This is a genomic window from Paenibacillus turpanensis (genome assembly GCF_011421635.1).
Taxonomy (GTDB): Bacteria; Bacillota; Bacilli; order Paenibacillales; family YIM-B00363; genus Paenibacillus_AK; species Paenibacillus_AK turpanensis.
On sequence record NZ_WTLI01000028.1, the window covers coordinates 1 to 56,072 of the forward strand.

The 56,072-nt window shown below is 48.3% G+C and carries 62 protein-coding genes and 1 tRNA gene (1 of these 63 running past the window's edge); 48 read left to right on the plus strand and 15 right to left on the minus strand.

Annotation, left to right across the window (positions count from 1 at the left end):
- Nucleotides 1-205: 205 nt before the first annotated feature.
- Both GQS10_RS20590 and gyrA read right to left on the minus strand, forming a co-directional pair.
- Nucleotides 206-1,276, minus strand: a complete 1,071-nt coding sequence (locus tag GQS10_RS20590; protein WP_166245783.1) for an HD-GYP domain-containing protein — start codon at nucleotides 1,274-1,276, stop codon at nucleotides 206-208.
- Nucleotides 1,277-1,357: 81 nt separating this feature from the next.
- Entirely contained in the window at nucleotides 1,358-3,835 is a 2,478-nt protein-coding gene (gyrA, locus tag GQS10_RS20595; protein WP_166245785.1) for a DNA gyrase subunit A, read from the minus strand.
- A gap of 116 nt (nucleotides 3,836-3,951) precedes the next feature.
- Here gyrA and GQS10_RS20600 point away from each other — a divergent pair, with 116 nt between their 5' ends.
- Complete coding sequence (locus GQS10_RS20600) at nucleotides 3,952-4,365, plus strand: CBS domain-containing protein (RefSeq protein WP_166245787.1); 414 nt, start codon at nucleotides 3,952-3,954, stop codon at nucleotides 4,363-4,365.
- Nucleotides 4,366-4,447: 82 nt separating this feature from the next.
- On the opposite strand, the gene gyrB is transcribed toward GQS10_RS20600, so the two are convergent.
- The 6 genes from gyrB to dnaA all read right to left on the minus strand — a co-directional run bounded on the left by gyrB (nucleotide 4,448) and on the right by dnaA (nucleotide 10,781).
- Complete coding sequence (gene gyrB / locus GQS10_RS20605) at nucleotides 4,448-6,358, minus strand: DNA topoisomerase (ATP-hydrolyzing) subunit B (protein WP_166245789.1); 1,911 nt, start codon at nucleotides 6,356-6,358, stop codon at nucleotides 4,448-4,450.
- 51 nt (nucleotides 6,359-6,409) lie between these two features.
- The gene (gene remB, locus GQS10_RS20610; protein WP_166245791.1) at nucleotides 6,410-6,658 is read right to left on the minus strand and encodes an extracellular matrix regulator RemB; all 249 of its coding nucleotides are present in this window, start codon (nucleotides 6,656-6,658) and stop codon (nucleotides 6,410-6,412) included.
- A 4-nt stretch (nucleotides 6,659-6,662) separates the two neighbouring features.
- Nucleotides 6,663-7,781: a DNA replication/repair protein RecF gene (recF, locus tag GQS10_RS20615; protein ID WP_166245793.1), complete on the minus strand. Its 1,119-nt coding sequence runs from the start codon at nucleotides 7,779-7,781 to the stop codon at nucleotides 6,663-6,665.
- A 21-nt stretch (nucleotides 7,782-7,802) separates the two neighbouring features.
- Nucleotides 7,803-8,030 (minus strand): S4 domain-containing protein YaaA, encoded by a 228-nt coding sequence (gene yaaA / locus GQS10_RS20620; protein WP_166245795.1) that lies wholly within the window; start codon nucleotides 8,028-8,030, stop codon nucleotides 7,803-7,805.
- Between the two features lie 22 nt (nucleotides 8,031-8,052).
- On the minus strand, nucleotides 8,053-9,192 hold the full coding sequence (gene dnaN, locus GQS10_RS20625; RefSeq protein ID WP_166245797.1) for a DNA polymerase III subunit beta: 1,140 nt from the start codon (nucleotides 9,190-9,192) through the stop codon (nucleotides 8,053-8,055).
- A 230-nt stretch (nucleotides 9,193-9,422) separates the two neighbouring features.
- Nucleotides 9,423-10,781: a chromosomal replication initiator protein DnaA gene (dnaA, locus tag GQS10_RS20630; protein ID WP_166245897.1), complete on the minus strand. Its 1,359-nt coding sequence runs from the start codon at nucleotides 10,779-10,781 to the stop codon at nucleotides 9,423-9,425.
- 562 nt (nucleotides 10,782-11,343) lie between these two features.
- Between dnaA and rpmH the strand changes: the two genes are divergently transcribed.
- From rpmH to GQS10_RS20690, 12 genes are all read left to right on the plus strand, one after another.
- Complete coding sequence (rpmH, locus tag GQS10_RS20635) at nucleotides 11,344-11,478, plus strand: 50S ribosomal protein L34 (RefSeq protein WP_166245799.1); 135 nt, start codon at nucleotides 11,344-11,346, stop codon at nucleotides 11,476-11,478.
- Nucleotides 11,479-11,614: 136 nt separating this feature from the next.
- Nucleotides 11,615-11,977, plus strand: coding sequence for a ribonuclease P protein component (rnpA, locus tag GQS10_RS20640; protein WP_166245801.1), 363 nt, complete (start codon nucleotides 11,615-11,617; stop codon nucleotides 11,975-11,977).
- 71 nt (nucleotides 11,978-12,048) lie between these two features.
- Complete coding sequence (yidC, locus tag GQS10_RS20645; protein ID WP_166245803.1) at nucleotides 12,049-12,798, plus strand: membrane protein insertase YidC; 750 nt, start codon at nucleotides 12,049-12,051, stop codon at nucleotides 12,796-12,798.
- Nucleotides 12,798-13,421: an RNA-binding cell elongation regulator Jag/EloR gene (jag, locus tag GQS10_RS20650; RefSeq protein WP_166245805.1), complete on the plus strand. Its 624-nt coding sequence runs from the start codon at nucleotides 12,798-12,800 to the stop codon at nucleotides 13,419-13,421. The genes yidC and jag overlap by 1 nt, the downstream gene beginning before the upstream one ends.
- An 85-nt stretch (nucleotides 13,422-13,506) precedes the next feature.
- The gene (gene mnmE / locus GQS10_RS20655) at nucleotides 13,507-14,883 is read left to right on the plus strand and encodes a tRNA uridine-5-carboxymethylaminomethyl(34) synthesis GTPase MnmE (protein WP_166245807.1); all 1,377 of its coding nucleotides are present in this window, start codon (nucleotides 13,507-13,509) and stop codon (nucleotides 14,881-14,883) included.
- A 37-nt stretch (nucleotides 14,884-14,920) separates the two neighbouring features.
- The gene (mnmG, locus tag GQS10_RS20660) at nucleotides 14,921-16,816 is read left to right on the plus strand and encodes a tRNA uridine-5-carboxymethylaminomethyl(34) synthesis enzyme MnmG (protein ID WP_166245899.1); all 1,896 of its coding nucleotides are present in this window, start codon (nucleotides 14,921-14,923) and stop codon (nucleotides 16,814-16,816) included.
- Nucleotides 16,816-17,538 carry a 16S rRNA (guanine(527)-N(7))-methyltransferase RsmG gene (gene rsmG, locus GQS10_RS20665; protein WP_166245809.1) on the plus strand — a complete coding sequence of 241 codons (723 nt, stop codon included), beginning with the start codon at nucleotides 16,816-16,818 and terminating at the stop codon, nucleotides 17,536-17,538. The genes mnmG and rsmG overlap by 1 nt, the downstream gene beginning before the upstream one ends.
- Nucleotides 17,539-17,678: 140 nt before the next feature.
- The gene (gene noc, locus GQS10_RS20670; protein ID WP_166245811.1) at nucleotides 17,679-18,503 is read left to right on the plus strand and encodes a nucleoid occlusion protein; all 825 of its coding nucleotides are present in this window, start codon (nucleotides 17,679-17,681) and stop codon (nucleotides 18,501-18,503) included.
- An 80-nt stretch (nucleotides 18,504-18,583) separates the two neighbouring features.
- Complete coding sequence (locus tag GQS10_RS20675; protein WP_166245813.1) at nucleotides 18,584-19,345, plus strand: ParA family protein; 762 nt, start codon at nucleotides 18,584-18,586, stop codon at nucleotides 19,343-19,345.
- Nucleotides 19,338-20,195, plus strand: a complete 858-nt coding sequence (locus tag GQS10_RS20680) for a ParB/RepB/Spo0J family partition protein (RefSeq protein ID WP_166245901.1) — start codon at nucleotides 19,338-19,340, stop codon at nucleotides 20,193-20,195. Before GQS10_RS20675 ends, GQS10_RS20680 begins: the two co-directional genes overlap by 8 nt.
- 105 nt (nucleotides 20,196-20,300) lie before the next feature.
- Nucleotides 20,301-21,452 (plus strand): aminotransferase class V-fold PLP-dependent enzyme, encoded by a 1,152-nt coding sequence (locus GQS10_RS20685; protein ID WP_166245815.1) that lies wholly within the window; start codon nucleotides 20,301-20,303, stop codon nucleotides 21,450-21,452.
- Nucleotides 21,453-21,469: 17 nt separating this feature from the next.
- The gene (locus tag GQS10_RS20690; RefSeq protein WP_166245817.1) at nucleotides 21,470-21,949 is read left to right on the plus strand and encodes a DUF4446 family protein; all 480 of its coding nucleotides are present in this window, start codon (nucleotides 21,470-21,472) and stop codon (nucleotides 21,947-21,949) included.
- Here GQS10_RS20690 and yyaC read toward each other — a convergent pair.
- Nucleotides 21,928-22,515 carry a spore protease YyaC gene (gene yyaC / locus GQS10_RS20695; RefSeq protein WP_166245819.1) on the minus strand — a complete coding sequence of 196 codons (588 nt, stop codon included), beginning with the start codon at nucleotides 22,513-22,515 and terminating at the stop codon, nucleotides 21,928-21,930. The two genes, GQS10_RS20690 and yyaC, sit on opposite strands and share 22 nt — an antisense overlap.
- A gap of 178 nt (nucleotides 22,516-22,693) precedes the next feature.
- Between yyaC and GQS10_RS20700 the strand changes: the two genes are divergently transcribed.
- The 4 genes from GQS10_RS20700 (at nucleotide 22,694) to GQS10_RS20715 (ending at nucleotide 24,281) form a co-directional block, all read left to right on the plus strand.
- Nucleotides 22,694-22,963: a putative Se/S carrier protein gene (locus tag GQS10_RS20700; protein WP_166245903.1), complete on the plus strand. Its 270-nt coding sequence runs from the start codon at nucleotides 22,694-22,696 to the stop codon at nucleotides 22,961-22,963.
- A 3-nt stretch (nucleotides 22,964-22,966) separates the two neighbouring features.
- A complete protein-coding gene (locus tag GQS10_RS20705) occupies nucleotides 22,967-23,866 on the plus strand; it encodes a mechanosensitive ion channel family protein (protein ID WP_166245821.1) in 900 nt (299 codons plus the stop codon).
- Between the two features lie 21 nt (nucleotides 23,867-23,887).
- Complete coding sequence (locus tag GQS10_RS20710) at nucleotides 23,888-24,109, plus strand: DUF951 domain-containing protein (RefSeq protein ID WP_166245823.1); 222 nt, start codon at nucleotides 23,888-23,890, stop codon at nucleotides 24,107-24,109.
- 81 nt (nucleotides 24,110-24,190) lie between these two features.
- Nucleotides 24,191-24,281, plus strand: a tRNA-Ser gene (locus GQS10_RS20715).
- A gap of 163 nt (nucleotides 24,282-24,444) precedes the next feature.
- On the opposite strand, the gene GQS10_RS20720 is transcribed toward GQS10_RS20715, so the two are convergent.
- Nucleotides 24,445-24,642 (minus strand): YjzC family protein, encoded by a 198-nt coding sequence (locus tag GQS10_RS20720; protein ID WP_166245825.1) that lies wholly within the window; start codon nucleotides 24,640-24,642, stop codon nucleotides 24,445-24,447.
- A 205-nt stretch (nucleotides 24,643-24,847) separates the two neighbouring features.
- Between GQS10_RS20720 and rpsF the strand changes: the two genes are divergently transcribed.
- The 12 genes from rpsF to GQS10_RS20780 all read left to right on the plus strand — a co-directional run bounded on the left by rpsF (nucleotide 24,848) and on the right by GQS10_RS20780 (nucleotide 36,168).
- Nucleotides 24,848-25,135, plus strand: coding sequence for a 30S ribosomal protein S6 (gene rpsF / locus GQS10_RS20725; RefSeq protein WP_166245827.1), 288 nt, complete (start codon nucleotides 24,848-24,850; stop codon nucleotides 25,133-25,135).
- A gap of 46 nt (nucleotides 25,136-25,181) precedes the next feature.
- Nucleotides 25,182-25,670 carry a single-stranded DNA-binding protein gene (gene ssb / locus GQS10_RS20730; protein ID WP_166245829.1) on the plus strand — a complete coding sequence of 163 codons (489 nt, stop codon included), beginning with the start codon at nucleotides 25,182-25,184 and terminating at the stop codon, nucleotides 25,668-25,670.
- 40 nt (nucleotides 25,671-25,710) lie between these two features.
- Nucleotides 25,711-26,001: a 30S ribosomal protein S18 gene (gene rpsR / locus GQS10_RS20735; RefSeq protein ID WP_166245831.1), complete on the plus strand. Its 291-nt coding sequence runs from the start codon at nucleotides 25,711-25,713 to the stop codon at nucleotides 25,999-26,001.
- Between the two features lie 130 nt (nucleotides 26,002-26,131).
- The gene (locus GQS10_RS20740) at nucleotides 26,132-26,458 is read left to right on the plus strand and encodes a YnfA family protein (RefSeq protein WP_166245833.1); all 327 of its coding nucleotides are present in this window, start codon (nucleotides 26,132-26,134) and stop codon (nucleotides 26,456-26,458) included.
- Between the two features lie 85 nt (nucleotides 26,459-26,543).
- Nucleotides 26,544-27,413 (plus strand): copper amine oxidase N-terminal domain-containing protein, encoded by an 870-nt coding sequence (locus GQS10_RS20745; RefSeq protein WP_166245835.1) that lies wholly within the window; start codon nucleotides 26,544-26,546, stop codon nucleotides 27,411-27,413.
- A 104-nt stretch (nucleotides 27,414-27,517) separates the two neighbouring features.
- On the plus strand, nucleotides 27,518-27,820 hold the full coding sequence (locus GQS10_RS20750) for a MazG-like family protein (RefSeq protein WP_166245905.1): 303 nt from the start codon (nucleotides 27,518-27,520) through the stop codon (nucleotides 27,818-27,820).
- Nucleotides 27,821-27,825: 5 nt separating this feature from the next.
- Nucleotides 27,826-28,755 carry a DUF2232 domain-containing protein gene (locus GQS10_RS20755; protein WP_166245837.1) on the plus strand — a complete coding sequence of 310 codons (930 nt, stop codon included), beginning with the start codon at nucleotides 27,826-27,828 and terminating at the stop codon, nucleotides 28,753-28,755.
- Nucleotides 28,756-28,767: 12 nt separating this feature from the next.
- Complete coding sequence (locus GQS10_RS20760) at nucleotides 28,768-30,726, plus strand: DHH family phosphoesterase (protein ID WP_166245839.1); 1,959 nt, start codon at nucleotides 28,768-28,770, stop codon at nucleotides 30,724-30,726.
- Entirely contained in the window at nucleotides 30,723-31,166 is a 444-nt protein-coding gene (rplI, locus tag GQS10_RS20765) for a 50S ribosomal protein L9 (RefSeq protein ID WP_166245841.1), read from the plus strand. The genes GQS10_RS20760 and rplI overlap by 4 nt, the downstream gene beginning before the upstream one ends.
- A gap of 14 nt (nucleotides 31,167-31,180) precedes the next feature.
- On the plus strand, nucleotides 31,181-32,542 hold the full coding sequence (gene dnaB / locus GQS10_RS20770; RefSeq protein WP_166245843.1) for a replicative DNA helicase: 1,362 nt from the start codon (nucleotides 31,181-31,183) through the stop codon (nucleotides 32,540-32,542).
- 150 nt (nucleotides 32,543-32,692) lie between these two features.
- The gene (locus tag GQS10_RS20775; protein WP_166245845.1) at nucleotides 32,693-33,979 is read left to right on the plus strand and encodes an adenylosuccinate synthase; all 1,287 of its coding nucleotides are present in this window, start codon (nucleotides 32,693-32,695) and stop codon (nucleotides 33,977-33,979) included.
- A 1,499-nt stretch (nucleotides 33,980-35,478) separates the two neighbouring features.
- Nucleotides 35,479-36,168, plus strand: coding sequence for a hypothetical protein (locus GQS10_RS20780; RefSeq protein ID WP_166245847.1), 690 nt, complete (start codon nucleotides 35,479-35,481; stop codon nucleotides 36,166-36,168).
- Here the strand turns inward: GQS10_RS20780 and GQS10_RS20785 are convergent, their stop codons facing one another.
- Nucleotides 36,169-36,369, minus strand: coding sequence for a hypothetical protein (locus GQS10_RS20785; protein ID WP_166245849.1), 201 nt, complete (start codon nucleotides 36,367-36,369; stop codon nucleotides 36,169-36,171).
- Nucleotides 36,370-36,545: 176 nt separating this feature from the next.
- On the opposite strand from GQS10_RS20785, the gene GQS10_RS20790 reads away from it, so the two are divergent.
- From GQS10_RS20790 to GQS10_RS20815, 6 genes are all read left to right on the plus strand, one after another.
- On the plus strand, nucleotides 36,546-38,150 hold the full coding sequence (locus GQS10_RS20790) for a M23 family metallopeptidase (RefSeq protein ID WP_166245851.1): 1,605 nt from the start codon (nucleotides 36,546-36,548) through the stop codon (nucleotides 38,148-38,150).
- A 97-nt stretch (nucleotides 38,151-38,247) separates the two neighbouring features.
- Complete coding sequence (yycF, locus tag GQS10_RS20795; protein WP_166245853.1) at nucleotides 38,248-38,979, plus strand: response regulator YycF; 732 nt, start codon at nucleotides 38,248-38,250, stop codon at nucleotides 38,977-38,979.
- Complete coding sequence (gene walK / locus GQS10_RS20800; RefSeq protein WP_166245855.1) at nucleotides 38,980-40,839, plus strand: cell wall metabolism sensor histidine kinase WalK; 1,860 nt, start codon at nucleotides 38,980-38,982, stop codon at nucleotides 40,837-40,839.
- Nucleotides 40,836-42,125, plus strand: coding sequence for a YycH family regulatory protein (locus GQS10_RS20805; RefSeq protein WP_166245857.1), 1,290 nt, complete (start codon nucleotides 40,836-40,838; stop codon nucleotides 42,123-42,125). Before walK ends, GQS10_RS20805 begins: the two co-directional genes overlap by 4 nt.
- 43 nt (nucleotides 42,126-42,168) lie before the next feature.
- On the plus strand, nucleotides 42,169-42,906 hold the full coding sequence (yycI, locus tag GQS10_RS20810; protein WP_166245859.1) for a two-component system regulatory protein YycI: 738 nt from the start codon (nucleotides 42,169-42,171) through the stop codon (nucleotides 42,904-42,906).
- 5 nt (nucleotides 42,907-42,911) lie between these two features.
- Nucleotides 42,912-43,724, plus strand: a complete 813-nt coding sequence (locus GQS10_RS20815) for an MBL fold metallo-hydrolase (protein WP_166245861.1) — start codon at nucleotides 42,912-42,914, stop codon at nucleotides 43,722-43,724.
- Nucleotides 43,725-44,100: 376 nt separating this feature from the next.
- On the opposite strand, the gene GQS10_RS20820 is transcribed toward GQS10_RS20815, so the two are convergent.
- Nucleotides 44,101-44,307 (minus strand): hypothetical protein, encoded by a 207-nt coding sequence (locus tag GQS10_RS20820; protein ID WP_166245863.1) that lies wholly within the window; start codon nucleotides 44,305-44,307, stop codon nucleotides 44,101-44,103.
- 112 nt (nucleotides 44,308-44,419) lie between these two features.
- On the opposite strand from GQS10_RS20820, the gene GQS10_RS20825 reads away from it, so the two are divergent.
- From GQS10_RS20825 to rlmH, 3 genes are all read left to right on the plus strand, one after another.
- Nucleotides 44,420-45,682, plus strand: coding sequence for a S1C family serine protease (locus GQS10_RS20825; protein ID WP_166245865.1), 1,263 nt, complete (start codon nucleotides 44,420-44,422; stop codon nucleotides 45,680-45,682).
- Nucleotides 45,683-45,697: 15 nt separating this feature from the next.
- Complete coding sequence (locus GQS10_RS20830) at nucleotides 45,698-45,865, plus strand: CxxH/CxxC protein (protein WP_166245867.1); 168 nt, start codon at nucleotides 45,698-45,700, stop codon at nucleotides 45,863-45,865.
- 233 nt (nucleotides 45,866-46,098) lie between these two features.
- Complete coding sequence (rlmH, locus tag GQS10_RS20835) at nucleotides 46,099-46,578, plus strand: 23S rRNA (pseudouridine(1915)-N(3))-methyltransferase RlmH (RefSeq protein ID WP_166245869.1); 480 nt, start codon at nucleotides 46,099-46,101, stop codon at nucleotides 46,576-46,578.
- A 52-nt stretch (nucleotides 46,579-46,630) separates the two neighbouring features.
- Here rlmH and GQS10_RS20840 read toward each other — a convergent pair whose 3' ends face one another.
- On the minus strand, nucleotides 46,631-47,644 hold the full coding sequence (locus tag GQS10_RS20840; RefSeq protein ID WP_166245871.1) for a restriction endonuclease: 1,014 nt from the start codon (nucleotides 47,642-47,644) through the stop codon (nucleotides 46,631-46,633).
- Between the two features lie 133 nt (nucleotides 47,645-47,777).
- Here GQS10_RS20840 and GQS10_RS20845 point away from each other — a divergent pair, with 133 nt between their 5' ends.
- From GQS10_RS20845 to GQS10_RS20855, 3 genes are all read left to right on the plus strand, one after another.
- Nucleotides 47,778-47,969, plus strand: coding sequence for an NYN domain-containing protein (locus GQS10_RS20845; protein WP_166245873.1), 192 nt, complete (start codon nucleotides 47,778-47,780; stop codon nucleotides 47,967-47,969).
- A gap of 56 nt (nucleotides 47,970-48,025) precedes the next feature.
- Nucleotides 48,026-49,981: an ATP-dependent nuclease gene (locus GQS10_RS20850; protein WP_243735316.1), complete on the plus strand. Its 1,956-nt coding sequence runs from the start codon at nucleotides 48,026-48,028 to the stop codon at nucleotides 49,979-49,981.
- Nucleotides 49,982-50,055: 74 nt separating this feature from the next.
- Nucleotides 50,056-50,649: a hypothetical protein gene (locus tag GQS10_RS20855; RefSeq protein ID WP_166245875.1), complete on the plus strand. Its 594-nt coding sequence runs from the start codon at nucleotides 50,056-50,058 to the stop codon at nucleotides 50,647-50,649.
- Nucleotides 50,650-50,783: 134 nt separating this feature from the next.
- Here GQS10_RS20855 and GQS10_RS23585 read toward each other — a convergent pair whose 3' ends face one another.
- On the minus strand, nucleotides 50,784-50,909 hold the full coding sequence (locus GQS10_RS23585; protein ID WP_279538053.1) for a hypothetical protein: 126 nt from the start codon (nucleotides 50,907-50,909) through the stop codon (nucleotides 50,784-50,786).
- Nucleotides 50,910-51,088: 179 nt separating this feature from the next.
- Here GQS10_RS23585 and GQS10_RS20860 point away from each other — a divergent pair, with 179 nt between their 5' ends.
- The 7 genes from GQS10_RS20860 to GQS10_RS20885 all read left to right on the plus strand — a co-directional run bounded on the left by GQS10_RS20860 (nucleotide 51,089) and on the right by GQS10_RS20885 (nucleotide 55,544).
- Nucleotides 51,089-52,246: a TIR domain-containing protein gene (locus GQS10_RS20860; protein ID WP_243735313.1), complete on the plus strand. Its 1,158-nt coding sequence runs from the start codon at nucleotides 51,089-51,091 to the stop codon at nucleotides 52,244-52,246.
- Nucleotides 52,239-52,367, plus strand: a complete 129-nt coding sequence (locus tag GQS10_RS23590; protein ID WP_279538055.1) for a hypothetical protein — start codon at nucleotides 52,239-52,241, stop codon at nucleotides 52,365-52,367. Before GQS10_RS20860 ends, GQS10_RS23590 begins: the two co-directional genes overlap by 8 nt.
- 278 nt (nucleotides 52,368-52,645) lie before the next feature.
- Complete coding sequence (locus GQS10_RS20865; RefSeq protein WP_243735317.1) at nucleotides 52,646-52,951, plus strand: DUF3888 domain-containing protein; 306 nt, start codon at nucleotides 52,646-52,648, stop codon at nucleotides 52,949-52,951.
- A 224-nt stretch (nucleotides 52,952-53,175) separates the two neighbouring features.
- Nucleotides 53,176-53,652 carry a MarR family winged helix-turn-helix transcriptional regulator gene (locus GQS10_RS20870; RefSeq protein WP_166245880.1) on the plus strand — a complete coding sequence of 159 codons (477 nt, stop codon included), beginning with the start codon at nucleotides 53,176-53,178 and terminating at the stop codon, nucleotides 53,650-53,652.
- 63 nt (nucleotides 53,653-53,715) lie between these two features.
- Nucleotides 53,716-54,909 (plus strand): ArsA family ATPase, encoded by a 1,194-nt coding sequence (locus tag GQS10_RS20875; protein WP_166245882.1) that lies wholly within the window; start codon nucleotides 53,716-53,718, stop codon nucleotides 54,907-54,909.
- Nucleotides 54,906-55,127: a hypothetical protein gene (locus GQS10_RS20880; RefSeq protein WP_341805113.1), complete on the plus strand. Its 222-nt coding sequence runs from the start codon at nucleotides 54,906-54,908 to the stop codon at nucleotides 55,125-55,127. Before GQS10_RS20875 ends, GQS10_RS20880 begins: the two co-directional genes overlap by 4 nt.
- A gap of 36 nt (nucleotides 55,128-55,163) precedes the next feature.
- Complete coding sequence (locus GQS10_RS20885; RefSeq protein ID WP_166245883.1) at nucleotides 55,164-55,544, plus strand: DUF6463 family protein; 381 nt, start codon at nucleotides 55,164-55,166, stop codon at nucleotides 55,542-55,544.
- Between the two features lie 92 nt (nucleotides 55,545-55,636).
- Here the strand turns inward: GQS10_RS20885 and GQS10_RS20890 are convergent, their stop codons facing one another.
- A protein-coding gene (locus GQS10_RS20890) for a TetR/AcrR family transcriptional regulator (protein ID WP_207952372.1) crosses the window boundary here: on the minus strand, nucleotides 55,637-56,072 show its 3' portion. The gene runs 128 nt beyond the window's last position; 436 of the gene's 564 nt are visible here — the last part of the coding sequence; the start codon falls outside the window, past its right edge — the gene reads right to left on this strand; its stop codon occupies nucleotides 55,637-55,639.

A 56,072-nucleotide genomic window follows, 5' to 3' on the forward strand; every position in this document is an offset into this window, starting at 1 on the left:
TAACGCTCGTTGTTCAGTTTTCAAGGAGCACTTCTTTTATTTCAGCCACCGCTCAGCGGCGACTTGATTAATATAACATAGCCCATATATGCATTGCAAGCTTTTTTTATAACTTTTTTTATCAAACCTTTAAAATCAAAAAATAGAGCCCCGTTATAGGAGCCCTATCCATATGAAGCTGCAATAAGTTGTTTCTTCTTAAAGGCTATGGCTTAATAACTTCCTGAATAAACATCGTCCGCTCCGAAGCGAGATTAATAATTCTGCCCTCCACATTGACCATGGGTCGTGTCGGATGTTTCGAATCCGTAAATACGATCTCTCCGATGGAATCGTTATTAAGCCGAACGACGGTTCCATTATGGAATGAGGTTACTTTATCGATAAAGGTTTGAACAACGAGCGGATCCAGCTTACCGAACGATTCCGTTTGTAGTTGCTCCAGAACAAGGTAAGGGGACTGTGCATCTTTGTACTTTCGATTGGAGGTCATCGCGTGGAAGATATCGGCGACAGCAACAATCTTCGCATAAATGTGAATCTTATCTCCTTTGAGCCCAAGAGGATATCCGGTACCGTCCTCTTTTTCATGATGCTGAAGTGCCGTTAGTTTAACCCCTTCATTGAGGCCCGTTACAGATTTCAAAATGTTGTACCCGATAACGGTATGCTTTTTCATTTCCTCAAGCTCATGAGCCATCAGCTTGCTTGTTTTATTTAGGATCGCTGGGTCGACCCGTACATTGCCGATGTCATGAAGCAGACCAGCCATCGCTACCTGAGTCCAATCCTTTTGAGGCAAGCCATACCAGCGGGCCAGCATAAAGGAGCTTAAGGCCACCATAATGCTGTTGTTGTAGAGATAATCCGCTAGTGCAGCTCTTTTATTCGTAAACGTTAAAATGTTGTATTGATCTAGATTGGTTACAAGGGTTTCAAGCTGGGTGCGGATCTCTAAGACCGGCATTGGGGCACCCGCATCGGCCAGCGCGAACATTTTCTTCATCTTCGAAACGGTATCATCGAAATCCTTTTGAAAAAGGACCATTTTTTCAGACTCAACATTGTTGCTGGTAAGCTCTTCTTCTTCCAAGGGCTTTGCAGCATCAACCGTGCTCTGGATTGAAATCGAATGAATCATAAAGGCACGAAGTACATCTAGCTCACGTTGCGAAATGGTCTTCCCTTTTTGCAGCAGAACGTTTCCTAAGCGGGTAACGACGTCTTCGTTTATTCTATCGCCAAGTTTAATCTGGGAAACGGGAACTATTGCCATGAAGCAAAACCACCTTTTTAGCCCATAATATGATCATTTTAAAGGAAAAAGGATTGGGAATAAAGACCCAATCCTTATTTTTTATTCGATTCCATCCAATTCATCTTCTTGCTCAGCATCGAGCTCAATATCTTCACTGCGCTCTACCTGAGTCACAGTTGCTACTTCGTCTTCGTCGCGAATATTGATCAAACGAACACCTTGAGTGTTCCGTCCCATCGAAGAAACGCCCGCCATGCTAGTACGGATCATCGTGCCGGATGCCGTCATGATCATTAAATCTTGATCCTCACGTACAACCTTTAACCCTACAACGTAGCCATTCTTCGTGGTAATATTCAACGTCTTAATGCCTTTGCCGCCTCTTGTTTGAATGCGGTATTCATTCATTGGGGTACGTTTGCCGTAACCCTTCGAGGTTACAATCAATACATCGTCATTTTCATGGACGACGTCCATATCAATAACCTGGTCGTCATCTTCGAGTGAGATCCCCTTTACCCCTGTAGCCGCACGGCCCATCGAGCGTACATCATCCTCGGAGAAGCGGATGGACATGCCCATCTTGGTTCCGATAACGATCTGTTGGTCGCCCGTTGTTAATTTTACCCCGATCAGTTCGTCATCATCCCTGAGATAAATCGCAATGATTCCGACCTTACGGATGTTATTAAATTCGACAAGCGGTGTTTTCTTTACGATCCCTTGCTTCGTCGTAAAGAACAGGTTCACTTCGGCTTCCATGCTGGAAACCGGGATCACCGCATTAATCGTTTCACCCTGCTCAATTTGCAAGACGTTAATGATCGGTGTTCCTCTTGCCGTCCGGCCCAGCTCCGGAATTTCATAGGCTTTAATGCGGTACGCTTTGCCCTTATTCGTAAAGAAGAACAGGTAGTCATGCGTATTGGTCACAAACAGATGTTCGACAAAGTCGTTTTCCTTTGTGTCCATGCCGATGACGCCCTTGCCGCCCCTCTTCTGGCTGCGGTAAGTATCCACCTTAAGGCGCTTTACGTAACCGGAATGCGTGATCGAGATAATGACATCCTCTTGAGGAATCAGGTCTTCATCCAGGATGCTTTCCTCACCGACCGTGATTTCCGTACGGCGCTCATCGTTGAATTTTTCTTTAATTTCCGTTAATTCTTCGCTAATGATGTTCAGCACGAGCTGCTCATCGGCAAGAATAGCCCGGAATTCTGCGATTTTTTGCAAAAGCTCTTGGTATTCCGCTTCGATTTTCTCGCGCTCCAAGCCCGTGAGGCGCTGCAGACGCATATCCAGAATCGCCTGCGACTGATCCAGGCTCAGTCCGAAGCGAGACATTAATCCTTCGCGAGCTTCATCGGTGGTGCGGGAACCGCGGATTAGGGCAATGATTTCATCGATATGGTCAAGCGCAATGCGTAGACCCTCTAGAATATGCGCCCGTGCTTCCGCTTTCTTCAAATCAAATTCCGTTCTCCTGCGGATGACAACGATCTGATGCTGCAAATAATGATACAGCACTTCTCGAAGATTCAGAACCTTCGGTTCTCCGTTGACGAGAGCGAGCATATTAATGCCAAAGTTGAGCTGCATAGACGTTTGCTTATATAAATTGTTGAGAACAACATTCGGATTAACATCGCGGCGCAGCTCGATCACAACCCGCATACCGTTGCGGTCGGATTCATCCCGCAGATCTGTAATGCCGTCGATCTTCTTCTCCCGAACGAGCTCAGCGATTTTTTCTACAAGTCTTGCTTTGATAACCTGGTACGGCAGCTCATGAACAATAATTCGAGCTTTTCCGTTATTCTCTTCAATCGTAGCCTTGGCACGCATCGTTACCGAACCGCGTCCTGTCGCGTACGCTTGCTTGATGCCTTCGCGGCCTAAAATATAACCAGCGGTTGGAAAATCAGGGCCTTTAATATATTGCATTAGCTCAAGAGGCGTCGATTCAGGGTTACGAATCAGCTGCAGAACGCCATCAATAACCTCGCCTAAGTTATGAGGCGGAATATTCGTAGCCATACCGACAGCGATCCCGGAAACGCCGTTTACTAACAAGTTAGGGAATCGGGCAGGCAGTACTGCGGGCTCTTGCTCTTCCCCGTCATAGTTTGGTACGAAGTCGACGGTGTCTTTGTTTAAATCACGAAGAAGCTCCATGGCCATCTTGGATAGACGGGCTTCTGTATAACGCATCGCCGCCGCAGCGTCACCGTCGATGGAACCGAAGTTTCCGTGCCCGTCGACAAGCATGTAACGTAAAGAAAAGTCCTGCGCCATACGCACCATGGTTTCATATACCGCTGAATCACCGTGCGGGTGATACTTACCGATGACTTCGCCGACAATTCTAGCCGATTTCTTAAAAGGCTTATCGGGCGACATGCCCAGCTCCGACATGGCATATAGAATCCGGCGGTGAACCGGCTTAAGTCCATCTCTGACATCCGGCAAAGCACGGCTTACGATAATGCTCATCGCATAATCGAGGAAGGAGCTTCTCATTTCTGTGCCGATATCGCGTTCAAGTACTTGGGAATTTTGTTGTTCTTCTGACATGCGGACCTTCCTTCTCCAGACATATAAATCTATTATAGTATTTTCACTTCTGGACGACAAATAAACGCAAGTTTATACTAAACATAGTCCGATTCAAAACTAGGAGTTGATTTGGCGTGAACATCGCCTTTTTCTTGCTGCCGAAGAGCGACGTCATCCATATTCATGAAGACGCGACCATCCGCCAAGTACTCGAAAAAATGGAGTTTCACCGGTATACGGCGGTTCCCATTGTGAACGAAGAGGGCGAATATGTCGGGACTGTCACAGAAGGCGACCTGCTCTGGCATTTAAAGAATACATCGGGCTTATCGCTTGATACCGCACATCACTACTCACTTAAAGACGTTCCGCTGCGGATGAATAATAAGCCGGTGCGAATTGATGCCGATATGGAGCATCTCATTCTACTTTCCAAATCACAAAACTTTGTCCCCGTAACCGACGACCGAAACCGGTTCATCGGTATTGTGAGACGAAGCGATATTATCGATTACTGCGCGCAGTTTATACGAACAGGACTTACGTAAAATCTTTAATGATGAGCAAAAGGGCTGACTCTGAAATGATTCCTTTCATTCGGAGACAGCCCTTTTTCTACTCCTGTTCTTGTTAAATATCGAGGTTCTTTACATACTTTGCATGCTCTTGAATGAAATCGCGGCGCGGTTCAACGTTGTCGCCCATCAGCGTATCGAACACTTCGTCGGCTTCAATCGCGTCCTGAATGCTCACTTGAAGCAGGGTCCGTGTACCCGGATCCATCGTCGTATCCCACAGCTGGTCCGGGTTCATCTCTCCAAGCCCCTTATAACGCTGAACATTAGGCTTAACACCCTCGCCGAATTCCGCCAAAATCGCATCGCGCTGCTTTTCGTTATAAGCGTAGCGAATGTTCTTGCTGCGCTCGATTTTGTACAGTGGCGGTTGGGCAATATAAATATAACCCGCTTCGATAATTTGCCGCATGTAACGGTAGAAGAACGTCAACAGCAGCGTACGAATATGGGCTCCGTCGACGTCGGCGTCCGTCATAATAATTATCTTATGATAACGCGCGCGGGCAATATCGAAATCGTCGCCAATGCCGGTTCCAAGCGCAGTAATGATCGCGCGGATTTCCGCATTCGACAAAATCCGATCCAAGCGCGCCTTTTCCACGTTCAAAATTTTACCGCGCAGCGGCAGGATCGCTTGGAAGTGGCGATCGCGGCCCTGTTTCGCCGACCCGCCGGCGGAGTCGCCTTCGACGATGTAAAGCTCGCTGATCGACGCGTCACGGGACGAGCAGTCCGCCAGCTTACCTGGCAGGGAGCTGACCTCAAGCGCGCTTTTGCGGCGAGTTAATTCGCGGGCCTTACGCGCCGCTTCCCGTGCTCTTGCCGCTTGAACGCCCTTTTCCAAAATTTTGCGGGCGATCGAAGGATTCTCTTCGAGGAATTCCAGGAACTTCTCCGCAAACAACGATTCCACGATTCCGCGAACCTCGCTGTTGCCGAGCTTTGTCTTGGTTTGTCCTTCAAACTGCGGCTCCGGGATTTTTACGGAAATGATAGCCGTTAGGCCTTCCCGCACATCATCCCCGGACAAATTGCCGTCGTTTTCCTTCAGCAAATTGTATTTCTTCCCGTAATCGTTTACGACTCTTGTCAAAGCGCTTTTAAAGCCGGATTCATGCGTTCCGCCTTCGTGCGTATTGATGTTGTTCGCAAACGAATAAATGTTCTCGGTGTAGCTGTCGTTGTACTGAAGGGCTACCTCCGCATGGATATGCTCTCTGCTGCCTTCGACATATACCGGAGGCGAATGAAGCGCCTCACGGTTGCGATTGAGCCATTCCACGAAGGAAACGATGCCGCCCTCGTACATATGAGTAATTTCGTTTCCGGTCCGCTCATCTTTTAGCGTGATCGCAATGCCGCGGTTTAAGAAGGCCAGCTCGCGAATCCGGGATTGCAAAATATCATAATCGTAAACGGTAGTTTCCGTAAAAATCTCTGCATCCGGCTTAAAAGTGACCGTCGTGCCTGTCGTCTCCGATTCGCCGATTACCTTCAAGTCGTACTGCGGCGCCCCGCGCCGGTATTCCTGCTGATACACCTTTCCTTCGCGGCGTACGGTAACGATCACCTGTTCGGAAAGTGCGTTCACGACGGAAACACCGACCCCGTGCAAACCACCGGAGACCTTGTAGCCTTCTCCTCCGAATTTTCCGCCGGCATGGAGTACAGTCATAACGACTTCAAGAGCAGGCCGCTTCATCTTGGCATGCTCTCCGACCGGAATTCCCCGACCATTGTCGATGACGGTGATCGAATTATCTTCATGTACAATGACTTGAATTGCAGTACAGTATCCGGCTAGCGCTTCGTCGATACTATTATCGACGACCTCCCAAACGAGATGGTGAAGGCCTCGTCCGCTCGTGGAGCCGATATACATGCCCGGCCGTTTTCGAACCGCTTCAAGACCCTCAAGCACCTGGATCTGATTCTCATCGTACGTATGTTGATTCAATGACAAACGTGCCACCTACTTCCTTAATCTGCAAAAGCCTTGAAGTTAAATATAAAATTAAAACGACAGAGGCTGGTTCGCCCGCTTCTTGAGCGTGGTGGAGGAAATGGGAGAATAGTACACCTTCGTCTTCGTCACCACGACCGATTTCGTTTCTTCTTCGCCAATGACAACCATGTTTTTGGTTTTCTGAGCATTCGTTACGAACTGCTTGGATATTTTCGAAGATGCTTCCACGGATACATCAAAAATCGCGATGAGCTCCGAGGATTGAATAATCTTTTCTCCGCCCAAATGAATAAACACGGCCTCAGCTCCTTGTTACGTTTCCTTCGGTCACTCGGTATGTCCCGACGTCCTCCAGCTTTGCGAAGTCGATAGCCTCCACGCCAGTCGATGTAATGAACGTCTGTACCTTGGTCTGAAACGTTTCAATCAGCTGCGTCTGACGATACTGATCCAGCTCGGAGAGCACATCGTCCAGCAGCAGCAGGGGGTATTCGCCGACCTCTTCGTGAATCAGCTCAATTTCGGCAAGCTTCAAGGATAATGCAGTTGTGCGCTGCTGTCCTTGGGATCCGAATACATGGGCCTCTTTCCCGTTAATATAAAAATGAATATCATCGCGATGCGGCCCAGTCTGTGTTGTCCCACGCCGTAAATCCTGTTCACGCATATGAGATAACTTTAACATAAAACGCTCGAAGAGAACAGATTCTTCCTCCGACTCCTCAATTTCAATGGCAGGCTGATACACAATATCGAGCTGTTCTTGGCCGTTTGTAATGCCGCGATGAAGCGATTCCGCCCAAATTTGCAGCTTTTTTATAAAGTTTTGACGTTTTTTCATGATTTTAATACCAAAATTGGCCAATTGTTCATCCCAAACTTCCAGCATCGTTTTGGAGGCGGAAGAAAGAGAACCGCTGCTTTGCTTCAGAAAATTGTTTCGCTGTACCAGCGTCTTTTGGTATTGCGATAAATGGTGAAGGTATGTCGGCTGAATTTGCCCAATCTCCATATCTAAAAAACGGCGCCGAATATTCGGCGCTCCTTTAACGATATCCAGATCCTCCGGCGCAAACAATACGACATTCAGCGCACCGATATAAGCGCTCAGCTTGCGCTGCTCAAGCCCGTTGATTTTTGCCGTTTTTCCGCTGGATGCAATAGACAAATCCAAGGACACCGCGCCGTATTTTTTATCAAGCTGCGCACGAAGGGAGGCCCGTTCCGCGTTCCAACGAATGAGCTCGCGGTCCTTATGCGTCCGGTGCGATTTTGTTAAGGACATCACGTAAATCGCTTCGAGCAAATTCGTTTTCCCCTGAGCGTTCGGGCCAATGATAAGGTTCACACGATTTCCCGTTTCCAGTTCAAGCCGCTCGTAATTGCGGTAATCCGTTAAAGCTAAGCTCTGTAAAAACAAAAGACAGCCTCCAAACCTTCGTTAGGATGAGACAATGATAAAGGGGCCGAACCCTTCCACTTCAATCGTGTCCCCAGGGTACAGCTTACGGCCGCGGCGCTGCTCGGGTTCTCCGTTTACCTGGACGGCTACCTCCGCTAAAAAAAACTTCGCTTGTCCGCCTGTTGAAATACAATCCGAAATTTTAAGCATTTGTCCTAGCGTAATATGGTCTGTATCAATCGAGACGGGAACGGGCTGATCCACCATGTTTAATCGCTCCTTTTGCGAATTATCCAGTAGTCCGGTACGGCAAAATAAGATGCAAAATTTGTGTATGCTCGTCCGGCTTTACAATCATCGGACTCATTGCTCCAGTGAATCCGATGCGAATCGTTTCACTATCGATGACCTTCAGTACATCCAGCATATATTTCGAGTTGAACGCAATCTTAAGCGGCTCTCCTGTAACGATCTTCGCAACTAGCTGCTCCGTTACTTTACCGATTTCCGTCGAGCTGGAGGAAATTTCGATTTCCCCATCATCCGCAGCCGACATACGAACGATATTCGTTTTTTCTTCTCTCGACATTAAGTATGCGCGATCAATGGCATCGGCAAGCTCTTTCGTCTGAAATACGATTTCGGACTTATACACCTGTGGAATAATTTTTGTCGTATCCGGATACGTTCCATCAAGAATACGGGTAAAAAACAATAACGAGTCGATTTTAAACAAAACCTGATTGTCCGCTACGACAATATCGATTTTTTGGTTTTGATCCGACAGCAGCTTGTATAGTTCATTCAGTGTTTTTGCGGAAATAACAATATTCGTAAATTGAACAGGAGTCGATTCTAATCGAACCTCCATGCTTGCCAGGCGATGCCGGTCTGTCGCGACAAACTTAAGCGTACTGTCGTGAAGGGTCCATAACACACCGGTCAGTACTGAAGTGGCTTCATTGGAGGAAGCAGCAAAAACGGTTTGCCGGATCATGGATTTCAACAGATCATTGTTCAACGTAATAATCTGGTTTTCTTCCAGGCTTGGGAGAACCGGATATTCTTCGGCATCAAGTCCTGCTAATAATACTTCGGAATTACCGGAACGAATCAGGATTTGATACATCTCTTTACGTTCAATAAGCACTTGAGCGGATGGAAGCTTTCGTACCAAGTCAACAAAAAATTTCGCAGGGATGACCAAGCTGCCAGTTTGCTCCACTTGAACAATAATATGTCCTTCATGTTCTACAGGGATAAATCGTTGAATAGATATATCTGTATCACTGGCAGTTAAGGTAATGCCGTCATGACGGACGTCAAATTTAATACCCGATAGGATCGGTATTGTTGTTCTGCTGGAAATAGCTTTGCTGACATGGCCGATGGCTTCATTCAGCCAATGTTTATCGATCGTAAATTTCATGATTTCCTCCTTGAGGTTTGGTTCCTATATTTGCAGCGAATGCTGCTAAGAATTGTCGAGTGATGAGAAAAAAACGCGATTTCTTTTTATTTATCTTTATATAAAAAAGATATAGTACAAGTAGTAGGGGCCCTGAATATGTGTATAACTGTATCAACTCTAAAAAGGACAAGCCTATCCACATGTGAATAAAGTGTGCATAGGCTTTTTCGTTATCCCCACAAAAATCATTATATCGGATTTTTAATTTTTTCGCGGAGCGTATTTATGATTTTAAATAAATCCTGATCTGCTTTTATGGATTCGGATATTTTCTCATGGGCGTGGATGACGGTTGTATGGTCGCGTCCTCCAAAGGCTTCGCCGATTTTAGGAAGCGAGAAGTCGGTCATTTCCCGCGCTAAGTACATTGCAATTTGTCTTGGAAAGGCGACCGCTTTCGTCCGCTTGCGGGCTTTAAAATCGTCCATCTTAAGCCCGTAGTACTCTCCAACCTTCTGCTGAATGTCGGCAATGGTGATCATTTTCGGTCGGCTGGAAGGGATGATATCCTTCAGCGCTTCGGCAGCCAAATGGGCCGATACATCCTCATTAATTAGCGAGGAATATGCGACAACGCGGATGAGCGCCCCTTCGAGCTCGCGAATATTCGTGTCAATTTGACTCGCGATATACATCATCGCTTCATTCGGTATGTCCAGGTTTTCCGCTTTCGCCTTCTTGCGGAGAATGGCGATGCGCGTTTCTAAATCCGGCGGCTGAATGTCGGTAATTAAGCCCCACTCGAAGCGGGAGCGCAGACGGTCTTCCAACGTCGTAATCTCCTTGGGCGGACGGTCGCTTGATAATATAATTTGCTTCCCCGCCTCATACAGTTCATTGAACGTGTGAAAAAACTCCTCTTGGGTGGATTCCTTTCCGGCAATAAACTGAATATCGTCCACGAGCAGTACATCCATATTGCGGTACTTGCTGCGGAAGCTTTCTCCACGATTATCGCGGATGGCATTAATAAATTCGTTCGTAAATTTCTCGGACGAAATATACATGACCCGATTATTCGGATTATGCTGCAAAATATAATGTCCGATCGCATGCATCAGATGCGTCTTCCCGAGTCCAACGCCTCCATATAAGAATAGAGGGTTATAAGAATTCGACGGGTCCTCGGCCACGGCCAGCGATGCGGCATGCGCAAAACGGTTCCCGGATCCGATAACGAACGTATCGAAGGTGTACTTCGGGTTCAGCATCGGGGCGAAGGATTCGTCTGCCGGTCTGGTTCTAGGCGGCTGCGCTACAGGGGGAGCAGGCTGCTCTGCCGGTCGTTCCGGCTTATCCTCCTGGGAGACGATCTTCACATCAACCTGGCGACCGGTAGACTCCAGCACAGCCGTACGGATTAGTTTCGTGTACCGCTTCTCCAGCCAATCCCTTGAAAAGCTGTTAGGAGCGAGTACCACAACCTCTTGATCCGTGAAGACAGTCGCTTTCGTTCCCTTCAGCCAAGTGTCGAAGCTCGGTTTATTCAACATGCCCTGCATGACGAGCAGGACATTTTGCCATAATTCATTAGGATGGCTTTCCACGAATGATTCCACTCCTTTAATCCGTTGCACAGCAAGACAAAGCCATAAAGTTCGACGAGAAGAAAAAAAAGGCTGTCGAGTTTTGTCCACATAACTCGAATTAGCCACATCGTTGTTATTAAGAAGGGGATAGGTTGTTCACATACTTATCCACAGCGTGTGAATAAGTAGGGGATGGATTTCAATCATCCACAAGGTGAAAACAAAATAATGATAGCAAAAACCCCTAGGTTTTTCAATGAAAAGCTGTTGTTATCCACAAATTCAATAACTTGTGGTTTAAAATTACCCACACCACAAGATATTGTTGATATTTTGTTGCTAATCGACAAAATCCTACGTTTTCTCAAAAACGGGTTGTCCACATGTGGATGGAGAATTTGTTGGTGAGTGGGATACTTTTTTAGGTTTGGTATGTGGACAAGTGAAGGTTGTTTTTGCGGATCTATAGTATGAAGTTATTTACATGCACCTCTTCCTTGACTTTCAGGCCTTACCGTGGTTAAATTGAAAAAGGCGTTTTTTGAACTGGATAATGAATACCTTAAGGGGGTGCCGATAGATGAGACCAACATTTAAACCGAATGTGAGCAAGCGGAAGAAGGTTCACGGGTTCCGTAAGCGCATGAGCACGAAGAACGGACGTAAGGTTCTTGCAGCTCGCCGTCAGAAGGGTAGAAAAGTTCTTACTGCATAATGAAGAAGGCCACTTTAATGGTGGCCTTTTTTTCGCATTTGAGGGGTTTGAGCATTTTGTCGAAATGCGGCTGTTTAATTTCCTTCAAATCAGTCAAGCCTAGGAAGCGATACAGCCGCGAAGGGTTGTGAAGAATATGCAGAAGGAACTTCGTCTGCAAAGCCGGAATGATTTTCAGCGTGTTTATCGACATGGCAAATCATCAGCGAATCATCAATTTGTCGTCTACCATATGCCGAATGACGAAGCAGACGCGTTCCGTGTCGGCTTGTCTGTGAGCAAGAAAGTAGGCGGAGCTGTTGTCCGAAATCGAATTCGGCGGATGTTAAAGGAAATTTTGCGTCATATGGAGCATTCGATTACACCGGGTACATATTTTGTTGTGATTGTCCGAAAGCCGGCGCTTGAGCTGGATTATGAGGGGATGCGCAAAAGCTTGATCCACGTTTTGAAGCGGGCCGGGTTGTATCAGGCTCCCAGTGCAAAACCGCGCATATGAGAGGCATGTTTCCTTGTCCCCCTGGAATATGTTATATTGTGATGGATAGAGTAGGTTAGGAGGAGACCGTTTTGTCTCGTAAACGTTTGCTGCTAGTATTCGCATTATCCACCATATTGGTGTTATCCGGATGTTCCGCCGTTGATCCGGCGTCGAATCCGATTGATCCGAACAATGGCTTTTGGGACCGATATTTTGTTTTCCCGATTTCGTTCTTGCTGGATTGGTTTGCAGAGCTGACCGGCGGGCAGTATGGACTTGCGATTTTGTTCGTTACGATCATTATCCGCTTACTGGTGCTGCCGCTTACTTTAAAGCAGTATAAGAGCTCGAAGGCGATGCAGCTGCTGCAGCCGCAGATGCAGGAAATTCGCAAGAAGTTTAAGGATAACCCACAAAAGCAGCAGGAAGAAACGATGAAGCTGTTTACAGCGAATGGGGTCAATCCGCTGGCAGGATGCTTTCCTTTATTAGTACAAATGCCAATCCTGATTGCGCTCTATAACGCAATTATGCGTAACGGACATATTCGTGAGCATACGTTCTTGGGCATGCAGTTGGGTGAGCCGAACGTGTGGGTGCTTCCGATTTTGGCGGCCATTACTACCTATCTGCAGTATAAGGTTATGCCTCAACAGCCGAATGCACAGATGCAAAGCTTAATGTTAATTTTCCCGGTGCTTATTTTCGTGATGGCGATGCAGTTCCCATCTGCACTTGCTCTGTACTGGGTGTATGGTAACATCTTTACGATTATTCAATCCTATTTTATTTATGGTGATTTGCGTAAAGGAGCGTCTTCGACTAGGGGTGTTCAATAGTGGAGAAACGATTAATCGTTACGGGGAAATCAATCGATGAAGCGATTAAAGCGGGTCTTTCCGAATTGGGTGTACCGGAAGAACGGGTTACGATCAATATAATCGAACAGCCAGCCAAAGGACTGTTTGGGCTCATTGGCTCGAAGGAAGCTAAGGTGGAGCTGGTGTATACGGAGGATCCGATCGAAGGCACGATCCAATTTTTAAAGGACGTACTATCAGCGATGGGGCTTAAGGCGGATGTGAAGGCGGAAGATGGCGGTGAGGAAGGTACCCTGCTTAATATTATCGGTACCGACCTGGGGATGGTCATTGGACGCCGGGGGCAGACGTTGGATGCTCTACAATATTTGACGAATATTGTCGTGAATCGGATGGCTGACGAGCATATCCGGGTTGTCCTGGATGCGGAATCGTTCCGCGAGCGGCGCAGACGTACGCTTCAGCAAACGTGTGACCGAATGGTTCAGCGTGTGCTGAAGACGAAGAAGGAAGTCGTCATGGAACCGATGTCCGCACAGGAACGGAAGGTCGTTCATTATCATTTGCAGGACCATCCGGCTGTAAAGACGTACAGTAAGGGTGAAGATCCAAACCGGTGTGTCGTTATCGCATTACGGTAAACAAGCGTAACGCAATGACTTGGCGATATTTTCGCGGGTCATTGCTTTTTTTGCAATTTGGGGTAATTTAATGCAGAGGTGAATTATGCTTACGGATACGATTGCTGCAATATCGACACCACTGGGTGAGGGTGGAATTGCTGTTATACGGGTGAGCGGGAACGATGCTGTTCCGATCGTAGAACCCCTATTCAAGGGCAAACGAAAGCTGACGAAGGTGGAGTCCCATACCGTTCACTATGGCTCGATCGTCAACCCGAAGACGGGGGACAAGCTGGAGGAAGCGCTGGTCACGGTAATGAGGGCGCCCCGTTCGTTTACGATGGAGGATGTTGTTGAAATTAGCTGCCACGGCGGTATTGTTTCGGTCAAAAAGGTACTTGATTTGCTGCTTGAGCAGCCGGTTCGGTTGGCGGAGCCTGGTGAATTTACGAAACGGGCATTTCTCAATGGCAGGATTGACTTGTCCCAGGCCGAAGCGGTGATGGACTTGATCCGGTCGAAATCGGATCGTGCCTTTCAAATCGCCATGAAGCAGGCCGAAGGGGCTCTATCCAAGCGGATTCAAGAGCTGCGGCATACGCTTGTGGAAACGATGGCCCATATCGAAGTGAATATTGATTACCCCGAGCATGATGTAGAGGAATTAACCAACGCGTTTATCTCGGACAAATGCGAGGGAGCGATAACAACGATCGAGGGCTTGCTGAAAACAGCGGAGCAGGGCAAGCTGCTGCGTGAAGGAATTACAACGGTCATTGTTGGTAAACCGAATGTAGGGAAATCATCATTATTAAATGCGTTGGCGCAGGAAAATCGGGCGATTGTTACCGATATTCCGGGTACGACAAGGGATGTCATTGAGGAGTATGTTACAATAAAAGGGATCCCGCTAAGACTGCTGGATACAGCCGGAATTCGGGAAACTGCGGATGTGGTGGAACAGATCGGCGTAGAGCGGTCGCGTTCGGCGCTTGCCGAAGCGGATCTCGTACTGCTGGTGTTGAACTCGAATTCGGAGCTAGAGCCGGATGAAATTGTACTGCTGGATCAGCTTAAGGACCGACAATGCATCGTGATTTTAAATAAAACTGATTTGCCTCAAAAAATCGATCTAACGAAAGTAACGTCCCGAATGGAAGAGGAGCGTATCGTACAAATGTCGGTACGTACTCAAGAAGGGATGGACCAACTGGAAAAGTCGATTACCGGATTATTTTTCTCGGGCGGCTTAGAATCTGCCGATTTTACCTATGTTAGTAATGTAAGACATGTGCAGCTGTTAAAGCAGGCAAAGAGCGCATTGGAGGAAGCGGTGGGTGCCGTTGAAATGAAGGTACCGATCGATATGATCCAAATTGATATTCGAACGGCGTGGGAACGTTTGGGGGAAATCATTGGGGATTCGGTCAGCGATTCGTTGATCGATCAAATTTTCTCCCAGTTTTGTTTAGGAAAATAATCAAATGAAGAAAAACCGCACGAAAGAGGTAGGAAGCATGGGATATGATGCCGGACAATTTGATGTCATCGTAATCGGTGCCGGTCATGCCGGATGTGAAGCTGCTTTAGCTTCTGCACGCATGGGCTGCAGCACGTTATTAGTTACCATAAACTTGGATATGGTTGCATTTATGCCTTGTAACCCATCTATTGGCGGACCTGCCAAGGGACATGTCGTACGTGAAATTGATGCCCTTGGCGGCGAGATGGGCCGCAACATTGATAAAACCTTTATTCAGATGCGCATGCTGAATACCGGCAAAGGCCCGGCCGTTCATGCACTGAGAGCGCAAGCGGATAAGTTTTTATATCAGCAAACGATGAAAGAAACGATCGAAAAAACTCCGAACTTAACTCTTCGCCAAGGCATGGTGGAACGCTTGTTGGTTGAGGGTGATCGTGTATATGGCGTGGAAACGAAAACGGGTGCGCAATATTTTGGTAACGCCATCGTATTAACGACGGGTACTTATTTACGGGGGAAAGTTATCATCGGTGAGCTGATGTACGAAAGTGGTCCAAACAATCAGCAGCCGTCTGTTACGCTTTCACAGCATCTCAAGGAGCTTGGCTTGGAGCTTGTTCGATTTAAGACGGGTACGCCTCCGCGTGTACACAAAGATTCGATAGATTTTTCCAAGACGGAAATTCAGCCTGGAGATGCGGAGCCGAAGTTCTTTTCCTATGAAACAGTGGAAGGACCTGAAGCCGAACAGCTCCCATGCTGGCTGACCTACACAAGCGGCAATACGCATCAAATCATTAATGATAATCTTCACCGCGCACCGATGTTCTCTGGGGCGATCGAAGGGACCGGCCCGCGTTATTGTCCTTCTATCGAAGATAAAATTGTTCGGTTTGCGGATAAGCCGAAGCATCAAATATTTTTGGAGCCGGAAGGCCGCAATACAGCGGAATATTATGTACAGGGCCTTTCCACCAGTATGCCGGAAGATGTGCAGCTTAACATCCTAAGATCCATCCCAGGTATGGAAAATGTAAAAATGATGCGTACCGGTTATGCGATTGAATATGATGCGGTTGTACCTACTCAGCTCTGGCCGTCTTTAGAAACAAAGCGGATTCAAGGATTATTTACAGCTGGTCAAATCAACGGCACTTCGGGATATGAAGAAGCAGCTGGGCAAGGAATCATGGCCGGTATTAACGCAGCGCGGAAGGTGCAGGGGAAAGAGCCGGTCATTATTGATCGCTCTCAAGGTTATATTGGGGTATTGATCGATGATCTTGTTACCAAGGGGACGAGTGAACCGTACCGTTTGCTTACTTCTCGTGCTGAATATCGTTTGCTGCTTCGACATGACAACGCCGACTTGCGTTTGACGCCGATTGGTTATGAAATCGGATTAATTCCGGAGGAGCGTTATCAGCGTTTCCAACAGAAAAAGGATTACGTCACGGCAGAGGTGGAGCGCCTGCAAAAAACTAAAATTCGTCCGGAGGAGCACGTTCAGGCGTTGTTAGCTGAACTGAACACGGCTCCGCTGACCAATTCAGTCGATGCAGCGATGCTGCTCCGCCGACCAGAAGTGACGTATACGCATATTGAACAGCTGTCCCCCTCAGAGATTGAATTAACGGATGAAATGAAAGAACAGGTTGAAATTCAAATTAAATATTCCGGTTATATTGAGAAACAGTTAGCTCAGGTGGAACGTTTGGCGAAGATGGATCAGAAAAAGATCCCGGAGGATATTGATTACTTCGAGGTTCACGGAATCGCAACGGAAGCGAAGCAAAAGCTGTCCACGATTCGTCCGATTTCGATCGGTCAAGCATCAAGGATTTCTGGCGTGACACCGGCCGACATCTCGATTCTTCTTGTGTATTTGGAGCACTATAATCGTGTCGTGGCTGCGAGAGGTTCATGATGGACGAAGTTCAACGTTTATTTACTGGATTAACGTCGGATAAAGGATTGTCGCTTTCCGCGCAACAACTGGTGCAATATGAAACGTACTTCAAGCTGCTGGTTGAGTGGAATGAAAAAATGAACCTGACAGGGATAACGGAACGAGAACAGGTTTACGTGAAACACTTTTACGATTCTCTCACGTTATCGTTTTATGTTGATTTGAAGAACACTCAGTCTTTAGCCGACATTGGTTCTGGGGCAGGTTTTCCGAGTATCCCCTTAAAAATCGCTTATCCTCATCTCAAGGTAACCATTATTGATTCCTTGCAAAAGCGCATTTCATTCTTAGAGCATGTTTCTTCGAGCCTGGGACTAACTAACGTATATTGTGTTCATGGCAGAGCAGAGGATGCAGGTGTGAAACCGGAGCTCCGTGATCAGTTTGATCTTGTGACAGCGAGAGCCGTTGCGAAACTCAACATTTTAAACGAGTTATGTTTGCCGTTCACTAAGACGGGTGGTTTGTTTGTCGCTATGAAGGGTTCAGATCCGACCGCTGAAATTGACGAAGCGAAGCGGAGCTTGAAGGAATTAAACGGCAAATTAGTGACGGTTGACTCTCTAACACTTCCGGTAGAGCAGTCGGAAAGACATCTCATCCAAATCCAGAAAACTGCGCCGACACCCAAAAAGTATCCTCGCAAAGCAGGCGTTCCTGCTAAGACACCGATACTTTAATGTTTCACGTGGAACAATTTGCCCGCAATGCGGGCTTTTCTTTTTTGTGAACTTCTAAGATTTAGGCAGGAGAATTGCAAAAGGATATCGAATTTATTAGTAGATATAGTGATGAGCGATGAAGATAGGTGGGTTAGGTCATGAAAGAACAAATAAGCAAACTATTCGGCATCCAAGAACAACGTTCGCAGGCGGATGAAGTGAAGCAGCTTCCTGTTGACCAAATTGTTCCTAGTCCTTATCAACCTAGAACAGTTTTCGACGATGATCGTTTAGAGGAATTATGCCAAACCATTAAAACTCATGGTGTCGTTCAACCAATCATTGTACGGGTACGTAACAATACATTCGAACTCATTGCCGGTGAACGTCGCTTGCGTGCTGTGAAAAAACTGGGATTACCGACGATTCCCGGTATTATTCGTGAAATCAACGACTCTCAGGCAGCTTCCATTGCGTTAATAGAGAATCTGCAGCGAGAAGGGCTTACATCCATTGAAGAAGCGCTTGCGTATCAGCAGCTGATAGAGCTTCATCAACTTACCCAGGAAAGCTTAGCGCAGCGTCTTGGGAAAAGCCAGTCGACCATTGCAAATAAGATTCGTTTGCTGCAGCTATGCGATCCAGTGAAGCAAGCACTATTGGAACGGAAAATAACGGAACGGCATGCTAGGGCTTTGTTGGCGCTTGATAGCGAGGAAATGCAGGTTAAAGTCCTTGAGGAAATTATTGCAAAGGAACTAAACGTAAAACAGACGGAAACAAGGGTTGCCTTTTATCTAGAATCCTCTAAAATAAAGAAGGTAAGAAGAGTTTCGTTTTCAAAGGATGTCCGCTTAGCGGTAAACACGATTCGACAATCTGTTGAAATGGTATCAGGTTCGGGACTGCCCATTCAGACGAAAGAACAGGATCACGAGGACCACTACGAAATTATTATTCATATCCCGAAACGGCCATCCTGACAATTACAAATTGCGCAGTGGCGAGCGGCGGAAAGCCGCTTTTTCTTTCGGAATTTTTCAGTTCTTGAGGTGAACGACTTTTGGCAAAAATAATTGCAATCACGAACCAAAAAGGTGGTGTCGGTAAAACGACAACATCGGTAAACCTGGGCGCTTCACTGGCTTCGTTAGGAAAAAAAGTTCTGTTAGTTGATATCGACCCGCAGGGGAATACGACCAGTGGGATCGGCATCAATAAAGCGGATGTAGCTCATTGTATATATGATGTTCTCATAAATGACGTTCACCCGAAGGACGCTATGATGGACACAAATTTACCGAACCTGAAAATCATTCCGGCAACGATACAGCTGGCAGGGGCGGAGATCGAGCTTGTTCCGACGATTTCTCGTGAAGTACGCTTAAAAAAATCGCTGCAGCAAGTTAATACGATGTTTGACTATATCTTGATTGATTGTCCGCCTTCTTTAGGTATGCTCACAGTCAATTCGTTGACGGCTGCCAATTCGGTTATTATCCCAATTCAATGTGAGTACTACGCGTTGGAGGGACTCAGCCAGCTTTTGAATACGGTTCGCTTGGTGCAGAAACATTTGAATACTTCACTTCAGATTGAAGGAGTGTTGTTGACCATGTTTGATGCAAGAACGAATCTTGGCATCCAAGTGATTGAAGAAGTAAAGAAATATTTTCAGCAAAAGGTTTATCAAACGATTATTCCAAGAAATGTACGCTTAAGTGAAGCGCCGTCTCATGGCCAATCGATCATCACTTACGATCCGAAGTCGAAGGGTGCAGAAGTCTACTTGGAGCTTGCAAAGGAAGTGTTGCATGTTGAGTAAACGTCTCGGTAAAGGATTAGATGCTTTAATTCCTTCCCTCCATATTAATGAAGACGACAAAGTGATTGAGGTTCCGGTTACACAACTGCGGGCAAACCCGTATCAGCCGCGTAAAAACTTCGACGAACATGCGATCAATGATCTTGCTGCTTCGATTAAAGAGCATGGTGTAATTCAGCCGATTATCGTCCGCAGTGTTCTCAAGGGATACGAAATTATTGCCGGGGAACGACGCTGGCGTGCGGCGCAGCTTTCAGGATTAGCAACAATCCCTGCTGTCGTACGTAAATTTTCCGATCAGCAGGTTATGGAAATTGCCCTAATTGAAAACCTGCAGCGTGAGGATCTGAACTCTCTGGAGATTGCGCTGGCCTACCAATCGTTAATCGATACGTTTCAATTGACGCAGGAAGAGCTGTCGGTTAAGGTCGGCAAATCGCGTTCGCATATCGCGAACTTCTTGCGCTTGCTGCAGCTGCCGAAGCAAATCCAACAATTTGTTTCACGTGGAACATTTTCGATGGGGCATGCGAAGGTCATTGCCGGCATGAAAAACGAGAAGCAAATGACAGACATTGCTCAAAAGGCAATTGAAGAGCAGTGGAGTGTTCGTGAGCTTGAAGAGCGTGTAGGTATGCTGGATGAGAAGAAGCAGCAGCAAAAACCTACCGCTAAAGAGAAAAAGAATGACCCGTACATCCGCGAACAGGAAGAATATTTGCGGGAAACGTTCCGGACAAGTGTAAAAATTAAGCACCAAAAAGATCGCGGGAAGATTGAGTTCTCGTACTATACCAAGGAAGATTTGGAACGTTTGTTAGAGATGTTTCAAGGAAAAATATCTTCATAACAACAACGAGCGAAAACAGTGGGGCATATCGAGCAGACGGTGAACAACCGTCAGCACGGTATGCTCTGTTTCCTTACATAGGCCCACGTAAAGGTGGTTTAACGGATGATAAAATACTTTGATAACGCCGCATCTTCATGGCCGAAAGCTCCTGGAGTTGCCGAGGCAATGGGAAGAGCAGTGACAGAGGTGGCCGCAAACCCCGGAAGAGGCAGTCACCGGATGGCGGTAGAGGCGAGCCGAATCTTATTCGACACGAGAAAGTCGCTGGCTAAATTGTTTCGTATTAAAAACCCGAATGATATTGCCTTCACCTTGAACACAACGGCAGCTCTAAACTTAGCGATTAAAGGATTTGTGAAGCCAGGCGATCATGTGATTTGTACGATGGTAGAACACAACTCCGTTCGCAGACCGTTGGAATTTTTGAAGCAGACCATAGGGGTGGAAGTGACGTATCTGGCTGCCGATGAAAGAGGATCCATTTCAATTGATGAGGTCCGTGAATCGATTCGCGAAAATACAACCCTGCTTGTTTGTAATCATAGCTCAAACCTTCTGGGGAGTATACTTCCGCTTGCACAGCTGCGCGAGGTGACAAAAGAGAAGGGGGTTAAGATGCTCGTAGACGCCGCTCAAACGGCTGGAGTGCTCCCGATTGACGTTCAAGCCCTTGAGATTGACATGCTGGCTTTCCCAGGCCATAAGGGGCTTCTTGGGCCGCAGGGAACGGGAGGGCTGTACATATCTCCTGAGCTTGATCTGGTGCCACTACTTCACGGGGGGACGGGGAGCCAGTCGGAACGCATCGAGCAGCCTCTTGTCAGACCGGATCGATATGAATCGGGTACGCCAAACACGCCGGGAATTGCAGGGCTTCTTGAAGGGGTTCGCTTCATTTTGAATGAGAGTGTTGAAACCATCCATACTAAAGAATGGGGACTGACACAAAGGCTAATGAACGGATTGTCACAAGTCCAAGGCATTCGTCTTCTTGGACCGGAGCTTGGCGAGCCGCGAACAGGAATTGTTTCGTTTACCCTAGAGAAGGCCGACTCATCGGAAATCGCATTTATTTTGGATCAATCGTATTCGATCGCAGTGCGGGCAGGGTATCACTGTACGCCTTTGGCACATGAAGCGGCGGGTACGATGGAGAAAGGTGCCGTTCGTTCTAGTGTCGGCTATTTCACGACTGAACAAGAAGTGGATGACTTTATCGCCGCCATGAAAGAAATTGAACAACATTACCGGTAAATGAAAGAGGAGATGGGATGGAAGCCTTCATCGAAGAAATCATTGCAGCCTTAATTTTGCTGAGTGCGGTACTATGTATTGCCGTGATCGGCTTATGGAGACAAGGGGCTTCGCTCAAAAGAAAGCTCACAGGACTTATAGGGCATTCGGGTGTAACCAATTTGGATGAAGCCATTCACGAGTTAAGACAGCGAATCGAAAAAGTAGAGCAGCTCACGGTTAAGCAGACGAATCAACTAGACACCCTGAACGGAACGCTAAAAACAATGAAAGGAAAAGCAGCGATGATCCGTTACAATGCATTTGCTGATCACGGAAACAATCAAAGCTTTTCCTTAGCGGTTGTCAATGAGTTGCAGGATGGTTATGTGCTTAGCGGAATCCGCGGGCGCGAAGAAAGCTATGTATACGCGAAGCCGCTTGTAAAAGGAGAATCACCGTTTCACCTTTCTCCCGAGGAAAAGGAAGCGATTCGTCAAGCCTTAGCTACCGAATAGCGACGAGTAGAAGAAAGCGCAAGATGCAGCGAATCAGCGATTAGGTCCGCCATTTTTACAACTAAATTCAACCTCGTATTTTGCAAAACAAAGTACTCCATAAATCCGCCTACGTTTACGATGCCGGTCACATGAATGTCTCCGACAGGGGGCAGCTCTTTATGTACACCGGCTCCCGGCTTTACGGGGCCTTCTCCAATTTGAATGCAGCCAATGCTGGCTAACTGTCCAAGACAAGCATCGATAGCAACCACATACGGGTTGTGATAGCGCTGCTGAAGTGTGGTAATGGTTTCAGCGAGATTCATGGCATGAACCGGTTCATCCAGCGTGCCGAACAAGGTGTAGCCCTTTTTCTCCAGCCTGCTGCCAACCAAGGGGCCCAATGCATCTCCGGTCGAACGATCCGTACCCACACAAACGATGACAATTTCGCGTTCTGCAGGCACATTTTGAAAGAGAGTTTGCAGCTGGTTAGAAATCAGGAAAAGACTGTTGGGTTCGGAATGAAGCACTTTCATCGGTTCGAACGTTTTTTTAGAAGTAAACGGAAACGAAAAATTCATAAGACCTCCACTAGGTTACCGATGAGTTTCATTTGGTAGGATAAAGACCTTGAGCCATCAAGGGGATGGGGCGGGTCTAATTGTTAATTCTAGTATGGAAATCTGTATGACTATTTATACGTGGTATTTAAGAGATTATGAATTTATTTTGGTCAAAAGGGGGAGCGAAATGGATCCGATGCTTCTAGCGTTTGATTCCACCCAGCAGGCGCTGCGGGCGGAGATGCTGCTGGAATATGCCGAGATTGAAATAGATATCAGACCGACGCCGAAGGAAGTAACGGCCGGCTGTGCTCTTTCTATTGAATTTCCGACAAATAAGTTAGAGGAAGTAAAGCATATTATTAAGGAAGAAAAAGTGGAAATCCGCGGTGTTTATTTCAAAAAGGATGGGAAATATGTTACGATCGAAGAAGCGACGGCAAACTACAACGACGAGGGAGGCTGATCATTGTTGATTGGAAATGCGGAAGGGTGGCTGTTTGAGGCGCTCCAGCTCACTTCGGTTCGGGATCAGGTGTTTGCCTTTTTTACGAATACGGAAATGTGGCTGAACGTCCTTTATGCCATTATAAAAATTATTGCCATTTATATTGGCGGCAGAATTATTTTAAGGATCTCTTCAAAGGTGATCCATCGCATGGTGATTGAGAGAGAGCAAACTCCTCTGAAATTTGATGCAAGAAGGACGAAGACGATCGGCAAGCTGATTAATAATGTACTTACCTATACGATCAACTTTCTGACGATCTTAATGATTTTATCGCAGCTTGATTTTAAACTGGGTCCATTGCTCGCGGGGGCCGGGGTTGTCGGTCTTGCCATCGGTTTTGGGGCGCAGAGCTTAGTGAAGGACGTAATTACCGGTTTCTTCATTATATTCGAGGATCATTTTTCGGTAGGCGATGTCGTACAAATCGATCAGGTCAAGGGTACCGTCGAAGAGATCGGCTTGCGGGTGACCCGGATTAAGAGCTGGACCGGAGAAATACATATTATTCCGAATGGCTCCATTAATCAGGTCACGAACTTCTCCGTGAACAATTCGCTTGCGGTTATTGACGTATCGATTGCTTATGAAGAAAATGTAGATAAGGCGATGGAAGTCATTAAGGAAACGATGGCTGTCATTTATAAGGATAGCCCGGATATGGTGAAGGAGCCGGAGGTGCTCGGCGTACAAGCGTTAGGGGCTTCGGAGGTAGTCATTCGTGTAACGGCGGAATGCAAACCAATGACACACTTCCCGATTGCTCGAAGAGCGAACAAAGAAATTAAGTATGCGCTTGAACGGGAAGGAATTGAAATTCCTTATCCGAAGATGGTTCAATATACAAGAATGCTGGAATAGACGGGTGAGGGGAATAGGGGAATGGAGCCGAAACAGTTTGGCTTAGGTGATATGGTCGTTATGAAGAAGCCGCATCCTTGCGGGACCAATGAAATGCAAATTATCCGGATGGGCATGGATATTCGGATCAAATGTACGGGCTGCCAGCACAGCGTGCTGATTCCCCGTTCCAAGTTTGAAAAGAAGTTAAAAAAGATCGTACGACATGCGACAGATGAAGAGAAAAAGGCACTGATGCTGTAAAACATTTCTTGAAACAAGCCGTTGCATTTTGTGCCTGAGGGTGGTACAATAAATCCTGCCCGTTAAAAAAGGCATTTTTTTGGAGAGGTACCCAAGAGGCCCAAGGGGGCTGACTCGAAATCAGCTAGGCGTGTCAAAGCGTGCGTGGGTTCGAATCCCACTCTCTCCGCCATACATAAGACGATGGTCCTCCGCAGAACATGCGGAGGATTTTTTAATGCTTCAGACAGACTTAAGAATATAAAAAATGACATATTAACTGTGACTATATTTATGCGCTCATCGGTTTATGATACGTGAATGAAGACATTCACAAAAACTGCAGCTGGCTTTGATTATGCTTTGCGGCCGTGTTTCTTTTTATTAATCCAGTGACGGTTCTTGTTCGTGGTCTCCGGGAATTTGTCACCCTTCTTTAGTTTAACGATCTTTGGGTTGTTAATTCCCATCACGTAATCATCCTCGCCAATTTCCATATAAATGCCGTCATTCGGTGCCTTGGCGCCGGGAACAAATTGTGTGCGCTCACCCATGTCGCTCACCTCCTTGGTTAAAGTCACTACATAGTCTATCCGGTTCAAACCAGTACTATCGGAGGGGATTATTGGCGGGGAAGGGGGAGCATTAACGTTTTACTTGCCACCGGGCTTTGGTTCTGCTATAGTATTACAGTGCGAGTTTTACCCCTCGCTCCTTGCTCCCAATAGGGGGCCATAGTCCATAAGGAGGTGTAGTTGAATGCGCAATTACGAAGTGATGTTTATTCTTCGTCCTGAACTTGACGAGCAACAGGTACAAGCTGCGGTCGAGAAGTTCGCGAACATCATCAACAACGGCGGCGAAATCACAAAGCAAAACGTGATGGGCAAGCGTCGTCTTGCGTACGAGATCAACAAAATCCGTGACGGGATCTACGTTCTGGTAAACTTCAAAGGTAACAATGAAGTTATTAAAGAACTGGATCGCGTGATGAGAATCTCGGACGAAGTTATTCGTTTCTTGATTCTTCAAGACGTTGTAGCCTAATATTTCGCTGAATCCGATTCGCGTTTGACTCGGGAGGGAATTGTGTATGCTGAATCGTGTTGTTTTGATTGGCCGCTTAACGAAAGATCCTGAACTCCGGTACACACCGGCAGGTGTGGCTGTAGCGCAATTTACGCTGGCTGTGAACCGTACGTATTCAAACCAGCAGGGCGAAAGGGAAGCGGATTTTATCCCGATCGTAACCTGGAGAGGACTTGCGGAGAACTGTGCAAACTTTCTGCGTAAGGGACGGCTCGCTGCGGTAGAAGGGCGCCTACAGGTGCGCAGCTACGACAACAACGAAGGAAAGCGTGTTTACGTAACGGAAGTTGTTGCCGACGATGTGCGGTTCTTGGAGTCGCGGGACAGCAATAATTCGGCCGGACGCGATGAGGGCGACCAGTTCTACGGCGGAGGCTCCAATCGTGGAGGCGGTGGCGGCGGATACGGGTCGTCTCCGAAAGGAAAGCAGCAGGATCCTTTCTTTGACGACGGCAAGCCAGTTGATATTTCAGATGATGATTTGCCGTTCTAAAGAGCGGCAGCGAATTTCGATATGAAAGGAGATACGACCGATGAGCTTTAAACAAAGAGATGGCGGAGATGACCGTCCAGAAAGAAAGAGCTTTGGCGGCGGCGGACGCGGTAAGAGAGGCGGCAAGCGTCGTAAAGTTTGTTTCTTCACAGTAAACAAAATTACTCACATTGATTATAAAGATATCGACTTGCTTCGCAAGTTTATCAGCGAGCGCGGTAAGATTCTTCCGCGTCGTGTAACGGGTACTTCCGCAAAGTACCAGCGTGCTCTGACTACAGCGATTAAGCGCTCCCGTCAGCTGGCATTGCTTCCGTACACTACGGAGTAGGATCGAACAAGAAGGAAGGGTGGACACCTCGGTGTTCATCCTTTTTTTATGGATGAAGCACGAAAGGAATTGCTTGTTGAATCCGTCTCAGGGGGAAGGTAGACTCTGATCGAAATGAGGGAGATGCATAATGAGTACTGCAATCCTATTATTTATCGCCGCTGGTTTAGCCGAAATCGGCGGGGGGTACATGATCTGGCTTTGGTTGAGAGAATCGAGGCCGTTATGGTACGGGCTTCTTGGCGGTGTTATTTTGATCGGGTACGGTATTCTCCCGACCTTGCAAAGCTTCCCCAGCTTTGGGAGAGTGTATGCCGCTTATGGCGGAGTTTTTGTCGCGCTTGCGGTGTTATGGGGCTGGTGGGTCGATAAAAAAACTCCGGATCTATACGATTGGATCGGGGCAGGGATATGTCTGATTGGTGTTGCGGTCATGCTGTGGGCGCCGCGCAACTAAGGTGTTCAACGAATCTCTATGAAACTACCGACGAATCATGTCGAATATGATATAATCGAGGTAAGCTTTGGTAGGGAGGTACCCCATGAAACGAACATGGAAGCGCTCATTATTTCTTGCATCACTAATCGGACTAAGTTTTTCGGCCGGAGTATTGGCGGACAATGGAGTCACCAAGGTGGAAGCCTTTTTGCGGAAGGACTTTACGATTGCTTTGGATGGTCAACCGCTGCAGCTGGAAAAACCGCCGCTCATTTATGACAATCGTACGTATTTGCCGTTAACGGTGCTCAGTAAGCTGCTTGATATCGATGTGAATTGGGATGCTTCAACTTCAACCGTGTATGTAAACAGCCGTTTTGACGGACAACCGGAAAACCCGAATTCGGCCGGTCAAGTGTATGCTCAGATCGAGCTTAACATGCTGCAGGCGTATAGCGCGAAATATTTAGGCGGAGAATATCAAGTTTTAACGAATACATATGACAGTGTTCAATACTACCGAGTCAGCGATATGGAACGGATGGGCATTGATTGCAGAGGAATTGCCAAGGTCCAGGAGAAATATACGAAGGCTTTATACGCAACAGAAGCAGAGCTCGCGAAGGTTTGGAAAGAGAAGCCGACCTTCTCGTACATTTATGATACGATGATTGCCGGCGAAACGAATGAAGATATCATTGCCGTGCTGAAAAGCGAAGCAAAGACAGTGCTGCTTGCTTCCTCCTATTGGGGCTCCGGCTCCTACGGTAGAGGCGGCGGGATGATCTACACGATCGATAAGGTTCCTTTTCCGGGGCAAAATGAATATCATCTGTTAAGCTATGAAATGGGACATTTTTATGTATATGAAATGAAGCTGTCACAGGATAAGGATGGAAAATGGCATTCCACCGGCTATTCCAAGGTAGACATTCAGCCGAATGTGCAGCTTGATCCGAGATACACTCGATAATTGGTAATGCTGCAGGCAGGGGGCGAATATGGTTCCCTGTCTTTTTTGTGGTATAATTCAGGTTATAGCGTTTTATGGGTAAGGAGAGAGCGGGGTTGAGCAGAATGGAAAAAGAGATGGACGTCGCCAAGCGGCTGAAAATCGTGGAATGGCTCAAAACAGAAGTTCTCGATCATATGTCGCGGCTGTTTAAAGGAATATGGGACGGGAACACCCACCGAATCACGGACAGCTTGGCCAGCTTGGTCGTAAGCTGTTATATTTTGGGCCGCAGGCTGGGTCTTCCATATGATCAACTGGATCAGGCCATGAAGGAGAAGCTTGGAAAACATCGAAAAGAAGGACACCAGCTGGAGGATTGGTATGGCGATATTTCCAGCCTGGAAGATCACTTGCGCAAGAGGTGAAGCCGTTGTTTAAACAATACAGCGCGGGCGTTGGCTGGAGCTTTCTATACTTGGTAATGCTCCTTGGCGTTTACATCCCGCTGCTTCAATTTATTCCGTTGGCGCTGCTTATGGTGCCGACTGTCATTCTCGCTGTGAAGCTGGAAACGATACGTTTTTGGGTTCACTATTTTGTTGTTATGATCGTCTTGTATTTATTGCTTGGGGTATATGCCGGACCGCTTGCTGTCGTTTCGCTTCTCTTTATTGTTCCTTCCTACATCATGGGCAGGATGTATAAGCGAAATCAACCGGCACGCAGCGTCATTACCACGGGCATCGTCAGTATAATCGGGGTTTCCTTACTCGCTCTTCTGCTAACCTCAGCCGGCGGCATTAATATTACGAAGGAATTTGCGAACTTTATGCATGAGGGAATTCAGACATTCCCGAATTTGATGAAGACGATGCTGACGGAGCAGCAGCTGAATGAGTATGTGGATCAGTATGTAACGGTGACGGTGCGCATGCTTCCGTTCCTAATTATTATTGGAGCGACAGTATACAGCTTCCTTACACATGGCGTGGTCCGCTTGCTGCAGCGAAGAAGCAATCCCGATTTTCCAAAGCTCCAGCCACTCCGGGAATGGAGACTTCCGAAGTCCATCGTATGGTATTATCTTATCGCGTTGTTTTTGGAATTGATTTTCCGCAACGCGGACACGAGTTCATTGATGTTTACGATTCTCGTGAACTTAATCCCGCTGCTGATGCTGGCTTTTGCCGTTCAGGCGATTGGATTTGTATTTTTTGCAGCTCACGTCAAAGGGTGGGGACGTCTTCTGCCGATCGGGTCTATCATTTTGCTGCTTATCGCACCATTCTTAATGACGATTTACAGTATCCTCGGTGTGTTTGACGTCGTTATGCCGCTGCGGGAGAGAATGCAAAAGTAAGGATGGAATCTCATGCCGAAAACGCTGTTTACCCGTTGGCACGGGCTGCATACGGTGTGGACGTTTGCTTTTATGCTTGTATCGTCCGCGCTGCTTTATTTATTACATTGGCTGTTAGGAACGGCGGCATTATTCCTATGCGGCTTTCTGGCATATTACACGATTACGGCGGAAAAGGCGTTCCGCAAAGAAATGAATGAATATGTGGCCACGTTGTCACACCGGATTAAAAAGGCTTCCTCGGATGTGATGCATGAGCTGCCGATTGGAATCTTGCTGTACAACGAGGAAAGAGCGGTGGAATGGCATAATCCGTTTGTCGCCGAAATGCTTGCGAAGGAATCGGTAATTGGTTACCCGGTTGTGGAGCTGTTTCCGGCGCTCAAGAGCAAGAAGGAGAAGGATGGCAAGCATGAGGTCGTCATTGGCGCCAAAACTTATCAGGTTATCGTAAAGGCCGGTGAAAGACTGTTGTTTTTTACCGATATCAGTGCGTATACCGGGTTAACGAAGCGATACGAGGAAGAGAAGCTCGCCATCGGTATTCTGATGCTGGATAATCTGGACGAGGCGACGCAGGGCATGGACGATCAATCCCGCAGCGTCATGCTGGCCAAGGTGACCGGACACATAACCGAATGGGCGGCGGAAAACGGGGTGTTTTTACGCCGTACGGCCTCGGATAAGTACTTGCTGATGATGAGCCAGAAAACGCTGCGTAAGCTGGAGCAGACGAAATTTGATCTGTTGGACGACGTGCGCGATATTACGGCGGACTACAAGCTGCCGCTGACGATTAGCGTCGGCGTAGGAACGGGCGCGGATGGCCTGGTCGAAATGGGCCAGCTCGCGCAAATGGGTTTGGATATTGCGCTGGGGCGCGGCGGCGATCAGGTCGCCGTCCGCCATGGGCAGCGCGTTACCTTTTACGGGGGGCGCTCGAACGCGGTGGAGAAGCGCACCCGAGTGCGCGCACGCGTCATTGCGCACGCGCTGCGCGATTTAATCCGCGACAGCGACAAGGTGGTCATTATGGGGCATAAAATCCCCGATATGGACTCCATTGGCGCAGCGGTAGGGGTATTGAAGGCCGTGCAGGCGGTCGGCAAGGAAGGGTACATTGTGCTCGAGGGTGTGAACCCGTCGATTTACCGCTTGATGGAGCTGATCGGCGCCGACGAGCGGTTGAACCGCTGGTTCATCTCACCCGAGCAGGCGCTTCACATTACGACGCAGCGGTCGCTGGCCGTTGTCGTCGATACGCATAAGGCGTCCATGGCGACAGAATCGAAGGTGCTGGGCCTCACGAACCGTGTCGTCGTTGTGGATCATCACCGCCGCGGCGAAGAGTTTATCGACGATGCGATGCTCGTCTACTTGGAGCCGTACGCCTCGTCCACCTGCGAGCTGGTGAGTGAGCTGCTGCAGTACATTTCGGAGCATATCGAAATGGAGCCGCTGGAAGCGACGGCGCTGCTGGCAGGCATCGTTGTCGATACGAAGAGCTTCTCGCTGCGCACGGGCGCACGGACGTTCGAGGCCGCTTCGTTTCTGCGGCGCAACGGCGCCGATTCCGGCTTAGTGCAGAAGCTGCTGCAGGAAGATTTGGAGCAGTACATGAAGAAAGCGGAAATTATTAAGCAGACGGAGGTCATTCATGAGCATATTGCGCTTGCGGCGACGGAGCCGGGACGCAAATATTCTCAGTTGCTCATTGCGCAGGTGGCTGATACACTGCTGAATATGAAGGGTATTCTGGCTTCGTTCGTCATCTGCGAGCGGACTGACGGTTTGATCGGGATCAGCGCCCGTTCCTTTGGACAAATCAATGTCCAAGTCATTATGGAACGGCTCGGCGGCGGCGGGCATTTAACGAATGCGGCCGTTCAGCTGGAGGGCTCGATTGAAGAAGCCGAAGAAAGACTGAAGCAGGTGCTTCAGGAGATGGAAGAGGAGGGACTGTTCGAATGAAGGTCATTTTCTTAAAGGATGTTAAGGGTCAAGGCAAGAAAGGCGAAGTGAAAGAAGTATCGGAAGGTTACGCAAACAATTTTCTCATTCCGAAGGGCTTGGTGAAGCTCGCATCGGAAGGTAATATAAAAACGCTTGAAGTGCAGAAGAAAGCGGAAGAAAAGCGCAAGGAGCAGGAAAAGGAAGACGCGAAGAAGCTTGCCGAGCAGCTGAAGGATATCACTGTGAAGCTGAAGGTGAAATCCGGCGAAGGCGGCCGCGTATTCGGTTCGGTAACAAGCAAGCAAATTGCTGATGAGCTGGAAAAGTTGAAGTTTAAGGTAGATAAGCGCAAAATCGTACTCGACGATCCGATTCGCACGCTCGGTGTGACCAAGGTGCAGGTTAAGCTGCATCCGGATGTAACCGGCGAGTTTAGCGTTCAGGTTGTCGAAGAGTGACCGGAGGGGTCCCGATGGACGATCAAATGTTTATGGACCGGGTACCGCCCCAAAGCACGGAAGCCGAACAAGCCGTGCTTGGGGCGATTTTACTCGATGGGGAAGCATTGGTTACCGCGATGGAGCGGATTCGCACCGAGGATTTTTATCGGGCGGCGCACGGCATCATCTATGAAGCGATGGTCACCTTGGCGGAGCAGAACGAGCCGGTGGATCTTGTCTCCCTGACGACGTTCTTAAAAGACCAAGGCAACTTGGACGAGGTCGGCGGAGTCAAATATTTATCCGAGCTGGCGCGGTCTGTTCCGACGGCATCCAACGTCGATTATTATGCGCAGGTCGTCGAAGAGAAATCGATGCTTCGGCGGTTAATTCGCACTGCGACGCAAATTGCCTCGAATGGCTATTCCAGCGGCGAGGATGTAGGTTTACTGCTCAGCGAGGCCGAGCAGCGTATTATGGAAATTTCGCAGCGGCGCAGCAGCAGCGGCTTTATTTCGATTCGTGATGTGCTGCTCGAAGTGTTCGAGAAGGTCGAACACCTTTATCATCATAAGGGCGGCACGACCGGCATTCCGTCCGGCTTTCAGGATCTCGACAAGATGACGTCCGGCTTCCAGCGAAGCGATTTGATCATCGTAGCGGCGCGTCCTTCTGTAGGGAAGACGGCGTTTGCGCTGAACGTTGCCCAAAACGTCGGCGTTCGCGCCAAGGAAACAGTCGCCATCTTTAGCCTTGAGATGTCAGCGCCTCAGCTTGTGCAGCGTATTATTTGCGCCGAGGCGAATTTGGATGCGGGCCGGATGAGAACCGGGTATTTAGAAGGCGATGATTGGGAAAAACTAACGATGGCGATCGGTGCGCTCTCCGAGGCGAATATTTATATCGATGATACGCCGGGGGTAACGGTAGCCGATATTCGTGCGAAATGCCGCCGTCTGCAGAAGGAAAAGGGACTCGGCATGATCCTGATCGATTACCTGCAGCTGATTCACGGACGCGGCAAGGCGGGGGAAAACCGGCAGCAGGAGGTTTCGGAAATTTCCCGTACGTTAAAGCAGATCGCGCGGGAATTGAACGTGCCGGTCATTGCACTGTCTCAGCTGAGCCGTGGCGTCGAGCAGCGTCAGGACAAGCGTCCGATGATGTCTGACCTTCGTGAATCCGGTTCGATCGAGCAGGATGCCGATATCGTTGCGTTCCTGTATCGTGACGATTACTACAATCAGGATACGGAGAAAAAGAACATCATTGAAATTATCATTGCCAAGCAGCGTAACGGTCCGGTTGGGACGGTGGAGCTGGTCTTCCTGAAAAACTTTAATAAATTCGTAAGTTTGGATCGGGGACATGGCGAAGCGCCTATGGCAATGTAAATAAAAATAGATTCGTATTATATACGAACGATTTCGCCCATTGTGGTTAGATCGTTCGTATTTTTTATTGACTTTCTGGGGTGCGCCTGATACACTGAAAATGCTTCAAAAGCGGGAAAATCTGGCTTTACCTTTTGAGGAGGTATTTGCATGTCAACAGTAGTTGTTGTCGGAACCCAGTGGGGGGACGAAGGAAAAGGAAAGATTACGGATTACCTGGCGGAAAGCGCAGAAGTGATTGCGCGCTACCAGGGAGGAAACAACGCCGGTCATACGATTATTATCAACAACAAGAAATACAAACTGACGATGGTACCGTCGGGTATTTTTTATTCGAATAAAGTTTGCGTCATCGGAAACGGGATGGTTATTAACCCGCAGGCGCTGATCGAGGAAATCGAGTACATTCATGACAACGGATTCGCAACCGATAACCTGAAAATTAGCGATCGTGCGCATGTTATTATGCCGTACCATTTGCTGCTGGATGGTCTTGAGGAAGAGCGCAAGGGCGCAAACAAGATCGGTACGACCCGTAAGGGTATCGGACCGGCTTACATGGACAAAGCGTCCCGCAACGGAATCCGGATCGCCGATCTGATGGATCCGGCGGAATTTGAAATGAAGCTGCGCGCAGTCATGCTGGAGAAAAATCGTCTTATTGAGACGATGTACGGCGCACAGGGGCTCGATGTAGAGCCTGTGCTGCAGGAGTATCTCGGTTATGCGGAAAAGCTTCGTCCGTACGTGACGGACACCTCCGTCGTGTTGAACGATGCGATTGACGAAGGCCGCCGCGTGCTGTTTGAAGGTGCGCAGGGCGTTATGCTCGATATCGACCACGGTACGTATCCGTTCGTTACTTCGTCTAACCCGTCTGCGGGCGGTGTGTGCATCGGCTCGGGCGTTGGCCCGACGAAGATCCACCAAATTATCGGGGTAGCGAAGGCCTACACGACCCGTGTCGGCGATGGTCCGTTCCCGACGGAGCTGAACAATGAAATCGGCGACTTGATCCGGGAGAAGGGTCATGAGTATGGCACGGTTACCGGCCGTCCGCGCCGCGTAGGCTGGTTTGACAGCGTCGTGGTGCGCCATGCCCGCCGCGTGAGCGGAATTACGGGGCTGTCGCTGAACTCGATCGACGTGCTGACTGGTTTGGAGACGGTGAAAATTTGCACCGCCTACCGTTTCCGCGGCGAAGTGATCGATTCGTATCCGGCAAGCCTGAACCAGCTTTCGGAATGTGAGCCGGTGTATGAAGAACTGCCGGGCTGGACGGAAGACGTTAGCGGCGCTCGTTCGTTGGATGATCTGCCGGCCAATGCGCGTCACTACTTGGAGCGTGTGTCTCAATTGACGGGCATTCCGATCTCGATTTTCTCGGTTGGCCGCAATCGCGAGCAGACGAATTTGGTGCGTCCGGTTTACGCGTAAGCAAGGGATAAGTGGATTTGTTAGGGTCTGAGACAGGCGTATGCGATAGGTAGTGTAGTGTGTGCAGACACGCTTTTGGCGAGTCTGGGTATACCCGGCCTATGTATAGGCGATGAGAATGGATTTTTGAAGTTTGAACCGATGGCTGCTTTGAGCAGTCGTCGGTTTTTTTGTGGTTTTGTGGGGGTAGGGAGGCTGCACTTTGGAAAATAAAGAAGACATGTAGACGCAGGTTGCCTCATATAAATTTCCACAAGTCAGCAGGTTGGCTGGCTCGCCAAGGTAGAAGCACGGATGTATGATGTGGACCAAGAACCCTGGAGCAAGAAACCAGAACCAGTAAACCCGAAAGAAGAAACCCGAACCAATAAACCCAAACAAGAACCTGAACCAAGAGCCTTGCACCAAGAAACTGAACCCAGACCCTGGGCACTAACCCTGAACCAAGCACCTTGAGCCCATAAATTGCAGTCTAGAAACCGAACCCATTTACCATAATACAAATTATTTGTACTAATTTTGGGCAGAGCTCAAAATGATGCTCCGATAATACAAATCATTTGTATAATTCAGCGAGAATTCAAGAAATATGGCCTCCGGGAAGCAAACAATACAAATTACTTGTATAAGCTCGCGCCAGAATGGGGTCCGATGAACAAACAATACAAATAATTTGTATTATGTGTGTGGTCGATGAGGTAGAGGAGTGGCCGGGACCGGATTGCGCATCACTGATGGGTTTATGGTGCTTTGTTCGGATGTGTAGTTAGCGTGAAATGCGAGCATTGGTTGAGCAATCGAGGAAGCTCTCAGCGCTGGAAACTGGTACGAATAGGTAGAGATTGCTGAGAGCGTCGGAAGAGCTATCTAGGAAGCTTAAAGTGTGTGGTGATCGTACGTGTAGTCATTAGGAGATGTGAACATTGGCTGAGTACCCGAGGAATCTCATAGTGTATAGTGACTGGTGCGTTATATCAGCGTGAAATGTGAGCATTGGAGAGCAACCGAGGGATCTCAAAGAGCTGGTGACTGTTACGTGCAGTTAGTAGGAGAAGTGAGCGTCGGATAAGAAATGGAGGCAGTTCAGAGTGTGTTTGGTGATCGGTATGTGTACTCAACCGGAGATGCGAGCATCAGATGAGAAACCGAGGAATCTAACAGCGTGCAGTGACTGGTATGTGAAGTCAGAGTGAAATGCATGCATCGGAATAGCAAGCTAGGAAACTCAAAGTGTAGTATGATCGTCATGTGAAATCTACCGGAAAACGTGCCCCATACCGAGCAAGAGCGCGAAGCACAGAGTGCTAGGTGTTCGGCGGGACATGACGGGGCGTTAGGCATGGGTGTACCGGTTTGCGGTGTAGGTTCGGTCGAATCGGCCGGGCGTAACAGCTTGAGGCCGTAAAGGCGGAAAAAAAGCCGGCGGGAGTTTTGAAATGGGTCGCTTCGTTAATACTGGGAATAGAGGAAGATAAACCAGGATAACGGAGTGAACGCTTTTGAAAGCAATGGTTTGGGTACTCAAAATTACATTAGGAAGTATTATCGTTTCCGTCGTTTCCATGGCTACTACCTTGACTGTTGTAAACTCGTATGTGGAGCAGTGGATGAAGTCGATGCCGTTTCAAGCCTCGATTCGTCCGGTTACGTTCAATGATGTCCTTGCGGGTTTAACCGGAGGAAGCCTGCCATCGCAAAATGCAGCGAAAACGCCTAGCGAGCGAGTGGCGGAACCGGCTTTACCTACAGCAGCGAAACCAGAAGCAGAGTGGACAGGAAAGGGCGAGGGCACCACCGAGACATGGAAGGATTCGGAGTCCGGTTCGGAGCAGGGGTTGAAGCCTGATCAAGAGACGAAAGAGTCACCGGTGGAACGAAAAAAACCGCCAGAGGATGCCTTGGCGGTCATGGGTCGCATTTCCTCTTCCGATGAAGCGAGTGGCAGCACTGAGCGGGATGTCATGGTCACCACGGAGGAAATTAATCAAAAGAAAAACAGTATCTCCGACGAGGATAAGATGAAAATCTTTTCGATCCTTGTATCCAAGCTTCCGCAAAACGAATGGCAAACCATATCGAGCATGATGGAAGATGGATTAACGGGAAATGAACTTCAGGAAATCCAACAAATTGTTCAGCAGTACGTGACAACGGAGGAATATCAAGAGCTGATGAAAATTATCGGCTGATCAATGCTCCGATGTAATGACCTCGCCGCCGAAATGAGTTAAGGTATCCTCAATTTGGCGGTATCTTGATTTTTCGACAAGAACGCTTACACACGCATTGGGTTCCACCTTAAGATCCATGATCCCAAGCTCCCTCACATAATCCACGGTTTGCTCAGCTGCTTCCCGACTCGGAAAGCGCGCAACGACTCGAGCCTCCATCCATTCAATCCTCCAATCGGTAATGGTCCTGTAACCGCTTTGTCAATGAAAAAAGGTTGATAACGGAAACAAGCCTGTGATAAAGTAAGAGAGGTGCCAAATACTGACCATATTTTATGGAAATTGAGTCGAACTTATACATTTATTGTCGTATATCGGCTTTATGGGAGGCGAACATGCGGGCTTTCACAGAACTGGAATGGGTGAAACGAACCGTAAGCATGTCTAAGCGGTTTTTCCACCGAATTCGCGGAACAGAAGAAACGATGAATGCGCAAGCCGAAATACTTCCTGAAACGACTGCAGACGCCGCACCAACATGGCGGGAAAAGCTTGCAACAGCGAAAACAACGATTTATACATATAAGATTCAAGTATTCAAGGGTATATCTGTAATTGTGGCGATTGCCGCAGTATCCGCAGCGGGGAACGTGTACGTTAAATCCAACATGAACGAGATCTATCAGGTTTCCGTGAATGGGACGAATATCGGCACGGTTTCGGATCCGGCTATTATTGCTCAATTTTTGCAAGGAAAGATCGAAGAATTAAAGGCGCAGCGGACCGATGTGCAGGTTTCCGTTGAAGCGCCTGTTTATGAGGTTCAGCCTAAAACGGTATTTAACGGACGAGGCGACGATACCAAGGTGCTGAGCGCGCTGGCGTCCCAGCTTGTGGCGAAGCCGGTCGGTATTGAGCTCAAGATTGACGGCAACGTCGTTGCGATTGTGAAGGACGAAGAGACGGCCAAGAGTATTCTAGAGACGATTAAGCAGAATTACTTGGCGAAGGAAGCAGAGCGAAACGCGAAGAAGAGCGGGCAGGTTTCGGTATTGTCCGCATCGGTGGCTCCGGCGCCAACGGTAGAGCAAACCGAGCTGCTTTCCGTCGGCTTCGCCGAGCAGGTGGAACTGAATCAGGTGGAGCTGCAGCCGGAGCAAGTTCCGCTGGACCCGCAGGAAACGGTAAAGAAGCTGGAAACAGGCGATGTGCAGCCTACGAAATATGAGGTACAGGAGGGAGATTGCATCTCCTGTATCGCGAAGAAATTTGATATTTCCAAGCAGGTTATTTATGTAAACAATCCGCAGATTAAAAATGATATGGTTCGCGTCGGCGACGTATTGGATTTAACGGTGCTGCAGCCGACATTATCGGTAAAGACGGAAGAAAAGATTGTGGAGATGCAGGAAGTGCAGTATCCGACAGAATACATACCTGATGACGATATGAGAGCCGGTCGGACCGAGGTGATCAAATCCGGAAAGAACGGCATGAAGCGGGTGACCTTTAAGCTGACGAAGGAAAACGGCCTCCTGATGGAAGAAGAGCTCGTTTCCGAGGAAATGCTGCAGGAGCCGGTTACCGCAGTGGTAAAGCGCGGAACCAAGGTTGTCAAAGGCGAAGGGACCGGCAAATTCAGCTGGCCGGTCGTCTCGGCAAAGCTGTCCAGCGGCTACGGCATGCGTTGGGGTAAGCTGCATAAGGGCATCGACTTGACCAGCTCGAATAAAAACATTATCGCCGCCGATAACGGCAAGGTCACGTATGCAGGGTACAAGGAAGATTACGGCAATATGATCATTATCGATCACTTGAACGGATATGAGACGCTGTACGCTCATTTGAGCAAGATCACGACGAAGAGCGGAACGATTGTAGAAAAAGGCGAGAAAATCGGAGTTATGGGTAATACTGGCGATTCAGACGGCATTCATTTACATTTTGAAATTCATAGCAATGGCAGTATCCAGAACCCGATGAAATTTTTGAGCCGATAATAAGGGAGACAGTGGCATTCCGCAGTGCGAAAGCGAAGCGGGATGCCTCTTTTTTTTGCATATGGTATGATAAGAGCACAAGGGTGGTGACGCATTCATGCCGGCTAAAATTATGGTTGTCGATGATGAGCAGCCGATTGCAGATATTTTAAAGTTTAATCTTGAAAAAGAAGGTTATGAAGTCGTGTGCGCGTTTGATGGAGGAACGGCGGTGGAGCTGGCCTTTCGGGAGCAGCCCGATTTGATCTTGCTCGATTTGATGCTGCCCGTGAAGGATGGCATGGATGTGTGCCGTGAGGTGCGTGCGAAAATGAACACTCCGATTATTATGCTGACCGCTAAAGATACAGAACTGGATAAAGTGCTTGGTCTTGAGCTCGGGGCGGACGATTATGTAACGAAGCCTTTCGGAACACGGGAGCTGCTGGCCAGGGTAAAGGCGATTTTACGCAGGCAAACCCGAACAGAGCAAGCGGACAGCAGCGCTTCCGCCTCGGGAGATACCCTACAGCAGGGCTTTCGCTTGTTTAACCTGCTGATCGACAGCGATATGTATATGCTGTACAAGAACGGCGAGCCGATCGATCTGACGCATCGCGAATTTGAACTGATTCAATATATGGCGAAAAATAACGGCAAGGTAATGACGCGGGAGCATCTGCTTCAGGCCGTATGGGGCTTTGAATATTTTGGCGATGTCCGTACGGTCGATGTGACGATAAGAAGGCTGCGGGAGAAGATCGAGGACGATCCGAGCAATCCGCAGTTCATTATTACCCGGCGAGGTCTGGGGTATATGATGCGCAGTCCCAAAACGGGAGGGCTGTAAATGCCGGGCAAGCATGTTCGTTTTTTGCAAACGATTCAAATGAAGTTAATTATTATTTACGTCTTATTGATCCTGATCGCTATGCAGCTGATCGGGGTTTATTTTATCCGCACACTCGAAGCCTCGTTTCTCAATAACTTCTCGTATACACTGAACCAAAAGGGTTATCTATTGGCCGGTTATGTTCGCTCCTATCTTGAGGATGCACAGGGGGCCGGGGCTGAAAAGGAAAAGAAGATTTACGATGATTTGAATATCGTCGTTCGTAATTTGCTGGAAATCGGCGAGGCGGAAGTGCAGGTCATGGACTCCAGCGGCAAGGTTGTCGGAGCGTCTGTGGCTGACCCCGAATCGATCATCGGGCAAAAGAATACGCAAACCGAAGTAACGCGGGCGCTGCAGGGAATTCGCGGGAACGAGCGGACGTTTATCGATAGCGACAAGAAGCGCAAGCGGATAATCGCGATGCCGGTACGCAGCGAAGGCAAGGTCATTGGGGCGATTTATATCGTGGCTTCGATGGAGGAGATGTTTGATACGATCAACCGGATCAAGCAAATTTTGCTGTCCGGTACGTTGATTGCGCTCGGGCTGACCGCTCTGCTTGGCGTGGTGCTCTCGAATACGATCGTCACCCCGATTAAGGAAATGACGAAGAAAGCGACGGCGATTGCCGAGGGTCGGATTTATCAGAAGGTAAACGTGCATTCCGGGGATGAGATCGGTCAGCTTGGCTTCGCGTTTAACTATATGTCGGAGCGGCTGAAGGAGGCTCTTTCCGCCAATGAGGAGGAGAAGGAGAAGCTCGCATCGATCCTCTCCAACATGAGCGACGGCGTGGTCGCCACCGATGATCAGGGCAAGGTGATTGTCATGAACCTGCGGGCGCGGGAAATGCTGCAGGTCCAGGGCAATGACTGGCTCGGCAAGGACATCGCCGATCTGCTTGGCCTGCCGAAGGAGTCCGTCGGCCAGCATGTGCTGGGGTCGGAAAATATAGCGGTTACCCGCCTTGAGCTCAGCGAAGAGGAGCAGCCGCTTGTCGTGCGCATTACGTTTAATGCGATTCACCGGCGCGGACGCGGCATTACGGGCACCATTGCGGTGCTGCAGGATATCACCGAGCAGGAGAAGCTGGAGCAGGCACGCAGGGAGTTTGTCGCGAACGTATCGCATGAGCTGCGGACGCCGTTGACGACGATTAAGTCGTATTTGGAGGCGCTGGATGACGGCGCGATGGATGATCCGGAGCTGGCGAAGCGGTTCCTGGGGGTAACGAAGGGCGAGGCGGAACGGATGATTCGGCTCGTCTCCGATTTGCTGCACCTGTCCAGGCTCGATTCCCGCCGGGCAGTGATGGCCAAGCAACCGATCGATTTGGCGGAAGTGCTGGAGGAGGTCTCGGATCGATTCTCGTTCCAGCTGCAGCAGCGTTCGATCGAGCTTGTGCTGGATGTGGCGCGAGGGCTGCCGAAGGCGCTGGTGGATCGCGATCAGATCGATCAGGTGCTGGACAATTTAATGTCCAACGCGATCAAATATACAGGGGATCAAGGGCGGATTTTGCTTGGCGCCCGTCCGCTGGAGAAGAGCTGGGTGGAGATCTCCGTTCAGGACAACGGAATTGGGATTCCGAAAAAGGATTTGTCGCGGATTTTCGAACGTTTTTATCGGGTGGACAAGGCACGTTCCCGGAATATGGGCGGTACAGGGCTGGGGCTCTCTATTGCCCGGGAAATCGTTAAGGCGCACGGAGGGGCGATCGGGATCGAATCCGAGGTGAATCAAGGCACGAAGGTGACCTTCACGCTGCCGATTCATGAACCGGATCGTGAGCAGAAAGGAGGCGGCGCCGCATGATTGAAAAGGCGAAAACGTATTTTCTTGTCTTTCTCGTGGCGGCGAGCCTGCTTCAAAGCTATGTGCTGATCGGCAATGTGCGGGATTTTGAGATTGCCTCGCCGCAGACGGAATATGTGGAGGCGGAGCTGACGGGGACGCAGCTGGAGCTGCAGGATTTGGTTTATCCGACACAGATGGTGCTGCATTTTGGCGATGCGAAGCATACCGTACTGAATCCGAATACGGTGTTTTACGAGATTATTCTGGAGAAGCTGCAGCAGCGCAACTTTGATTCGTTTGCCCGGCTGTCGGAGCAAAGTTTCACGTGGAACGAATTACGCGACAGCTACCAGGGGGTGGAGATCCGGTACAAGGACGGAATCTCCATTGAAATTTTACAGCGGCAGATGCTGCTGAAGGGTGAAGAGGCTGCCGCGATGGAGCCGATTAACCGCATCTGGATGCTGAATCGGCCGGGGCAGGAAACGGTGCGCACGCTGTTTATCAGCGACAGCACGGGGACGGTGTACGAGGCGAAAAAGGTGGATCTTACGCCGAAGGACGTGGAAGGCTTTGTCGGCCTTGGTACGTATTTAACGAAATATGGCACGGAAGACGGCGTAACGTATTTGGCGGAGGAGCCGCTTCCGATGGTCGGCTTCCGGTACGCCTACGAGGAAATGACGCAGGAGCAGCTGCAGCAAAGCCTGTTCGCCGATCCGGCGACGACGCGCAGCTTGATGGAGCGAGACGGCTCGCTCATTATTACGGACGGCAAGCGGGGGCTGCAGATGAAGCCGGGGCAAAAATGGATGGCCTTCACCGATCCGGCCGCCTCTTATGAGCAGAACAGCACGATTCGTGAAAATATGCTGGCCTCGGTGCAGTTTGTGAACCAGCACGGCGGCTGGAACGGCAAATATATCGCCTACCGCCTGCCGCAGCGCGCGGCGATCGGCGCGCAGGTGTTTGTGTTCCGGCAGTATGCCGGGACGTATCCGGGGGCGTTCCCGATTATATCGGAGCGCAGCGAGTTTTTTGGATATATCCGAGTGACGGTGCAAAACGGTGTGGTGACGGATTACGAGCGGTCGCTGATCCGCTTGAAGGATGAGCTGGAGAAGAGCGAGCATATGCTCCCGGGGGGCGAGGAGCTGCGGGAGATGGTGCAGAGGTACCGGAACCGGAACACGATTGTGACGGTGTTCCCGGCCTACCGGCCGATTGTAACGGAGGATTATGTGGAGCTGCGCCCGGGATGGGCGGTAGAGCTGTTTAACGGGACGTACGACTTCTTATCGTAGGATGAAGCGGAATGGAGAGCAGGGAAAAGGGCGGTGAACGAAGATGGACTGGAGTCGCGCCAAGACGGTGCTGATTCTCGCTTTTTTAGTGCTGAATGTGCTGTTGTCGTTTCAGCTTTGGACAAGCCGCAATGAGCTGGAGGCTTCTAAGGTGGGGGCGGGGGTTGCCGAGGTGCAGCAGCTGATGGAGAGCAAGGGCGTGAAGCTTGAAGCGGAGCTGCCGGAAGGGACGCCGATTTTGCGGGAGATCACGGTGGAGTTTGACGATTCTCTGCGATCCGTTGCCCGGGAAATGCTGAAGGACCCTGTCCGCGACGAAATCCGCATGGAGAACGGTGCCCTCTTGTCCGAGCGGATCGCACGGCAGTTGCCTATGGGAGAGAGCTATGTGCTGGACGTGAAGCAAAGCAAGAAGGATTACTACGTCTACAACCAAGCCTATCAAAAGTACCCGATGTTTGAGGTGCAGCTGGAGCTTTTTGCAGAGAAGGGGTTCATTACGCAGTACAGGCAGAGCCTGGTTGAGGTGGTGTCTCCGGCGCCGAGCGATCCGAAGGATCCGAGTATTTTGTCGTCGCTGACGGCGGTTGGCAGCTTGACGGAAAATTATTTGAGCACAGGTGCGGTCATTACCGATGTAAAGCTGGGGTACCATGGTCAATTGTATAATTCGGAAACACAGGTTTTGGCCCCGTTTTGGAGGATAATGCTGCAGAGCGGAGAACTGTATTATGTGCACGCGATTAACGGAGCAGTGGAGGTTCCACAGAAAGGGAAATAACAGAGATGGGCATACGTTTTACGATACTGGCCAGCGGTTCCACGGGCAATGCCACGGTCGTGCAGAGCACGGACGGCGAGCATACGCTGCTGGTGGATGCGGGCTTAAGCGCGAAGAAGATTGGTGAGCTGATGAAGGAACGCGGTGTGGATGCCGGCAGCCTGGACGGGGTGCTGGTGACGCATGAGCATGCGGATCATATAAAAGGGCTTGGCGCGGTGGCGCGCAAGTTTGATTTGCCGGTGTACGCCAACGAGAAGACGTGGGCGGAGCTGGAGCGGCATATCGGCGAGATTGCCGAGGAGAAGCGGAAGGTGCTGGAGCCGGGCGATGTGGTGGAGTTCGGCTCGCTGAAGGTGGAGTCGTACTCGATTTCCCACGACGCCGCTGATCCGGTCGGCTACTGCTTCCATGAGGAGCAGCAGAAGCTGGCTTTGGCGACGGATCTCGGCTACATGAGCCCGAAGGTGAAGGAAAAGCTGGTGGATGCCGACGTTATGGTGCTGGAGTCGAATCACGACGTGGAAATGCTGCGCATGGGAAAGTATCCTTGGAATATTAAAAGGCGCATCCTAAGCGACGTCGGGCATTTGTCCAACGATGCGGCGGGCGAGGCGTTGTCCGAGCTGCTGTCGGGCGGGACGAAGCGGGTATATTTGGCGCATTTGAGCCGTGATCATAATGTGATGGATTTAGCCAGGCTGACGGTGAATAATGTATTAGAGGAGCACGGCGTGTATTTGCAGGACCGGAAAACGCGGCTGATGGATACGTATTGGGATCGCGCGACCGAATGGGACGATATTGGCGAGCTCTAGGCGGGCGGCGGGCAGATCGGGTAAGGATTACAATAGGTGCAGCGCGGCTTCTTATGCACTGGCGCAGGCACGGGCCAAGAAGAAAAGGCAGACCGCTTGAATGTCTCAGCGAGCCTGCCTTGGGTAGGCGGTCGTTGCAGATTCAGTGTTTAATCACAGACTGAAGCGGGAGCGCCGATGGTTTTATTTTTAGAGCTTAGGATGAAAAGGCTTGTCTCGTTTATGTCAGGGTCGCTGATGCATCGGTTATACGGTAACTTTTTGGACACGGAATGGATTTCAGTAGAGGTTCTTGCTCGGGCGTGTTAGGATGGAGGAGAAGGCTGGGCGTTGGGTCTAGTTGGGCGCTCCATGATAACACGGGATCGTGCAGCGTTTACATGGTGGGAAGCTTCGCTTCCGAGGTATAACGGGCGAGCTCTCCGGCTTTCTCCTGGAGCTCCTGGGTGGTGATGACGCCTTTTTCAATGAGGAGGTCGACCAGGGCGCTTAACAGCAGCGTATTGTGGTAGTGGCTTGTTTTCAGATCGGCCAGCTTGCCAATCATATTGACTTCATCCATATGGGAACGAATTCGGCTCATGTCGCGTTCTCCTTTACTATGAAACTATTTTGGTAGTTTCTATTATTGTAGTCGTGAGAGGGACAAAACATTCCCGAGAACATAAAAAATTTTTCGGCGAGGGACGTAAAGGATGAGCTTGTTCGACGATGATTTCTACTCAACGAAGGTCGGAAAAGAACGCAGATGGGAGAAGGAGCGGGGCTGGAGCAGCGGCTCGCGGGGACCGTGGAGGTCTGGCGGGCGTATCGTTGGCAGGGTAGGAAGGCTGCCCTTTCCACGTTCGGTGATTGCTGCGGCCGGTGGCGCGGTGCTGACGCTGCTTGTGCTGCTGCCGCTTCTATACGGGAACGCAAAGGATGAAGGAACGCAGACGGCTGGGCAGGAGGCGCCGCGCAGCGAGGCAGGTGCGGCGGCACCGGTGGACAGTGTCGTGGTAGCGACGGAGAAGGTGAAGCCGGCTGTCGTGAGTGTGCTGGCGAACCGCGGGGATGCAGCGAGCAGAGAAGGCTTCCCGTCGGGGATCGGCTCGGGTGTGATATATGCGACGGACCGCAACAAGGTGCGGGTGGTGACGAACAACCACGTGGTGGAGCAGGCGGAGTCGGTGGAGGTTGTGCTGGCCGACGGCAGCTACAAGGAAGCGGTTGTGCTGGGGCGTGATGTGATGACCGATCTCGCGGTGCTTGAGATTAACGGCGAGGGTATCCGCACGTTAGCGGAGTTTGGCGATTCCTACCAGCTGCGCTCGGGCGAGACGGCGATTGCCATCGGCAACCCGCTGGGCCTCGGCTATTCGCTTACGGTGACGAAGGGCGTTATTTCCTCGCCGCACCGGGTCATTCCGATTTCGCTCGGAGCGGATGGGATTTATGACTGGGAGCTGGACGTTATTCAGACGGACGCTGCGATCAATCAGGGCAACAGCGGCGGCCCGCTGGTCGATATTCACGGCCGTGTCATTGGCATCAACAGTATGAAGGTGTCCGACATGGGCGTGGAGGGCGTAGGGTTCGCGCTTCCGATCAATTCGGTGAAGCCGGTGATCGAGGAGCTGGTGAAGTACGGCAAGGTGAAACGGCCGTATATTGGCGTCGCTTCGGTGGAGCTCGGCAGCTTTGCTGGAAAAGAAGGCGCGGATGTATTAAAACTTCCCGCTGATGTGAAAAATGGTATTATCGTGTTAGAGGCGAAGGGACCGGCCGAAGCCGCTGGACTTCGCACGCACGATATTATTACGGAATTGGACGGTCAGCCGATTGGCAGCACGCTGGAGCTTCGAAAATATTTGTACCACAAAAAGCATATTGGGGATAAAATTCGGGTCACCTACTTCCGGTCAGGCAAAAAGGATTCTGCCGTTGTCGTGCTCGGGGAAGCCCCGGACCCGAAATAACGGAGGCGGTTCAGCATGTATTGCGTATGCAAAGAGCATCTAGAGATTGCGATTGATGAGTTTGTCGATGAATATGAGGAGGCGCCGGATGTGGTGGACTTAGGGGAAACGCAGTTTTCCGCTTGGACGCCGCCGGAGCACTGCCAGGAATGTTTGAAAAAGGCACAGTTTCTTGTGGTGTGAGGGTTCTCCTCACGCCTTTTTTGTTGCATTGGGGTGGTGGAGGAGGTTGGTGTTGGTGTTGGTGTTGGGCATGCGGTTCATATGGTGGGATTGGTTACTTCTGCGTATGAATGATGATGCTGGCTGGCGCTGGCACGGTATGGGACTGGCTTGAAGCTACTCTTTTCTTTTATATAGATATTGTTTGATCTAGCTATGACTCTATTAAAAAAGTACCGGAGGTTCCTAGGTTCATGCATATTCAAATGGTAACGGTCGGAAAGCTGAAGGAGAAATATTTGGTTCAGGGCATCAATGAATATTTGAAAAGGCTCGGTCCTTACGCCAAAGTGACGATTACCGAGCTTGCGGACGAAAAAGCGCCGGAGGCGATGAGCGACGCCGAAGGCGAGCAGGTGAAGCAGCGCGAGGGGGAGCGCATTTTGGCGGCGATCAAGCCGGACGCCCACGTGATTGCCCTGTCGCTGACAGGGGAGATGTGGTCGTCGGAGGAGCTCGCCTCCAAGATTGATCGGCTGGGTACCTATGGGACCAGCCATATTGTTTTTGTCATCGGCGGCTCGCTTGGCCTGTCCGATGCCGTATTGCGCCGCGCGCAGTCGCAGCTCTGCTTCGGGCGCATGACGCTGCCCCACCAGCTGATGCGGCTGGTGCTGGTGGAGCAGGTGTACCGCGCGTTTCGGATTAACCGCGGTGAACCGTATCATAAGTGACGGCGGAAAATTATGGAGACAAAAGAAGCTGCGGCTGCGGGAACATGGTTTTTTACAAGCTCCAGATGCCGGTATCAGGTTTGCGCATCGCCGTAATCCAACTGCGTAGAGTTTCACGGTTTGCCTCGGCTACTGGATATGCCCGAGCAAAACATAATTTTTTTGATCCAGGCGAAAAGCTGCTTGTTGTCACTATCAATCCCTTTTCTGCTTGTTCATGTAGCACGTCAGCGTACAAGGCTTTTACGATAGTTTGCTCCACCAAATCTTTTTGTCTTTTACACTGAATAAGAATTGTTGGTGGCCCTGCAAGATTAGGATCGTGTGTCCAAACTCTAACATCGATACCGCCATCTGCTCTTCCAGGACCAATTTCTACGAAATAGCCTTGTCTTTCAAAAAATTCAGCTGTTAAACCTTCAAATTTCCGCCAGTGAATACTTCCTATCTTATCGAAGTTTGCTCTTAAATAATCGATATAGCGCTGATCCATAAAAGTTCCATATTGTGTTTCTAGACTCTCGCTCACAAATAAGCTTTTCAGTTCAGCTATATCCTTCCATTCAGTTTCTCGAATACTGGTCCAAGGACTCATGTGCAAGTGATTGTTCAACCCACCTATAAGCTCCATTATCATATTAAAGCCTTCTCCACCATGTTTCATTTTTGCTTTAAGAAGAACTGGCACTATTGCTTTATTCGGATCTTTACCTTCTCGAGCGGCTTCATTACATTTTTCCATCATGTTGATGAAGATTGGAAATACATCGTCTAACAGCTTTGATTTTTTTACATTATTCATGTACTTATTACGCAAGTGCATTGTAAACAACCCTGGGCTAGCCGATTCGACATTGCCAAGGAGTTGCAATAACTCTGCAATTAGTCCTTCAAATTCTTCTGGGTACAACCGTAGGTAATTTTCAGATGGCCCGAACCAAATTCTATGATAGTCCGTGGGAATAATCTCGTCGAACTCTGCCTTATTTAAACCTAAGCCGGACTTATAACCTATAAGCTCACCTGTTCTCGTTATTAATTCTCTACGACTTACACTAATAGCCATATCAAACCACTCCTTAGAATTTAAGTGCGAATAACATCAAATATCAGCTTCCTTCTTAATTAAAAGAAAATTGTACCATTGGGCGAAATAATACCATTGTTCCCGAAGTAACGGAAGAACTGAGTTTAGGAGCATGCATAAGTCAAATGATATCAAGTTCGGCCTTGATGGCGCACGGTTATCGAGTAAGGATATAGTAGAGAAGATAATACTTGTTACAGGTGATACCGATCTAGTCCCTTCAATGAAATTTGCTCGTGAAATTTTTTCATTGTTTCTGTTTGCACAGTTGGAGTCAGTTGCTGATAAAACAGAAGAACTTTAAGAAAGGTCTGAGTTTCTTGTTGAAGGCGATTCGATGTCAGTGATGTGTTCTTGGCGATGGGAACGTGTTTTGCTGGTCCTGTATATAGTTCTGTTTATATGTGGAACAACACTTCCAATGGTGCTATAATCCTATTAAATAAGTTAAATTTAACCATTGGGGTGAAGCGGATGCCACCTAAGAAGAAGGCTCAAGAGGCTACTGAAGACCTATTTTCATGGTTTGAAGCAAGTCGTCCAAAGCTTAGAAGAATGATTATTAAGAACTATCGTTGTATAGGCAGTAGCCCTGTAACAATAGATTTGGACGAAATCGTAGTTTTAGTTGGCTCAAACAATGCTGGCAAAAGCTCAATATTGAAAGCATATGAAGTAGTTATGAGCCATGGTTCTAATAAGGCACGACTCACTGAAGCTGATTTTCCAAATGGTATTGTTGACTCCGATAATCTTCCGGAAATTGAACTACATACTATTGTTAACGGGGATACCTCACCCGCAACTCGATGGGTTCAAAAAGACAATGAAAACGAGGAAGCACTGGTCAAAGAGCGCTGGATTTGGAGTTCTCCCAACACAGACCCTAAGCGTCAAGGTTTTGATGTTGAAAAAAATGAATGGGATAATCAAGTCCCTTGGGGAGCACCTAATGTTGCAAAGGAAAATAGACCCCAACCACATATGGTAGAAGCTTTTGCTCATCCTCTGGAGCAAGAGAAACAAATAATTGAACTACTGACTGCTATTGTTAAAGAGCGTGTTAAAGCAATACAGCAAACTTCTTCTGACGACGGGGAGGAAACAGAGTATGCTAGACTCCTTAATCAACTTTCTGGTATTCGGAAAAAAATACTGGATGAATCCAAGTCGGAGATAGAATCAATTGAGACAGAACTATCCGCAGCCATTTCGAGTATATTTCCAGGGTATGTAGTGAAATTTGATTCCAAAGCGGATGACAATATTGAAAACGATCTTTCTTTATTTAAAACATCGTCCAAATTACTAATGGGCCCTGAGCTTGGTTATCAAAGTGCTATTGATAAACAAGGGAGCGGGGCTAGGAGAACATTGTTGTGGTCTGCTCTTAGACTAATAGCTCAGGCTGAGACTGCTAAGAAATCAAAATCATCCCGTCCGCATGTTCTTTTATTAGACGAACCTGAATTGTGCCTTCATCCTAATGCCGTTAGAGAGGCCTGTAAGGTATTATATGATCTTCCTACCAAAAGTGACTGGCAAGTGATGGTTACTACGCATTCCCCATCATTTATTGATGTATCAAGAGATAACACAACTATCGTCAGAGTGGAGAGGGCTGGCAACGGCGAGATTTTAGGCACGACCGTTTTTCGTCCAGAAAAGGTAAAGCTTGATGACAACGACCGCGAACATCTCAAGCTATTAAATATGTTTGATCCGCATGTGGCTGAATTTTTCTTTGGCGGACATTCAATTATTGTTGAAGGTGACACTGAATATACAGCTTTTAAGTACATAATTTCAAAAAGGCCTGATCTTTACAAAAACGTGCATATTATAAGGGCACGAGGCAAGGCTACAATTGTATCACTTTGTAAGATATTAAATCATTTTGGCTCAGGTTATTCGGTGTTGCATGACAGTGACTTTCCTCGAACTAAGGATGGTAAAAGGAGAAACTCAGCGTGGGCACAGAATAATAATATTGTAGGAGTGGTTAATGAATCTGTAGCTCCAAGTAAAGTAAGAGTAGTTGCTTCATTACCGAATTTTGAAGGGGCATATTTTGGACAGGCTATTAAATCAGGCAAACCGTATAACGCATTAATTCAATTAAAGAAGAACGAGGAGCTATTCTCGGTTGTGGAAAGTCTCTTATCCAGTTTGTTAGATTTTACGAAAGATGTGCCAACAGGCGCGATTTGTTGGAATAAAGAAGACCAGTTGATTCCAGTAGTTGCAACACTGGCTGAAACGGCTGTGTATTATACAGGCGAGGATGACGAAGATGACGAGGATGGAACGGAATAAATTTACTTGAATGGACTGATTTTGTGAGAGAATCTCTGGGGAGATTTAGAAATAATGTTCTTCACTCGTATCAATTGCAACTGAAAGATTATTTAAAGCAAGTATTTAATATTGATGCTATTCAGGAAGAATGGTCTTCAATGAGGGATGAGTATGGCCTCTCGATTTATTCTCCAAGGTTAGATGTAGCAGTGGGTCCATTCGCAACTCATGAGCGCTTGGGATATGTATATGATGAGATGTTAAGAATCCCCCAAGTTGAAGAGTTTATGAGGAAGTTGGTTGAATATAATCGAACCAATTTAGAGAGATATGGAGACGGCTTTGTTGTACCTGGACATTATGAAGATATTCTGTATATGAATCATAATGCAAGATGTTTTATGGCAATTGAAATTGAGCATTTGGTAAGTAGAAAGCATCTAATGGGTGGTGCTATTAATGCCTCAGCTCTTGGAAGATTTGGGGTAGTCATTCCGTGGTCGGACGAAAAAATGAGGGCATTTGTTAAACTAGTCCGATACCTTCATTATCTTCGCTACGCTGAGAAGAATACATTTGATACTTCAAATCTATTAATAGTATCAAGAGAGCAAATGGATATAGCTTTAGTGGAAGTATTAAGGGAAAGAAATCTGACGCAGCTCAATGAGGAAGTTGGTTCGTAAGTATTGAATTCACTGATTAGGGAAGTGCCTTTGATACATGCTGTAAGCTTGCTTATCTTTGTTCAAACCCTCAGACGGTACGCTCCACCAAGCACCACAAGGGAGAACTTCCATGACAGGCGTTCTCCTTTTCGTTACGTATGTTCCTCCATCGCTTCCCTCGCCAACTGCTGCGCATAAGCTTCACTCAAGCCGATGGATTCGTAATACTCCCGCGTCACCGTTTCCATAAGTTCGATCACATCATAATGCTGCTCCACCGGTACGAACTGTAAAATCGCTATCGGGAATAGGTCTGCCAATATGCAAATTATCAGCCCGTAAAGTTAAGGAAGTTGAAGCTATAAAAGCTATACCTACAACAGAGCCTAGAGGCATTATTATTATTGATGATTTTCATCGTTTAGACGCCGAGACAAAAAACGCAATCGCAGATTATATGAAGACCTTAGCCGACGAAGAGTCAACCGAAACAAAGATTGTGATAGTTGGAATTAACAAAGCCGGGGATTCGCTTGTTAAATTCGCGCGTGATTTAAATAACCGAATTGACACAATTAGATTTGAGTCCAATCCTGTAGAGAAAGTTCTTGAGCTTATTGAAAACGGAGAACGTGTACTTAATATCACAATTAACACAAAGCAGGAAATAGCAAATGAAGCCCAAGGAAGCTTTCACATAGCACAAATGCTATCAAAAGAAATATGTATCCACGGTGATGTGCTCGAAGCGCAAGAAGAACATACAGTTGTGACGACGAGTTTTGAAGTTATCAAAGAAAAGGTTTTTGATGATCTGGGTCGCGCATTTTATGAAACAGCAAGAGCCTTTGCGACAGGACCAAAGCTTAGAAAAGATGGTAGAGCCCCATACTTGCATATTCTATACTGGCTTGCAATAAGTAATGAATGGGCTCTTGATCTAATTGAAGCAGTAAGAAAGTATCCTAAACATAGAAGCAGTGTAATTACAGTAATGGAAAAAGGTTATCTTGAGGGTTTTTTAAATGGAGACCACGCAGAACTCTTTGCAGAATGTATACATTATGAACCTAACACTCATGTCATCAGTGTAGAGGATCCTAAATTCGTATACTACATCAGGAATATTCAGTGGAAGAAGTTTGTCTTACAAGTCGGCTACAAGACAATTAACTTTAAATCCAGCTATGATTATGCACTTTCATTTGCTGGAAGTGACAGGGATGTCGCCGAAGCTCTCTTCAGTAATTTGGTAGAAGAAGAGGTGTCGGTATTTTACGACAAAAACGAACAACATAGAATACTCGCGGAGAACGTTGAGGAATATCTTAGCCCAATTTATCGAAGTGAAGCGCAGTTTGTGGTAGTCCTATTAGGTCCTGATTACCCAAAAAGAATCTGGACGCGATTTGAATCAGAACAATTTAAAGATAGGTTTGGGGATGCAAGTGTAATTCCTATCTGGTTCGATAATGCACCGACGGGCCTTTTTGATGAAACTACAAAAATCGGTGGATTTCATTTTTATAGAACAGGGGATTTTGAATTGCAAATAAACGAAATAGTTAAGGCATTAGTCAAAAAGATTGCAGAGGTAAGGTCAGAAGATGAATAAAGTGGGTGCGGCTGCCAAGACGGCAGCCGTTTATTTTATAAAACTTGCCGTCCCAGACAGCGCGGTGAGCCGTACCACAAATAAGGGCAAGTTTTTACCGGAAGGTGCTGAAACGGATTAGGCTTTCTGGGTGTGACTCCGCAGATAGCATTGCAACCACTCACGTTCATGCTCATCCGGTTGCATGCTCCCAAAAAGCGCCTAAATTAACCGTTACAACCTCGGCAACCTCCGACTATGAGTAGAATCTGACCGATACGATGAGCAGAGAAGGGAAAGCATCTTATGAAGAGACTGGTTACAGCCTGCATTGTAAGCATAACTCTTATGATGCCACAGAGTATTGCTAATTCAGAACCGACACAAGATTCACCACAGCTTAGAACCGAAGACATGCTTATGCTTTTTCTAAGTAACAATATCTATGAAGTGGTTAGAGACTATTATTATCCCCGCATTCTAAAGCTAAAGCCCGAAATCAAGCCGTGGCACATATCAGTTATTGACAGTGAGAGGTTGAATGGATTTCGGGGTTTTATATTCCAGATGACAATAGAGGTTGAACCCAGTCTAGGACACGGTGTTCCTGTAGGGAAAGACCGCATTACTTACCAAATATCTGTCGGACCTTCGGAAAAGTTGGTGAACCATACCCACTTAGCCACGTACAAACTGCCTGAGGATTTACAGGAATGGATGCAATAGCATGCTTGAAAGTAAGTTCTCCTAAAAACCCACTCCATAGTCAGGAGTGGGTTCATCTTTATATACTGATGTAAACGTTGTGGTCAAACTTCGCTTTGTGCTTAGGTATATTGCGGTGAGCCGTATCACAAATGAAGGTATGTAAGATCATTGACATTACTACGAATTCGTATTAAGATGAATTCAGAAATACTACGTATTCGTATTAAAAAGGAGTTGCCGGTATGCAGCAGCTATATGACCTCTTCCTTAAGACCGGCTTACGTCCGTTCGCTTTTATGACTGATACTCTGCATTTGGAACAAAAGGTAACCCGTTCAGATTTAACCACGCTATTGATTTTGCTCTTTCGGGGAGACCAAACAATGTCGGAGCTTGCTTCCGAGATGGGGGCGCCTCTAAGCTCAATGACCAGCATTGCTGCACGGCTTGAACGCAAAGGATTCATCGCACGGGCTATATCAGCGCAAGACCAACGGGTGAGGCTCGTCACGCTCACGCAAGAAGGCCGACGGTTGGCTAAGGAATGGGAGCACCTTATGCATGAGATGCTCGGAAGGCTGGAAGAGGCTTTTACCCCCGAGGAATTAGATGAATTTACGAGGCTCCTGCTCAAGGCAGCCAAGGTATTCCAGGGTGAGGAGCCCGCAAGGCAATATGAAGCGAAGAACCAAGCAAGAAAAATTGATATTGAGGATTGACCGGTATTTACCGGTTTTTTTACAAGCAAATACTACGAAATCGTACTAAAAGGAGCGGGTGGCATGAGGATTATTATCTACACGGGTAAGGGCGGAGTTGGCAAAACAAGTATTGCTGCTGCAACTGCAGTCAAATTGGCACGGCAGGGGAAGCGAACGCTGATCCTCAGCACGGACGCAGCACATAGCTTGGCGGATTCGTTGGCGGTACCTATTGGACCCGAACCGGTACTGATAAGCGATAACCTATGGGGCCAGGAAGTAAACAGCCTGAGGGAGACGGAGAAAAATTGGGGAGCTGTGCAGGGGTGGTTATCGGCGATGCTCGATAAAGCCCAGCTTAAGGATATTACGACGGAGGAAATGCTGGTATTCCCTGGAATGGAGGAGCTGTTTAGCTTATTGCAAATCAAGAGGCATGCCCAAAGCGGAGAATACGACGTGCTTGTCGTTGATTGCGCTCCGACCGGAGAGACCCTGCGCCTGCTTAGTTATCCCAATGTATTGAATTGGTGGTTAGAGAAGATATTTCCCTATGAGCGCAAGTTGGTTAAGTTCGTCCGGCCTGTAGCGAAAGTAGTTAACAGTATTGAGCTCCCTTCCGACCATGTTTTGGACAGCATCGAACGTTTTGTAAGGGATTTGAGCGATATGCAGAGAATTGTCTTAGACCCCGAGACCACATCCATCCGAATTGTACTGAATCCCGAGAAGATGGTGCTTGCTGAGGCAAAGCGCTCTTTCACTTATCTGAATCTGTTTGGGTTCAATACGGATGCGGTCATTGTGAACCGGGTACTACCGGATGAAGTGGGGGAGGGTTTTTTTGCGAATTGGCGGAGCCTTCATAAGAAATATGAGGAGGAGGTTTCGGTAAACTTCCACCCTCTGCCGATCTTAAAGGCTCCCTTAATGCGGAGGGAGGTGGTCGGAATACAGGTTCTTGAGGAGCTGGCGGATATCGTGTTTAAGGACCTTGATCCCTCCGGGATGTTGTACCGCGGCAGAACGGAGACGATCCGGGAAGAGGGCGAAGAGATACTGCTGGAGCTCCGAATTCCTTTTGTGGATAAGGCTGATCTGGATTTAACGCAGATGGGAGACGAATTAACTGTGAATGCGGGTGCGTACAAACGCAAGGTAATTCTGCCGAGACTATTAATGGGACGGCAGGTTAGGGGCGCGAAGTATGTAGAGGATCGGTTAATCATCCGTTTCGGTAATCGGGATATACAAGAAAAGGGGCGAGGAACGTGAGAAAGAGCGGTCTTGGGTTGGAGTGGGCCCGGGAGGGTCTGAGCTTTGCGGAGCGGTTCCTAGGACAACTAGAGCAAAATCAACCAGAAAAGCATGTAAGGAACGCGATGAAGGAATGGCTGCTGGCGTCGCGAGCTGTAATTGATAGTATGATCGATACGATGGAGGAGGAATCAGGACCTCCCGCCGCCCGTAAGATCAGCATTTCGAGTGAGTAACCGATTGCGGACAAATGAATAAGGGGTGAACACGTTATGGCAGTAAGGAAAATAAAGCAACAGGTCGGGGTACTGCTCATGCTGACCGGACTGCTTCATTCAGGAGTCGGACTGACCATTTATATGAAGCATTTATTACCAATCTTCTCTGAAGGCGTATGGGACACCGTTCAGGAGGGCGATTGGGAGCTGGGAACCTCGTTCTGGTTTATGATGTTTGGTTTTCTGTTGATCCTGCTCGGATATTTAACGGATTGGATGATCAAAAAAGGAAAAATTTCGCCACCCGCCGCTTTCGGATGGATGCTGTTTCTGTTATGTGTGATTGGAGCAGTCACTATGCCGATTTCGGGCTTTTGGTTAGGCCTGCCTCAGGCCTGGATCCTCACAAGGAAGGATATATTGGCGGGAGGGTAGATGGTGAGGCATATTGGAGAAGGCGCCTAATTGGTGCCTTTTTTGCCGTTAGACCGTTACGGTGAACCGTACCATAAATGACGCAAATTCACTTATTTGTGGATTTGATTCCTTTCCAACAGGGCCCACAATTCTCGAGCCAGTTCGCTCGCAGGGACAGGCATTTTGTTATAGATCCACCACTCTACAATGCCAACAATCGCTGATGCCATGAATTGAACTAGGATTTCCTTATTTAGCCCTTTATTGATGTCGTCCATATTCAACTGGTCACGAATGCCTTCCACCATTAATTGGTGCATACGATCCCGAAAGGAAGGCATCCCCTTACTGTTCAACATGCAAGAATAGAATAGGAAATGCTCTTCAAAATACTCTGTGGTCGAGAGAAGTGACTCGAAAGTAGGGACATGCGTCTGATCATGCCCTTGTGCTGCACAGACCCGCAGTAACTCATTAAATTGTTCCTCGATGCACTTGTCTAACAGATCAAACTTATCCAAGTAATGCAAATAGAACGTGCCTCGA

Bases quoted from the DNA above. Each gene is read 5' to 3' on its own strand.
- rnpA (WP_166245801.1), top strand. From the start codon at position 11,615: ATGCAGAAGGAACTTCGTCTGCAAAGCCGGAATGATTTTCAGCGTGTT.
- yyaC (WP_166245819.1), bottom strand. From the start codon at position 22,515: ATGAATTTTTCGTTTCCGTTTACTTCTAAAAAAACGTTCGAACCGATG.
- mnmG (WP_166245899.1), top strand. From the start codon at position 14,921: ATGGGATATGATGCCGGACAATTTGATGTCATCGTAATCGGTGCCGGT.
- GQS10_RS20700 (WP_166245903.1), top strand. From the start codon at position 22,694: ATGCTTCTAGCGTTTGATTCCACCCAGCAGGCGCTGCGGGCGGAGATG.
- GQS10_RS20845 (WP_166245873.1), top strand. From the start codon at position 47,778: ATGCATAAGTCAAATGATATCAAGTTCGGCCTTGATGGCGCACGGTTA.
- GQS10_RS20885 (WP_166245883.1), top strand. From the start codon at position 55,164: ATGGCAGTAAGGAAAATAAAGCAACAGGTCGGGGTACTGCTCATGCTG.
- GQS10_RS20870 (WP_166245880.1), top strand. From the start codon at position 53,176: ATGCAGCAGCTATATGACCTCTTCCTTAAGACCGGCTTACGTCCGTTC.
- GQS10_RS20875 (WP_166245882.1), top strand. From the start codon at position 53,716: ATGAGGATTATTATCTACACGGGTAAGGGCGGAGTTGGCAAAACAAGT.
- rplI (WP_166245841.1), top strand. From the start codon at position 30,723: ATGAAGGTCATTTTCTTAAAGGATGTTAAGGGTCAAGGCAAGAAAGGC.
- GQS10_RS20590 (WP_166245783.1), bottom strand. From the start codon at position 1,276: ATGGCAATAGTTCCCGTTTCCCAGATTAAACTTGGCGATAGAATAAAC.
- dnaN (WP_166245797.1), bottom strand. From the start codon at position 9,192: ATGAAATTTACGATCGATAAACATTGGCTGAATGAAGCCATCGGCCAT.
- rlmH (WP_166245869.1), top strand. From the start codon at position 46,099: ATGCATATTCAAATGGTAACGGTCGGAAAGCTGAAGGAGAAATATTTG.
- dnaB (WP_166245843.1), top strand. From the start codon at position 31,181: ATGGACGATCAAATGTTTATGGACCGGGTACCGCCCCAAAGCACGGAA.
- GQS10_RS20820 (WP_166245863.1), bottom strand. From the start codon at position 44,307: ATGAGCCGAATTCGTTCCCATATGGATGAAGTCAATATGATTGGCAAG.
- rpsR (WP_166245831.1), top strand. From the start codon at position 25,711: ATGAGCTTTAAACAAAGAGATGGCGGAGATGACCGTCCAGAAAGAAAG.
- GQS10_RS23590 (WP_279538055.1), top strand. From the start codon at position 52,239: ATGAATAAAGTGGGTGCGGCTGCCAAGACGGCAGCCGTTTATTTTATA.
- mnmE (WP_166245807.1), top strand. From the start codon at position 13,507: ATGCTTACGGATACGATTGCTGCAATATCGACACCACTGGGTGAGGGT.
- GQS10_RS20805 (WP_166245857.1), top strand. From the start codon at position 40,836: ATGATTGAAAAGGCGAAAACGTATTTTCTTGTCTTTCTCGTGGCGGCG.
- walK (WP_166245855.1), top strand. From the start codon at position 38,980: ATGCCGGGCAAGCATGTTCGTTTTTTGCAAACGATTCAAATGAAGTTA.
- yycF (WP_166245853.1), top strand. From the start codon at position 38,248: ATGCCGGCTAAAATTATGGTTGTCGATGATGAGCAGCCGATTGCAGAT.
- yycI (WP_166245859.1), top strand. From the start codon at position 42,169: ATGGACTGGAGTCGCGCCAAGACGGTGCTGATTCTCGCTTTTTTAGTG.
- rpsF (WP_166245827.1), top strand. From the start codon at position 24,848: ATGCGCAATTACGAAGTGATGTTTATTCTTCGTCCTGAACTTGACGAG.
- rpmH (WP_166245799.1), top strand. From the start codon at position 11,344: ATGAGACCAACATTTAAACCGAATGTGAGCAAGCGGAAGAAGGTTCAC.
- GQS10_RS20785 (WP_166245849.1), bottom strand. From the start codon at position 36,369: ATGGAGGCTCGAGTCGTTGCGCGCTTTCCGAGTCGGGAAGCAGCTGAG.
- ssb (WP_166245829.1), top strand. From the start codon at position 25,182: ATGCTGAATCGTGTTGTTTTGATTGGCCGCTTAACGAAAGATCCTGAA.
- GQS10_RS20750 (WP_166245905.1), top strand. From the start codon at position 27,518: ATGGAAAAAGAGATGGACGTCGCCAAGCGGCTGAAAATCGTGGAATGG.
- GQS10_RS20740 (WP_166245833.1), top strand. From the start codon at position 26,132: ATGAGTACTGCAATCCTATTATTTATCGCCGCTGGTTTAGCCGAAATC.
- GQS10_RS20720 (WP_166245825.1), bottom strand. From the start codon at position 24,642: ATGGGTGAGCGCACACAATTTGTTCCCGGCGCCAAGGCACCGAATGAC.
- GQS10_RS20815 (WP_166245861.1), top strand. From the start codon at position 42,912: ATGGGCATACGTTTTACGATACTGGCCAGCGGTTCCACGGGCAATGCC.
- GQS10_RS20775 (WP_166245845.1), top strand. From the start codon at position 32,693: ATGTCAACAGTAGTTGTTGTCGGAACCCAGTGGGGGGACGAAGGAAAA.
- GQS10_RS20850 (WP_243735316.1), top strand. From the start codon at position 48,026: ATGGGAACGTGTTTTGCTGGTCCTGTATATAGTTCTGTTTATATGTGG.
- GQS10_RS20840 (WP_166245871.1), bottom strand. From the start codon at position 47,644: ATGGCTATTAGTGTAAGTCGTAGAGAATTAATAACGAGAACAGGTGAG.
- GQS10_RS20690 (WP_166245817.1), top strand. From the start codon at position 21,470: ATGGAAGCCTTCATCGAAGAAATCATTGCAGCCTTAATTTTGCTGAGT.
- GQS10_RS20825 (WP_166245865.1), top strand. From the start codon at position 44,420: ATGAGCTTGTTCGACGATGATTTCTACTCAACGAAGGTCGGAAAAGAA.
- GQS10_RS20830 (WP_166245867.1), top strand. From the start codon at position 45,698: ATGTATTGCGTATGCAAAGAGCATCTAGAGATTGCGATTGATGAGTTT.
- GQS10_RS20685 (WP_166245815.1), top strand. From the start codon at position 20,301: ATGATAAAATACTTTGATAACGCCGCATCTTCATGGCCGAAAGCTCCT.
- GQS10_RS20710 (WP_166245823.1), top strand. From the start codon at position 23,888: ATGGAGCCGAAACAGTTTGGCTTAGGTGATATGGTCGTTATGAAGAAG.
- GQS10_RS20860 (WP_243735313.1), top strand. From the start codon at position 51,089: ATGAAGACCTTAGCCGACGAAGAGTCAACCGAAACAAAGATTGTGATA.
- GQS10_RS20790 (WP_166245851.1), top strand. From the start codon at position 36,546: ATGCGGGCTTTCACAGAACTGGAATGGGTGAAACGAACCGTAAGCATG.
- GQS10_RS20745 (WP_166245835.1), top strand. From the start codon at position 26,544: ATGAAACGAACATGGAAGCGCTCATTATTTCTTGCATCACTAATCGGA.
- GQS10_RS20760 (WP_166245839.1), top strand. From the start codon at position 28,768: ATGCCGAAAACGCTGTTTACCCGTTGGCACGGGCTGCATACGGTGTGG.
- gyrA (WP_166245785.1), bottom strand. From the start codon at position 3,835: ATGTCAGAAGAACAACAAAATTCCCAAGTACTTGAACGCGATATCGGC.
- noc (WP_166245811.1), top strand. From the start codon at position 17,679: ATGAAAGAACAAATAAGCAAACTATTCGGCATCCAAGAACAACGTTCG.
- rsmG (WP_166245809.1), top strand. From the start codon at position 16,816: ATGGACGAAGTTCAACGTTTATTTACTGGATTAACGTCGGATAAAGGA.
- yaaA (WP_166245795.1), bottom strand. From the start codon at position 8,030: ATGGTGGATCAGCCCGTTCCCGTCTCGATTGATACAGACCATATTACG.
- GQS10_RS20865 (WP_243735317.1), top strand. From the start codon at position 52,646: ATGCTTTTTCTAAGTAACAATATCTATGAAGTGGTTAGAGACTATTAT.